Source organism: Pseudomonas sp. PSPC2-3, from assembly GCF_049898265.1.
GTDB classification, from domain to species: domain Bacteria; phylum Pseudomonadota; class Gammaproteobacteria; order Pseudomonadales; family Pseudomonadaceae; genus Aquipseudomonas; species Aquipseudomonas veronii.
In genome coordinates this window covers 170,507-228,177 of the sequence record NZ_JAFCXJ010000013.1, presented here as the reverse complement: position 1 = coordinate 228,177, position 57,671 = coordinate 170,507, and the positions used below count along the sequence as shown (strand labels likewise).

Here is a 57,671-nt window from a genome sequence, read left to right as displayed (position 1 = left end):
ACGCATGCGCAGTTGCGACACCGCAATCACCAGGTACACCAGCAACGCAATGGCGCCGGAACTGGCGAGCAGGAATTCGAACACCGCCGCCGGTGCCACGTAGTTGGCGAAGACCGCCAGGAACGCTGCGCCGGTGGACAGCATCACCGCCCAGTAAGGCGTGCCGCTTTTGTTGGTGCGCTTGGACACGGCGGGTGCATCACCACGACGGCCCAGGGAAAACAGCATGCGCGAGGCGGTGTACAGCGCCGAGTTGAGGCAGCTGGTCACGGCAACCAAGACCACCAGGTCAACGATCAGCTTGGCATTCGGGATGCCCATGCTTTCCAGCACTGTCTGGTAGGAACCTACGGCAGCCAGGGTCGGATCGTTCCAAGGCACCAGGGACACCACGATGAAGATCGACAGCAGGTAGAACAAACCAATCCGCCAGATCACCGAGTTGGTGGCCTTGGTGATCTGCTGGCCCGGGTCCTTCGACTCGGCGGCCGCGATGGTGACAATCTCGGTGCCCATGAACGAGAACATGGTGGTCAGGATGGCCGCCAGCACAGCGCCCATGCCGTTCGGCATGAAGCCCTGGGTGTCGAACAGGTGCGAGACACCGCTGACCTGGCTGGTCGGCAAGAAGCCGAAGATCGCCAGCAGGCCGAGGATCACAAAGCCCACGATCGCGACGACTTTGATCAGCGCGAACCAGAACTCGAACTCACCGTAGTGCTTCACGCTGAACAGGTTGGTCGCCGTCAGCAGCAAGGTGATGATCAGGGTAAACGCCCAGATGGCCACGCCGGGGAACCAGGCATGGAGGATGGTCGCGGCGGCGTTGGCTTCCAATGGAATCACCAGCACCCAGAACCACCAGTACAGCCAGCCGATGGTGAAACCGGCCCAGTGACCGATCGCCCGATCGGCGTAGGTCGAGAACGAACCGGTGTCCGGCGACGCCACGGCCATTTCGGCCAACATCCGCATCACCAAGACCACCAGCGCACCGGCGGCGGCATACGCCAGCAGTACCGCAGGGCCGGCGGCGGCGATCGCGTGGCCGGAGCCGACAAACAAACCGGCACCGATGACGCCGGCAATCGACAACATGGTGACGTGACGCGGTTTGAGCCCCTGTTCGAGGTCATTGGAGCTATGCGTACTACTCATTGACACACCTTTAAACGAGGAATTGCGAAAACGGTCCGCCCGGCGCGTGCCTTTTACGTGAAAAGAAACAAACAGGGCGTTCTTTATTTTTTACGCAATATTTGCGCCAAAATGTTACAAAACCCCGATTGACGCGGGCTGTAGGACGATCCAGCAGCCCTCGCAAGTCATTGAGAATGCTGGCATTCCGCTACAGCGTTACCGAGCGACTCACTTTTACCCGAACGCGCGCACCACAAATACACACAAAAAGTACGTGACGCCCCATAAAAGGGCCGATGGTCACCGTTTGCCCGGTTAACCCTTCCAACACCCGCCCAAAGCTGGCACCATCGCGCCCTTTTTCACGCGAAGTCTGCGGGTTTTCCAGGTTCAAACGGCTGTTCGGTTGTTGATGGCGCGACACGCCGCTGTGCCGATGCGACACCTTGCCGCAGACCACCTGTTAAGCATCCGCCGCGCTGTTGGCTGCCATCCGGACGCTATGCTAGGTTGGCGCCTCGCCAGGAAGGCGACCCAACAGCAGGAACGCAACGAACACAATGAGGACCGCACATGGCTCTGGCCGCGCCCGCGCTTGAAATCCGCAACTTGCATAAACGCTATGGTGAGCTGGAGGTACTCAAAGGTATCTCGCTGACCGCTCGCGACGGCGATGTGATCTCGATCCTGGGTTCCTCCGGTTCCGGCAAGTCCACATTCCTGCGCTGCATCAACCTGCTGGAAAACCCGCACCAGGGCCAGATCCTGGTGGCCGGCGAAGAGCTCAAGCTCAAGGCCGCGAAGAACGGCGAGCTGATAGCCGCCGACGGCAAGCAGATCAACCGCCTGCGCAGCGAAATCGGGTTTGTGTTTCAAAACTTTAACCTGTGGCCGCACATGAGCATCCTCGACAACATCATCGAGGCCCCACGCCGCGTGCTCGGCCAGAGCAAGGCCGAAGCCATCGAAGTGGCCGAAGCCCTGCTGGCCAAGGTCGGCATCGGCGACAAGCGCCACGCCTACCCCGCACAATTGTCCGGCGGCCAGCAGCAGCGGGCGGCCATCGCGCGTACCCTGGCGATGCAGCCGAAAGTCATCCTGTTCGACGAACCCACCTCGGCCCTTGACCCGGAAATGGTCCAGGAAGTACTTAATGTGATCCGCGCGCTGGCCGAAGAAGGCCGCACCATGCTGCTGGTCACCCATGAAATGGGCTTCGCCCGCCAGGTGTCCAGTGAAGTGGTGTTCTTGCACCAAGGCCTGGTCGAAGAGCAAGGATCGCCACAGCAGGTGTTTGAAAACCCGCTTTCGGCGCGCTGCAAACAATTCATGTCCAGCAACCGCTAACGGAGCAACATGCATGCAGAACTATAAAAAATTCCTTCTGGCCGCGGCCGTTTCGATGGCGTTCAGCGCCTCGGCCATGGCAGAAACCCTGAAAATGGGGATCGAAGCGGCCTACCCGCCGTTCAACAATAAAGATGCCAGCGGCAACGTCGTCGGCTTCGACAAAGACATCGGCGACGCCCTGTGCGCCAAGATGAAAGTCGAGAAGTGCGAAGTGTATGTATCGGACTGGGACGGCATCATCCCGGCGCTGAACGCGAAGAAATTCGACTTCCTGGTGTCCTCGCTGTCGATCACCGACGAGCGCAAGCAGGCCGTCGACTTCACCGACCCGTACTACTCCAACAAGCTGCAGTTCATCGCACCTAAAGCCACGGCAGACTTCAAGACCGACGCGGCCTACCTGAAAGGCAAGATCATCGGCGCACAACGCGCGACGTTGGCCGGCACCTACCTGGAAGACAAGCTGCCAGACACCACCAGCAAGCTCTACGACACCCAGGAAAACGCCTACCTCGACCTGACGTCCGGCCGCCTGGACGGCATCCTCGCCGACAAGTACGTGCAGTACGAATGGCTCAAGAGCAAAGACGGTTCCGCCTACGAATTCAAGGGCAACCCGGTGGTCGAGAGCGACAAGATCGGTATCGCCGTGCGCAAAGGCGACCCGCTGCGCGAACGCCTGAACAAAGCCCTGGCAGAGATCAAGGCCGACGGCACCTACAAGAAGATCAACGACAAGTACTTCCCTTTCAGCATCGAATGATCTGAACGGTATGCCCGACGCGCTCCCAGGGGCGCGTCGGCTTTCAGCTTTGCCTGCCGCGATATGAAAACACCATGAATTTCGATCTCTACGGATTCGGCCCGGCGCTCGCCGCCGGCGCGCTGATGACCGTCAAGCTGGCGCTCACGGCCCTGTGCCTGGGGCTGGTACTCGGCCTGGCCGGCGCTTTGGCCAAGACGTCCCCATACAAGCCGCTGCAGTGGCTGGGCGGGGCTTACTCGACCCTCGTTCGCGGTATTCCCGAACTGTTGTGGGTGTTGCTGATTTATTTCGGCACGGTCAACCTGATGCGTGCCCTCGGGGAGTTTTTCGGTAACCCCGACCTTTCCCTCAGCGCCTTCGCCGCCGGGGTCATCGCCCTGGGCCTGTGCTTTGGCGCCTACGCCACGGAAGTGTTCCGTGGCGCGATCCTTGCCATTCCCAAGGGCCACCGTGAAGCCGGTGTGGCATTGGGCCTGTCGAAGTTTCGCATCTTCACCCGCTTGATCATGCCGCAGATGTGGCGCATCGCCCTGCCGGGCCTGGGCAACCTGTTCATGATCCTGATGAAAGACACCGCGCTGGTATCGGTGATCGGCCTCGAAGAAATCATGCGCCATGCGCAGATCGGCGTGACCGTGACCAAGCAGCCGTTCACCTTCTTCATGGTGGCGGCGTTCATGTACCTAGGCCTCACCGTGCTGGCCATGACTGGCATGCACTTCCTGGAAGAACGCGCCAGTCGCGGCTTTGCAAGGAGCACCCAATGAACGGCGACTACAGCTGGCTGTCCCATTTCGACCTGGGCCTGAACTGGGCCGTGATCATCAAGTGGCTGCCCAAACTGGCCCAGGGCGCGACCCTCACCCTCGAGCTGGTGGCCATTGCGGTGATTGCCGGCCTGCTGCTGGCGATCCCGCTGGGCATCGCCCGCTCCTCGCGCCGCTGGTACGTGCGGACCCTGCCCTATTGCTACATTTTCTTCTTTCGCGGCACACCGTTGCTGGTGCAACTGTTCCTGGTCTACTACGGCCTGGCGCAGTTCGACGCGGTGCGTAACAGCTTCATGTGGCCGTACCTGCGCGATCCGTTCTGGTGCGCCACCGCCACCATGACCCTGCACACCGCCGCCTATATCGCCGAAATCCTGCGCGGTGCGATCCAGGCCATCCCGCCGGGTGAAATCGAAGCGGCGCGGGCCCTGGGCATGTCCAAGCCGAAGACGCTGTTCTATATCATCCTGCCGCGCGCCTCGCGCATCGGCCTGCCGGCGTACAGCAACGAAGTGATCCTGATGCTCAAGGCCAGCGCCCTGGCCAGCACCGTGACGCTGCTCGAACTGACCGGCATGGCGCGCACCATCATTGCGCGCACATACCTGCCAGTGGAGATCTTCTTCGCCGCCGGCCTGTTCTACCTGCTGATGGCCTATGTGCTGGTGCGCGGTTTCAAACTGCTGGAACGCTGGCTGCGAGTCGATGCCTGTCAGGGACGTTGAAGCGCACTTCCAGGCGCTGGATGCGTTCCTCAGCGAACACCAGGGGCTGTGGCGACCACGGCCCTTCACGCATCGCCAGTTACCCTGGGAATCCCAACATCCCGCGCTCGCCCAGTGGCTGCGCCGGCGCTCGCTGGCCGACGCGGAAAGCAGCCACAACCGGCCCCATGAGCTGCCCGCCCCGGCGCCTTTTCCACAGTTGGCCGCGCAGGCGCTGCGCCTCAGTGCTGTGGATAAGTTACCGACGCAGCCCCTGGCACCCGCCCGCCAGCGCCTGAACGTCGATGTGCCCGGCCGCAAGTGGCAACAGATCGAAGCATTCGGTGCTGCCCTGGGGTTCGCGCAACCACCGCGGCACTGGCTGGACTGGTGCGCCGGCAAAGGCCACCTCGGCCGCCGCCTGCTGCACAGCGGGCAGCAACTGACCTGCCTGGAATACGATCCGGCCCTGATCGCCGCCGGGCAGGCCTTGAGCGACCACCACCAACTGCCCGTCACCCATCACCTGCAAGACGTACTGGCCGACGTGACGGTCAGCGCCGAACACACACCCGTCGCCCTGCACGCCTGCGGCGACCTGCACGTGCGTCTGCTGCAACTGGCCAGCACTGCCGGCTGCAAGCAACTGGCGCTGGCACCCTGCTGCTACAACCGCATCCGCACCGATCGCTATCAGCCACTGTCGAGCGTCGGCCGCGCTTCGGCGTTGCGCTTATCGGTGGATGACCTGGGGCTGCCCCTCAGTGAAACCGTCACCGCCGGCAAGCGGGTGCGCCGGCAACGGGATACGTCCATGGCCAGGCGCCTGGGTTTCGATCACTTGCAGCGCCAATTGCGCCATTGCGACACGTACCTGCCCACGCCGTCCCTGCCCGCCAGTTGGCTGGATAAACCCTTCGCCGACTATTGCCGCGAGTTGGCCGGCCTCAAAGGTTTATCCACAGGCGAGCAGGATTGGACAGCGCTGGAGGCACACGGCTGGCGGCGCTTGGCCGAGGTCAGAAACCTGGAACTGCTGCGAGGGTTGTTCCGCCGCCCGCTGGAGCTGTGGCTGGTGCTGGATCGGGCTCTGTTTCTGCGGGAACAGGGCTACACCGTGACGGTAGGCAGCTTCTGCGAAACCACCCTGACCCCACGCAACCTTATGGTGCTGGCTGAGCGCGATTAAAGCGCATTTTTTCCTACGCGCGCCCTGTGGATAACTCTGTTGATGAAATCCTTACAGAAGTTGTAGCCATCTGCGCTACAGGCCAAATGCCATACTGATCATTTTTTGTGCAACGAATAAAACGCACGCAAAACAGGCGGTTGCGCCGTGTTGAGAATGGTTCCGCCCAAACCCCATTCGACGCCATCGGCGACCTGCCGATTGTGCATAAGCATTTCGCGTTCAGCGCATAAAGCGTGATTTAGCGGGCTTTTTTCCGTGCGATCAACAACCGGCACAGCCTCTTGAGATCGTCGCAGGCGGCGCTCGCCGCCAAGTTATCCAGCGGGTCCATGGCAAAGGCCAGGGCTTCGCTGATCGATGGATCGCGATGCACCACGTCCAACGGATTGTCGCCCAGGCGCAGTTTGAAGGCATTGACCATGTCCCGGCTGAACGCCGAGTTTTCTTCCAGTTGATTGATCACATAGTGGCAATGTGGCGGGCGTTCACGCTCAAGATAAGGCGCCAGCACCGCGTCCAACTGGTCAAGCGTGCCGAGGCATGCGGCATTCGGCTGGACGACGACCAATACGCTATCGGCCACGCTCAACGCTTGATGCAGATAGACGTTATTACCGGCGGGGGTGTCGATGAGCATGAGCGGGCGCTCGCTCAACCCCAGGGTCGACAGGTGCTGCGCCAACCACTCCGGTTCACGCGTGAGCCAACGTTGCAGGTTGTCCTTCTGCTTGATATCGGTGTGCCCGAATGGGATCACGCGGCAGCCGGCAAACCCTGTTTGCAGGAGCGTCTCCCAGCGCGTATTGAGCAGGCTGGCGCGGCCGACGCCCAGGAGCTCCGGGGCCACGCCGAAATGCTGGCGCAATGCGTTTTGAGGGTCCAGATCCAGCGCCACCACCGACTCCCCCAAGCGCTGCAAGCCGCTGCTCAACGCCGTGGCCAGGGTGCTGCGGCCGACGCCGCCGTTGACCGAGACCAGCGCCACCACGGTTGGACGCGGTGTGCTCAAGTCATAATGATGAGGTTGTTCATACGCCGCTGGCGCATTGGCGCAAAAGCGCGAGCTGTCTTTCTGGTTAGCGCGGGTGCCATCATCGAATGGAAGGGTGCCGAAAAAGTGCAGCCGAGCGTTCCGTGCCTTGGGCTCCCGGGTCAGGCTCTTGCCGGACGGGGCAAACAGATCATCGGTACGGCTCATGGCCATAACTCCTTCACAGTGCCATTAAAGACGTGAAAGGTCGGCAAGATAAGGCTGACCGCAAGTCTTTTTGTCGGCGCTTTGGTTGCGACATTCTGTGACAGGCGTTATGAGGTGTCATTATTTTGATGGAATTGCCGCCACCCTTTCAGACGAGCGGAAAATAGCCAATTTACCGGCACTTATTCAGGATAAATTGCTACAAAGTGATTTCATCGTGCCATTGTTTTTTACCCGGTATCACCGCACCATTGCCGCACCTTCAATGCTGCAAGCTCGGGTATTCGCAGTGGCGATACGCTTTAACTTCCCTCGGTTCCTGTACGGTCTGGCCATCACGCTGTTGCTGGGTGGCGGCCTGCTGGGCAATCTGCTCGCCGATTGGGATTTCAGCCAGATCAGCCGCCGCGCCGAGGCGCTGTACGGGCCCCTGGGCGCCGGGCGCCAGCGTATCGATGCCTGGCAACACCTGCTCACGGCGCAAAAGCAGGTCAGCGAGACCGAACAACTCAACGTGGTCAACTTGTTCTTTAACCGCCAGTTGCACTACGAAGAAGATATCGACCTGTGGCACGAGATCGATTATTGGGCGACGCCCATTCAATCCCTGTGGAAAGGTGCCGGTGATTGTGAAGACTATGCCATCGCCAAATACTTCAGCCTGCGTCACTTGGGCGTCCCGGCCGAGAAGCTGCGCATAACCTACGTCAAGGCCTTGCGCCAGAATCGCGCGCATATGGTACTGACCTACTATGCAAGCCCGGAAGCCATGCCGTTGGTACTGGACAGCCTGATGGACCCCATTCTGCCGGCCAGCCAACGTCCGGACCTGCTGCCCGTCTATGCTTTCAACGGCGAAGGGTTGTGGCTGACCGGCGCGGCGGGCAACAAAAAAGTCGGTGATAGCAAGCGCCTGTCACGCTGGCAGGATGTCTTGAAAAAAATGACCGCCGAAGGGTTTCCGGCCAGTTCGGATAATTAACAGGAGCTACGATGTCACTGTTCAAACAATTGCTGATCGCTATCTGTGTGTTTCTAGTGGTTGCCTTCAGCGGTAGCTTCATCGTCAGCCTGGAAAGCTCGCGTGCGCAGTACGTCAACCAGTTGCGTTCCCACGCCCAGGATGCGGCCACCGCACTGGCACTGTCGCTGACGCCGAACATCGATGACCCGGCGATGACCGAGCTGATGGTCAGTTCGATTTTTGACAGTGGCTACTACGCGAGCATCCGCGTGGTGGACCTGAGCAATAACCAGGTGCTGGTGGAGCGTGCCGCCGAGCCTGATGCCAGCGGCGTGCCGGCCTGGTTCGTGAAAATGATCGGCCTCGCGCCGGCCGGCGGCGATGCCATCGTCAGCCGAGGCTGGCAGCAGGCGGCACGGGTCGAGGTGATCAGCCACCCGATGTTCGCCCTGGCCAAACTGTGGCAGAGCGCATTGGGCAGCCTGGGCTGGTTGCTGCTCTGCGGCGCCGCGAGTGCGGTGCTCGGCGCGTTGTTGCTGCGCCGTCAGTTGAAGCCGCTGGACTATATGGTCGAGCAGTCCCACGCCATCGCGCGGCGCGAATTCATCAGTTTGCCCGACCTGCCCCGCACCCCCGAACTGCGGCGCGTGGTGCAGGCCATGAACCAGATGGTCGAGAAGCTCAAGGCGTTGTTCAATGAACAGACCGAGCGCAGCGAGAAGCTGCGCGTGGAGTCCTACCAGGACAGCCTGACCGGGCTGGCCAACCGGCGCTATTTCGAGATGCAGCTCAACTCGCGGGTCAGCAACCTGGAAGAAGCCAGTTCAGGCTACCTGCTGATCTTGCGGGTCAACGACCTCGCCGGTCTCAACCAGCGCCTGGGCGGGCAACGCACCGACCAACTGCTGCAAGCCGTCAGCCAGCAACTGGTGCGGACCTGCGCCAAGTACCCGGAAACCCACAACCTGATCACCCGCAGCCGCGGCGGCGAGTTCGCCGTGCTTGCCCCAGGCCTGGTGCGTCACGAAGCGGTGCAATTGGCCCAGGCGCTGGAAACCACCCTGCAGAGCCTGTACGAAACGGGCGCCACAGACATGCAGAGCGTGGCCTACATCGGCCTCGCGCCCTACAACCCCGGCGATGCCTCGGCCGACCTGTTGAAGCTGGCCGATCAGGCCCTGGCCCAGGCTGAAGCCAGTAGCGGCCAAACCTGGGTATGCCTGGAGCGCCAGACCCGGGACACCGTCAGCGACGATCCGCATAGCTGGCACACCCTGCTCGACGAGGCCCTGAATCAGGGGCGCTTCCGCTTGTTTTTCCAGCCGGTGGTCAGTAGCAGCGATACCCGTCAGGTGCTGCACTACAAGGTACTGTCGCGCCTGCTCGACAACCAGGACCAGACCATTGCGGCGGGGCACTTCCTGCCCTGGCTGGAGCGCTTCGGCTGGACCGCACGCCTTGACCAATTGATGCTCGACCTGGTGATCAAACACCTGGCACAACACAACCAATCGGTGGCGTTGAACCTCTCGGCGGCAACCTTGAATGACCCACAAGCCCTGGAGCGGATGTTCGAGCGATTGGCGCAACACCCGACACTCGGTACGCGCCTGACGCTGGAGATCGGCGAAGAGCAAGTGCCCGAGCAAGCCCAGCTGGAGCGTCTCACCCGGCGCCTGCGCAGCCTCGGATACAGCCTCGGCCTGCAACGTTTCGGCGGGCGTTTCAGCATGATCGGCAACCTGGCGAACCTGGGCCTGGCGTACCTCAAAATCGACGGCAGCTACATCCGGACCATTGATCAGGAAAGCCACAAGCGCTTTTTTATCGAGGCGATCCAGCGTGCCGCCCACAGCATCGATTTGCCGTTGATTGCAGAACGCGTGGAAACCGAAGGTGAGTTGCGCGTGATTCGCGAGATGGGCATCGAAGGGGTGCAAGGCCAACTGGTCGGTGAACCTGCGCCGTGGACGTGGAGCGCCGAGTAATCAGGCCGGCTTGACGCTCATGCCGTGAAAGAGGTGCGTGCGCCTCAGATCAAACCGCTTTCATCGTCATTGATCAGCTCACTCAAACCGCCCAGCGCCGTCCGTGCCTGGGTACGCTCCATCACCTTGACCTGCGCGGCGGGCGGCAGGTCAGTGATGCGGATCACGCCCTTGGCGGTCAGCACCTGGATCAAGTCATCGAGCACCCGAATCATCTCGGAGTCGCTCTGTTGGAGCTGCTTGAGGCTGTTGTCGATCACATCCGTGGCAAACCACGCCTGAATGTCCTGATGATCCGCCGGTAGAGTCCCGGTGGATTCGGCGAAGGCCTGCGCCTCGACGCGAACCAAAGCGTTGTATTGATCGCGTTGCACGTAGAACATCAGCGTTCTCCCAATAAAAAATCCCTGCAGGCGCCGCACCTGGCTCCTACAGAGATTACACACATTTTCCCGAAGCTGGTGCCCACGGAGCGCCAATCCCGAAAGATTGGCGCTCCAGGGTGATCAGTCGTGATGCTTGACGGTCAGATCACCACCGGCGATCAGGCTGTTGATCGCGGCACTGCCACTGCCCCAGCTGGCGCCATCGACCTTGATCGTAACATCGGCCGTACCGCCACCCTGCGCCGTGAACGAACCGCTGCTGCTGACACTCAGCGTCGAGTTGCCCGCCGAGTCGGTGCTCAACTTCAGGTAGCTGGTCAGGTTGGTGTCGTTACTGCCTTGCAGCAAATCGGACAGGTCCAACTTATCGCCTTCGCTGTGCTTGAAGTCGGTGATGGTATCGACGCCAGTCCCGGTGTTGGTATCCCCTTTGAGCCACACGAAGGTATCCGCCCCCGCGCCGCCGGTGAGGGTGTCATTGCCCTTGCCGCCCACCAGGATGTCGTTACCCGCCCCGCCGTTGAGCACGTCGTTACCGCCTTGGCCGAACAGAATGTCGTCGCCGGCGTTGCCGATCAGCTTGTCAGCGCCGTCGTTGGTGCCGTAGATGTTCGACGCGCTGGCCAATGCACCCACGTCAGCGACGTGCTCGGTGATGAACTGGTGCAAGGTACGGTCATCGATGTGATCGACGGTCGTGGCCAGTTTGTCGGCCGCGAACGCCTTGAGTGCAGCACTGCCTTCAAGGTTGTTGTAGCTGATCAGGTCGCCGAACAGAATGTCGTTGCCCGAACCACCGGTGAGGGTGTCGGCGCCGGTATCAGCCGCGTGGCCGGTGATGGCATCCGCCAGCTTCGCGGTGTCGATCGTGGAGACGTTATGATCGGTATCGAACTGCTTGAGCACAGCGGTATCAATGTTCGAGCCCAGACCGATGGCCTCGACGACAACCTTGCCTGGAACCGCGTTGACCAGATCGGAGTAGGCCGACTGGGCGTTGCTCATGGCGGCGCTGGAGTCGTTGTAGACCGACGCCACGTCAAAGCCGCCGCTGCTGTTGGCCACCACGGTGCCTTCGAGGTTTTTATTACCCCAACCATCGTAGGAATAGACCTTGCCGTCACCATCGACAATCACCTGCGTCCTGCCGTTGATTGTCGTTGTGACCGAGTTGGTCTGACCCAAGACGTAATTGCCGCTATTGACGATGCTATCAAAGTAAACATTCGAGCCGAACCAACTGGTCGAGCCCAGGAGAGGGTTACCCTGAATGGCGGTGTACATGTTCGGCTCACCGTCGGTAATGAAGTACGTCAGGTTTTTTGCACCCACATTGCTCGTGGCTTCGTCGCCTTTGAACCAGTTGGTGGCGGCGTTGAACGCATCCTGATAGTTGGTCATGTCGCTCGATTTTGACGTCATCTGAGTCAACACAGCCTGCAAGGCCGCTTTAGCGGCGTCCTTGTCGGCGAGGTTGACCGAGACCTGCGCTTCGACCCGCGTATCGAAGTCGACCAGCAGTACTTTCACAACACCCGAGTCGCTTTTACCGGCATTGCTGATCAAGGTATCGAACACGCTCGCAAGCTGCGCCTTGATCGACTTCATCGCACTGCTGCCGATACTGCCCGAGGTATCGACGATGAAGGCAATGTTGTAGTTGCTGCCCGCATTGACGATACCGCCTTTGTCACCGACCACCATGTTGTTGGCCGAGGAGCTGCTCAGGTCGATGACATCGGCAGCGCCGCCGCCTTCAGTCACCACATAAGCCTGTGGCGCAACGGTAATGGTGCTGGTGGCCACCGACGAACTCAGGCTGTCAGCACCTGCGTTGTCCTTCACAGAGATCTCGACGGTGCGATCACCCGTGGTCGGATACTTGCTGGTGCTGGAGTACTGGAACGACTCGAGCAACGACTTGTAGGTGGCCGTGTCAGCCGCGCCCGACAGGGTCAGGACGATTTTGCCACTGACGTCGGTGCCGACGCTGGTCAGGGTGACGCCGTTGTAAGTACCGCCCACGGTCACCAGGCTCGAGCTGAGCTGGTCGCCCGCGCTGGCGTTTTTCAAGGTGATGGTCGCGCTTTGCATCTGGCTGCTGTCGACGTCACCGATGGCTACGTTGCCGGTGATCGCTATCCCACCCGTACTGCGCTCCGAGTAGGCCGTGCTGTAGCTGGTGAGGACGGAACCGTCTGTGGTGCTCAGGTCCAGGGTCGGTGCGTCGTTGACCGAGGTCACGGTGATAGTGCCGTTGGCCGGGGCCGAGGTCAGCGGATTGCTGCCGTTAGCGTTGCCGCTGTCGGTGGCGGTGTAGGTGAAGTTCGCCGTGCCGTTGAAGTTCGCGTTCGGCTTGAAGTACACGGTGGCTTCGCCGTTGACCGCGGTAATCGCGCCGGTCACTGGTTTGGTCATCGCTGCGTCGGTGTAGAAGGTGCCGTTGGTTGGCGTGCCAACGGTGAACGACTTGACGTTGGTCAGGCCATCGACGTCGGTCGCGCTCAGCTTGACCGCGATGCCTACGCTTGGGTCTTCAGCACCGGTCGCGGTGGTTGCTGCAGCCACTGGCGCATCGTTGACCGGAGTCACGGTGATGCTGCCGTTGGCTGCTGGCGAGGTCAGTACGTTGCTGCCGTCAGCGTTGCCGCTGTCGGTGGCGGTGTAGGTGAAGTTCGCCGTGCCGTTGAAGTTCGCGTTCGGTTTGAAGTACACGGTGGCTTCGCCGTTGACCGCGGTAATCGCGCCGGTCACCGCTTTGGTCATCGCCGCGTCGGTGTAGAAGGTGCCATTGGTTGGCGTGCCGACGGTGAAGGATTTCACGTTCGCCAGGCCGTCTACGTCGGTCGCGCTCAGCTTGACCGCGATACCTACGCTTGGGTCTTCAGCACCCGTCGCAGTCGTGGCCACAGCCACCGGCGCGTCGTTGACCGCAGTGATCACCACGCTCACCTTGCCAGTCGTGACTTCTTCAACCTGCGTGCTCAACTCTTTGGCCGTTGCCGTCACAGTCAGATCGAAATTGGCAGTCGCATCCTTGGCCGGAGTGACGGTCAGGGTAGCCAGGTTCCAATTGCTGACATCGTACTGGGTGGTCGCACCCGTCGAGGTATAGCTGTGGCCCGTGGCGCCGTCGGTGATGACAGCGCCTTCAGGCAGGCCGCTGATTTCTACCTTGTGCGATTCCGACTGGTCATTGTCGACAAACGTGGTCGTGATCGGGCTGATCTTGATCGCAGTGTCTTCCAGGCCGTGGTTATAAACGTAGCCGGTGTAATAACCTTCTCCGTTGACCACATGAGCATCGTCAAACACCGCCCCGGCGGCTTTCAATGCTTCCAGGCTGGTATAGGTCTGCACGCCGCTGCTGCCCAACGCCATCGACGGGCCGTTGTTGATCGAGACATTGACGTCGTAGTTGCCCGGGCCGGCCTGGTTGTAGTGATAGATGTCGAGGGTGTAATAACCCGACTCTGTCGGCGTAAAGGGGGTTGCGTTGATCCCGGTGCCCTGGCTCCAGGTCTCGGTCGACACCAACTTGCCGCCGACGGTAACCGCCAGGCTGTCATCGGCGCTGCCGGTGAAGCTGTAGCTCTTGCCGGCTTCCAGGTAAATCAGGCCGGAGACTTTGGTCGCGGTGAGTTCCACCACATTAGCGTTGCTCACGTTGGTGGTCACACCCGTGGAGGCTGCGCTGTCAGGCGTTTGAGCGTTGATGACCCGGATCAAATCGCTGGACTGAACAACCCCATTACCGTTCGTACCCAATGCACCCGGCAGGTTGCCGCCGGTCCAGGTTTGAATGGTCAAGCCGGTTGGCACGTCACCGAATGCGCCGACGGTCACGACAGGAACGTCCGTCACTGGGTGGATATCCACGGTGATGGTTTTCGTATCGCTGTTGAGCTGGCCGTCGGTCGCCTGGAACTTCAGCTCGGTGTAATCACCCTGCTTGTTACCGACGCCGGCGTTGCCGAAGCTGTTATCGCCCGACTCGTTGGCCGCTGGGCTGTAACGCACATTGTGATTGTCGAAGTCGGCCTGGCTGAAGGCCTTGCCCGGCGACGTATCGGTTTTCAGATCAGCCGCGCTGAGCTTGACCCAGACACCGTCGACTTTGTACTCGATGGCACCGTTGGGCAGGCTGGTGAAGACGACTTTCAGGTCCGTGGAATCCACATCGTTGACCCCGAACGTCGACCATTTCAGCTCGACTGGGGTGTCTTCGTTGCTTTCTACATAGCCATTGCTCGCAGTCGGCGCGTCGTTGACCGGAGTTACGGTGATGGTGCCGTTGGCAGGTGCCGAGGTCAGCGGGCTGCCGCCGTCGGCGATACCGCCGTCGGTCGCGGTGTAAGTGAAGTTGGCCGTGCCGTTGAAGTTTTCGTTTGGCTTGAAGTACACGGTGGCTTCGCCGTTGACCGCGGTGATCGCGCCGGTTACCGGTTTAGTCATGGCTGCATCGGTGTAGAACGTGCCGTTGGTTGGCGTGCCGACGGTGAACGATTTCACGTCTGCCACACCGTCTACGTCGGTCGCGCTCAGTTTGACCGCGATACCTACGCTTGGGTCTTCAGCACCGGTCGCGGTAGTGGTCACAGCCACAGGCGCGTCGTTGACCGGGGTCACGGTGATGGTGCCGTTAGCCGGAGCTGAGGTCAGCGGGCTACCGCCGTCAGCGATACCGCCGTCGGTCGCGGTGTAAGTGAAGTTCGCGGTGCCGTTGAAGTTTTCGTTTGGCTTGAAGTAAACGGTCGCTTCGCCGTTGACGGCATCAATCGAGCCGGTCACCGGTTTGGTCATCGCCGCGTCGGTGTAGAACGTGCCGTTGGTAGGCGTGCCGACAGTGAAGGATTTCACGTCTGCCACGCCGTCTACGTCGGTGGCGCTCAGCTTGACCGCGATACCTACGCTTGGGTCTTCAGCACCGGTCGCGGTAGTGGTCACAGCCACAGGCGCGTCGTTGACCGGAGTTACGGTGATGGTGCCGTTGGCTGGAGCCGAAGTCAGCGGGCTGCCGCCGTCGGCAATACCACCGTCGGTGGCGGTGTAAGTGAAGTTCGCAGTGCCGTTGAAGTTTTCGTTTGGCTTGAAGTAAACGGTCGCTTCGCCGTTGACGGCATCAATCGAGCCGGTCACCGGTTTGGTCATCGCCGCGTCGGTGTAGAACGTGCCGTTGGTAGGCGTGCCGACAGTGAAGGATTTCACGTCTGCCACGCCGTCTACGTCGGTGGCGCTCAGCTTGACCGCGATACCTACGCTTGGGTCTTCAGCACCGGTCGCGGTAGTGGTCACAGCCACAGGCGCGTCGTTGACCGGAGTTACGGTGATGGTGCCGTTGGCTGGAGCCGAAGTCAGCGGGCTGCCGCCGTCGGCAATACCACCGTCGGTGGCGGTGTAAGTGAAGTTCGCAGTGCCGTTGAAGTTCGCGTTCGGCTTGAAGTAAACGGTCGCTTCGCCGTTGACCGCGTCAATCGAGCCAGTCACTGGCTTGGTCATGGCCGCATCGGTGTAGAACGTGCCATTGGTTGGCGTGCCGACGGTGAAGGATTTCACGTCTGCCACGCCGTCTACGTCGGTGGCGCTCAGTTTGACCGCGATACCTACGCTTGGGTCTTCAGCACCGGTTGCGGTAGTGGTCACAGCCACAGGCGCGTCGTTGACCGGAGTTACGGTGATGGTGCCGTTGGCTGGAGCCGAAGTCAGCGGGCTGCCGCCGTCAGCGATACCGCCGTCGGTAGCGGTGTAAGTGAAGTTCGCGGTGCCGTTGAAGTTTTCGTTTGGCTTGAAGTAAACGGTCGCTTCGCCGTTGACGGCATCAATCGAGCCGGTCACCGGTTTGGTCATCGCCGCGTCGGTGTAGAACGTGCCGTTGGTAGGCGTGCCGACAGTGAAGGATTTCACGTCTGCCACGCCGTCTACGTCGGTGGCGCTCAGCTTGACCGCGATACCTACGCTTGGGTCTTCAGCACCGGTCGCGGTAGTGGTCACAGCCACAGGCGCGTCGTTGACCGGGGTCACGGTGATGGTGCCGTTAGCCGGAGCTGAGGTCAGCGGGCTACCGCCGTCAGCGATACCGCCGTCGGTCGCGGTGTAAGTGAAGTTCGCGGTGCCGTTGAAGTTCGCGTTCGGCTTGAAGTAAACGGTCGCTTCGCCGTTGACCGCGTCAATGGAACCGGTCACCGGTTTGGTCATGGCCGCATCGGTGTAGAACGTGCCATTGGTTGGCGTGCCGACGGTGAAGGATTTCACGTCCGCCACGCCATCTACATCGGTCGCGCTCAGTTTGACCGCGATACCTACGCTTGGATCTTCAGCACCGGTCGCGGTAGTGGTCACAGCCACAGGCGCGTCGTTGACCGGGGTCACGGTGATGGTGCCGTTGGCAGGTGCCGAGGTCAGCGGGCTACCGCCGTCAGCGATACCGCCGTCGGTCGCGGTGTAAGTGAAGTTCGCGGTGCCGTTGAAGTTCGCGTTCGGCTTGAAGTAAACGGTCGCTTCGCCGTTGACCGCGTCAATCGAGCCAGTCACTGGCTTGGTCATGGCCGCATCGGTGTAGAACGTGCCATTGGTTGGCGTGCCGACGGTGAAGGATTTCACGTCTGCCACACCGTCTACGTCGGTCGCGCTCAGTTTGACCGCGATACCTACGCTTGGGTCTTCAGCACCGGTTGCGGTAGTGGTCACAGCCACTGGCGCGTCGTTGACCGGAGTCACGGTGATGGTGCCGTTGGCCGGAGCCGAGGTCAGCGGGCTGCCGCCGTCGGCAATACCGCCGTCGGTGGCGGTGTAGGTGAAGTTCGCCGTGCCGTTGAAGTTCGCGTTTGGTTTGAAGTACACCGTGGCTTCGCCGTTGACCGCATCAATAGCGCCGGTCACTGGCTTGGTCATGGCCGCATCGGTGTAGAACGTGCCGTTGGTAGGCGTGCCGACGGTGAACGATTTCACGTCTGCCACGCCGTCTACGTCAGTGGCCGAAAGCTTAACTTCGATACCCTGGACCGGATCTTCGGAACCCGTTGCAGTGGTCGGTGCGGCGACCGGCGCGTCGTTCACCGCAGTCACAGTGATAGTGCCGTTGGCAGGCGCAGAGGTCAGCGGGCTGCCGCCGTCGGCAATACCACCGTCGGTCGCGGTGTAAGTGAAGTTGGCGGTGCCGTTGAAGTTCGCGTTCGGCTTGAAGTAAACGGTGGCTTCGCCGTTGATCGCGTCAATCGAGCCAGTCACTGGCTTGGTCATGGCGGCGTCGGTGTAGAAGGTGCCGTTGGTTGGCGTGCCGACGGTGAAGGATTTCACGTCTGTCACGCCGTCTACGTCAGTGGCGCTCAGCTTGACTTCGATGCCTTGAACCGGATCTTCGGAACCCGTTGCGGTGGTCGGTGCGGCGACCGGCGCATCGTTGACCGGAGTTACGGTGATGGTGCCGTTGGCTGGAGCCGAGGTCAGCGGGCTGCCGCCGTCAGCAATACCGCCGTCGGTAGCGGTGTAAGTGAAGTTGGCGGTGCCGTTGAAGTTTTCGTTTGGCTTGAAGTAAACGGTCGCTTCGCCGTTGACCGCGTCGATCGAGCCAGTTACTGGCTTGGTCATGGCGGCATCGGTGTAGAACGTGCCGTTGGTTGGCGTGCCGACGGTGAAGGATTTCACGTCTGCCACGCCGTCTACATCGGTCGCGCTCAGTTTGACCGCGATACCTACGCTTGGGTCTTCAGCACCGGTCGCGGTAGTGGTCACAGCCACAGGCGCGTCATTGACCGGGGTCACAGTGATGGTGCCGTTGGCAGGCGCAGAGGTCAGCGGGCTGCCGCCGTCAGCGATACCGCCGTCGGTGGCGGTGTAGGTGAAGTTCGCCGTGCCGTTGAAGTTCGCGTTCGGCTTGAAGTAAACGGTCGCTTCGCCGTTGACCGCGTCAATCGAGCCGGTCACCGGTTTGGTCATCGCCGCGTCGGTGTAGAACGTGCCGTTGGTTGGCGTGCCGACGGTGAACGATTTCACGTCTGCCACGCCGTCTACGTCGGTGGCGGACAGCTTGACCGCGATACCTACGCTTGGGTCTTCAGCACCGGTCGCGGTAGTGGTCACAGCCACAGGCGCGTCGTTGACCGGAGTCACGGTAATGGTGCCGTTGGCCGGAGCTGAGGTCAGCGGGCTGCCGCCGTCGGCAATACCACCGTCGGTCGCGGTGTAAGTGAAGTTGGCGGTGCCGTTGAAGTTCGCGTTCGGCTTGAAGTAAACGGTGGCTTCGCCGTTGATCGCGTCAATCGAGCCAGTCACTGGCTTGGTCATGGCGGCATCGGTGTAGAACGTACCGTTGGTTGGCGTGCCGACGGTGAAGGATTTCACGTCTGCCACACCGTCTACGTCAGTGGCCGAAAGCTTAACTTCGATGCCCTGGACCGGATCTTCAGAACCCGTTGCAGTGGTCGGTGCTGCGACCGGCGCGTCGTTCACCGCAGTCACGGTGATGGTGCCGTTGGCTGGAGCCGAGGTCAGCGGGCTGCCGCCGTCAGCAATACCGCCGTCGGTAGCGGTGTAGGTGAAGTTCGCCGTGCCGTTGAAGTTCGCGTTTGGTTTGAAGTAAACGGTGGCTTCGCCGTTGACCGCGTCGATCGAGCCAGTTACTGGCTTGGTCATGGCGGCATCGGTGTAGAACGTGCCGTTGGTAGGCGTGCCGACGGTGAAGGATTTCACGTCTGCCACGCCGTCTACGTCGGTGGCGGACAGTTTGACCGCGATACCTACGCTTGGATCTTCAGCACCGGTCGCGGTAGTGGTCACAGCCACAGGCGCGTCGTTGACCGGAGTCACAGTGATAGTGCCGTTGGCAGGTGCTGAGGTCAGCGGGCTGCCGCCGTCAGCAATACCGCCGTCGGTGGCGGTGTAGGTGAAGTTCGCCGTGCCGTTGAAGTTCGCGTTTGGTTTGAAGTAAACGGTCGCTTCGCCGTTGACCGCGTCAATCGAGCCAGTCACTGGCTTGGTCATCGCCGCATCGGTGTAGAACGTGCCGTTGGTAGGCGTGCCGACGGTGAACGATTTCACGTCCGCCACACCGTCTACATCAGTGGCCGAAAGCTTAACTTCGATACCCTGGGCCGGATCTTCGGAACCCGTTGCGGTGGTCGGTGCTGCGACCGGCGCGTCGTTCACCGCAGTCACGGTGATAGTGCCGTTAGCAGGCGCGGAGGTCAGCGGGCTGCCGCCGTCAGCAATGCCGCCGTCGGTAGCGGTGTAGGTGAAGTTCGCGGTGCCGTTGAAGTTCTCGTTTGGCTTGAAGTAAACGGTCGCTTCGCCGTTGACTGCGTCAATGGAACCGGTCACCGGTTTGGTCATCGCCGCGTCGGTGTAGAACGTGCCGTTGGTTGGCGTGCCGACGGTGAAGGATTTCACGTCTGCCACGCCGTCTACGTCGGTGGCGGACAGTTTGACCGCGATACCTACGCTTGGATCTTCAGCACCGCTCGCGGTAGTGGTCACAGCCACAGGCGCATCGTTGACCGGAGTTACGGTGATGGTGCCGTTGGCAGGTGCTGAGGTCAGCGGGCTGCCGCCGTCAGCAATGCCACCGTCGGTGGCGGTGTAAGTGAAGTTGGCGGTACCGTTGAAGTTCGCGTTCGGCTTGAAGTAAACGGTGGCTTCGCCGTTGATCGCGTCAATCGAGCCAGTCACTGGCTTGGTCATGGCCGCATCGGTGTAGAACGTGCCATTGGTTGGCGTGCCGACGGTGAACGATTTCACGTCCGCCACGCCGTCTACGTCAGTGGCCGAAAGCTTAACTTCGATACCCTGGACCGGATCTTCAGAACCCGTTGCAGTGGTCGGTGCGGCAACCGGCGCATCGTTCACGGCAGTCACAGTGATGGTGCCGTTGGCCGGAGCCGAGGTCAGCGGGTTGCTGCCGTCAGCGTTGCCGCTGTCGGTGGCCGTGTAGGTGAAGTTCGCCGTGCCGTTGAAGTTCGCATTTGGCTTGAAGTAAACCGTGGCTTCGCCGTTGACCGCATCAATCGAGCCGGTCACCGGTTTGGTCATCGCCGCATCGGTATAGAACGTACCGCTGGTCGACGTGCCAACCGCGAACGATTTCACGTTCTCCACGCCATCGATATCAGTAGCCGAAAGTTTGACTTCGATACCTTGAACCGGATCTTCGGAACCGGTCGCGGTAGTCGCGATAGCTTCTGGCGCATCGTTAACGGCAATCACGTTGATCGGCAGGGTGATCGACTCGGACTTCGGATCAGCCGTGCCGTCCTGCGCGGTGGCAGTGACAGTGAGGTTCACCAGGCCGTTGGCGTTTTCCGCCGGGGTGAAGACCAGGGTGGCCTTGTTCCAGTTGCTGATGTCGACGCTTTGATTGCCAGCCGTCGCGGTGAAGGTGTGGCCCGGCGTGCCATCGGTGATGGTCGCGTTGAGCGGTATGCCACCGACTTCCAGCTTGAGCGTCTCGGAACCATCCTTGTCGGTGGCGTATGCGTCGATGGTCGACAGCTTGATCGCATGGTCTTCCAGGCCGGTGTTCAGCACCTGGGTGACGTTGATGTTGTCCAGCACGCCGCCCAACGAGTTGTTTGCATCCCCGGCCGGGGCTTTGAACTCGAGTTTGGCATCGCCGTCAGCGGTGACCGGCACGACGAAGGTGTAAGTCTTCATGCCGACGGTGGTGGTATCCAGGGTGCCGACTTTGACGCCGCCCCAGAATACGTCGATCACCGAATTGTTCTCAGCACCCGCACGCGGCGAGTAGTCGACCGAGATGGTGTAGGCCGTGCCGGCTTCTGCCTTGATGATGGTGTACAGGCTGGAGTCGTCGCCGGCGTTTTTCTCAAGCTCGATGACCTGGCTGTTGCCTGGGGTCTCTACGCCGTAGTTGCTGCTTTGGCCGATTTCGACTTGGCCGCCGGCATTCCCCGTGAGCCACGGAGTGCTCGGGGTGCCACTGACAGGCGCGTTGTTGGCGTCATTTACCCCGACGATGCCCCACGAACCATTGAGGTTGGCGCTGTCGAAGTTGATCGAGGTCACAGGGCCGCCGCCGAGCAGGCCCAGGTGCGGAGTGTCGGTAACCGGCGCGATCGTGATGTCGGCCGTCGTTACGGCGCTCGATTTACCGCCGTTGTCGACCGCAGTGAACGTCACCTCGGTTTTGCCGCTCCAGTCGCCGGTCGGGGCGAAGTAAACCGCGGCTTTGCCGTCGGCACCCGCTGGCACCGAGTCGCCGACTTTGAGTTCGGTTTGCAGCGTGGCATCGCTGTACAGCTTGCCATTTTCCGGCAAGGTGGTGATGACAAAGCTGGAGACGGTACCGTCCACATCCTTGCCGTCCAGCACGATCTTGGCGGTATGGTCTTCATCGGCGGTGGTGTTGTCGGCCGATGCAGTCGGGGCGTCGTTGAACAGGTCGATAGTGACCTTGCCAGTGGCGCTGCCGGTTTCCGGCGGTTCGCGATCCAGGTTGCCGCCACCGTTGTCAGTCACATCGATGGTGACGGTACGATCGGTACCGACAGGGTTATTGCCCGGGCTCTGGAAGGTGATGGCTTCAACCAGTTTGACGAAGTCGGCGGCGCTGCTGCCGGCCTTCGAGTCGCTGGTGAGGGTGTAGACGATTTTCCCGTCGGCGGCGCTGCCGCTCTGGGTGATGGTGATCCCGGCAACGGCCAGGGCCTTGAGCACATCGGTATTGCTGAGCAAATCACCTGCAGCCAGGTGGTCGACGGTGACCACGACTTTGCTGAAGGTGGTGTTGTCGACGTCTTTGATGGTCAGGTTTTCGACCAGCGCGACTGCGTCTTTTTGCTCAGTGAATGTGGTGCTGTCGAACTTGACCTCAGGCGGATCGTTCACCGGAACCACGTACACCACGGAGGTGACAGGCGCCGAATCCAGCTGGCCGTCGTTGACGGTGATGGTCAGGGTGCGATTGGCCGGGTCCGGGTTCTCGCTTTCGCTGGCGAAGTGTACCGAACGCAGGACTTCCTGGTACTCAGCCGTGGTGGCCTCACCGGACAAGGTCAAGATGCCCGTGGCCTTGTCGTAGCTGACTGCAATTTTGGTGTTGCTGACATCTGCGATCAGTACATCGTCTGCCAGGTGGTTGACGAGTGTGACTTTGGCGCTTTGCAGGGTGCCGTTGTCGACGTCGCTGACGGTCAGGTTCGCCGCCACGTAGCCGCCAGGCTTGCCTTCAATATAGGTGTCGCCGAATGCGTTGGTCGAGGCGTTGCCCAGTACCGGAGCGTCGTTCACCGCAGTCACGGTGATGGTGCCGTTGGCTGGAGCCGAGGTCAGCGGGCTGCCGCCGCCAGCAATGCCGCCGTCGGTGGCGGTGTAGGTGAAGTTCGCGGTGCCGTTGAAGTTTTCGTTTGGCTTGAAGTAAACGGTGGCTTCACCGTTGACCGCGTCGATCGAGCCGGTTACCGGCTTGGTCATGGCCGCGTCGGTGTAGAAGGTGCCGTTGGTTGGGGTGCCGACGGTGAAGGATTTCACGTCTGCCACGCCGTCTACGTCGGTGGCGCTCAGTTTGACTTCGATGCCTTGAACCGGATCTTCGGAACCCGTTGCGGTGGTCGGTGCGGCGACCGGCGCATCGTTGACCGGAGTCACGGTGATGGTGCCGTTGGCCGGAGCCGAGGTCAGCGGGCTGCCGCCGTCAGCGATACCGCCGTCGGTCGCGGTGTAGGTGAAGTTCGCGGTGCCGTTGAAGTTTTCGTTTGGCTTGAAGTAAACGGTGGCTTCGCCGTTGACTGCGTCAATCGAGCCAGTCACTGGCTTGGTCATGGCGGCGTCGGTGTAGAACGTGCCGTTGGTTGGGGTGCCGACGGTGAACGATTTCACGTCTGTCACGCCATCTACGTCGGTCGCGCTCAGTTTGACTTCGATGCCTTGAACCGGATCTTCAGAACCCGTTGCGGTGGTCGGTGCGGCGACCGGTGCATCGTTGACCGGAGTCACGGTGATGGTGCCGTTGGCCGGAGCCGAGGTCAGCGGGCTGCCGCCGTCAGCAATACCGCCGTCGGTCGCGGTGTAGGTGAAGTTCGCGGTGCCGTTGAAGTTTTCATTTGGCTTGAAGTAAACGGTGGCTTCGCCGTTGACGGCGTCGATCGAGCCGGTCACCGGTTTGGTCATGGCGGCGTCGGTGTAGAACGTGCCGTTGGTAGGCGTGCCGACAGTGAACGATTTCACGTCCGCCACGCCGTCTACGTCCGTCGCGCTCAGTTTGACCGCGATACCTACGCTTGGATCTTCAGCACCCGTTGCGGTAGTGGCCGCAGCCACTGGTGCATCGTTGACCGGGGTCACGGTGATAGTGCCGTTGGCAGGCGCAGAGGTCAGCGGGCTGCCGCCGTCAGCAATACCGCCGTCGGTGGCGGTGTAGGTGAAGTTCGCGGTGCCGTTGAAGTTTTCATTTGGCTTGAAGTAAACCGTGGCTTCGCCATTGACCGCATCAATAGCGCCGGTCACCGGTTTGGTCATCGCCGCATCGGTGTAGAACGTGCCATTGGTAGGCGTGCCGACGGTGAACGATTTCACGTCTGTCACGCCATCTACGTCGGTCGCGCTCAGTTTGACTTCGATGCCTTGAACCGGATCTTCGGAACCCGTTGCGGTGGTCGGTGCGGCAACCGGCGCGTCGTTGACCGCAGTCACGGTGATGGTGCCGTTGGCCGGAGTAGACGTCAGCGGGTTGGTGCCGTCAGCATTGCCGCTGTCGGTCGCGGTGTAGGTGAAGTTTGCGGTGCCGTTGAAGTTTTCGTTCGGTTTGAAGTAAACCGTGGCTTCGCCGTTGACCGCGTCGATCGAGCCGGTTACCGGCTTGGTCATGGCAGCATCGGTGTAGAACGTGCCATTGGTTGGCGTGCCGACGGTGAACGATTTCACGTTCTCCACGCCATCGATATCAGTGGCCGAAAGCTTGACTTCGATGCCCTGGGCCGGATCTTCAGAACCGGTCGCGGTAGTGGCGACAGCTTCTGGCGCATCGTTGACCGCAGTCACGGTGATAGTGCCGTTGGCCGGAGTAGAAGTCAGCGGGTTGGTGCCATCAGCATTGCCGCTGTCGGTCGCGGTGTAGGTGAAGTTCGCCGTGCCGTTGAAGTTTTCGTTCGGTTTGAAGTAAACCGTGGCTTCGCCGTTGACCGCGTCGATCGAGCCGGTTACCGGCTTGGTCATGGCCGCATCGGTGTAGAACGTGCCGTTGGTAGGCGTGCCGACGGTGAACGATTTCACGTTCTCCACGCCATCGATATCAGTGGCCGAAAGCTTGACTTCGATGCCCTGGGCCGGATCTTCAGAACCGGTCGCAGTGGTCGCCACAGCCACCGGCGCATCGTTCACCGCAGTGACAGTGATGGTGCCGTTGGCTGGGGTCGAAGTCAGCGGGTTGCTGCCGTCAGCGTTGCCGCTGTCGGTCGCGGTATAAGTGAAATTCGCGGTGCCGTTGAAGTTTTCGTTTGGCTTGAAGTAAACAGTCGCTTCGCCGTTGACCGCATCAATCGAGCCAGTCACCGGTTTGGTCATGGCAGCATCGGTGTAGAACGTGCCATTGGTTGGCGTGCCGACAGTGAACGATTTCACGTTGTCCACGCCGTCTACGTCGGTGGCCGAAAGCTTGACTTCAATACCCTGGGCCGAATCTTCAGAGCCCGTCGCAGTGGTCGCCACAGCCTCAGGCGCATCGTTGACCGCCGTCACAGTGACAGTGCCGTTAGCCGGCGCAGAGGTCAGCGGGTTGCTGCCGTCAGCGTTGCCACTGTCGGTCGCGGTGTAGGTGAAGTTCGCGGTGCCGTTGAAGTTTTCGTTCGGCTTGAAGTACACGGTGGCTTCGCCATTGACCGCGTCAATCGCGCCAGTCACCGGCTTGGTCATGGCAGCGTCGGTGTAGAACGTGCCGTTGGCCGACTCGCCGACGGTGAACGATTTCACGTTCGCCAGGCCATCCACATCGGTCGCGCTCAGCTTGACCGCAATGCCTACGCTTGGATCTTCAGTCCCGGTTGCAGTGGTCGCGATCGCTTCCGGTGCATCGTTGACCGCCGTCACAGTGACAGTGCCGTTAGCCGGAGCAGAGGTCAGCGGGTTGCTGCCATCCGCGTTGCCGCTGTCGGTCGCGGTATAGGTGAAATTCGCGGTGCCGTTGAAGTTTTCGTTCGGCTTGAAGTAAATCGTCGCTTCGCCGTTGACCGCGTCGATCGAGCCGGTCACCGGTTTGGTCATGGCCGCGTCGGTGTAGAACGTGCCATTGGTTGGCGTGCCAACAGTGAACGATTTCACGTTCGCCAAACCATCCCCATCGGTCGCACTCAGTTTGACCGCAATGCCCTGGGCCGGATCTTCAGCTCCGTTCGCTGCGACCACCACTGCCACCGGCGCGTCGTTAACCGGCGTCACCGTCACGTCCAGCGTGCTGCTCGAACCGGTATTGGTGGTGTAGCCGATTTGCGGCACTTCACCGTTGTAATCCTTGACCGGGGTAAACGCATACGCACCATCCGCACCGATGGTGACGGTACCGACACCTTCGACAATGGCGGTTTGGCCTGCGTTATACGTGGTGCCGCCAACGGTGAACGTCGCGACGGTCAGCACGTTGTCGATGTCGCTGTCATTGCTCAGCACGTTGCCAGTGGCAACCTGCTCCTCGGCAACCGTGTTGGTGTCTGCGACCAGCACGCTCGGGTTGTCGACAGCGATCACGGTGGTAGTGGCGGCTTCCGGGTTGATCGCCAGGTTTTCGTAGTTACCGCCGCTTGCACCGGTGATGGTGGCGCTGACGGTCAGGTCTTTGCCATCGGCCAGGTTTGCCGGCGTATCGACGCTGACGGTGCCCGTGGTTTTACCGGCTTCGATGGTGATGGTGGTGTTGTTGGACAGCGTGATGGTGACGTCGGTCTGCGCGGCGTTGTTCACGGTCGCGGTATAAACGATCTTGCCGCCCTCATCGACCGACGCGTTCGCGCTCAGCGTGACGGTGGTGGTGTCGATGGTGTCATTGATCTGCGTAACGGCCGGCGCCGGGTCGGTGGTGATGATCAGGTTGCCGCCGCCGGACGTGCCGGTGATGGTGGCGGAGATCGACGAGGCATCCAGGTAAGGCGTGTCATTGCCCGCGAACGTGACGTTCAGCGCGCCCGCGGTCTGGCCGGCGAGGACCACGACAGACAAGCCGTTGGACAAGGTGACGGTCAGGTCACTGGTCGGCGCCTGGGTGACAAACACGGTGTAAACCACGACGCCGCCGGCTTCGGTGATGCTCGGCGTGGCAGTCAAGGTGATGGTGACGCTGCGCGGATCGAGGCTGTTATTGGTAGCGGCGGTGAACAGGCTGGTCGCGGCATCGGCGGCATTCAAGCCGTTCGTCGGATAACCGATGGTAGGGTCAACCGTGCCTGCGGTGGCGTCCAGCACGACAAAGCTGTGGCCGCCACCCACGGCGCCGTCCGCGCCAGCGGCAGTCGGGCCGGCAGCTGTGGCTTCAAGGTCTTGGGTCGGGTCGGCACCGGCAGCGATGGCTTGCTGCAGTTCGGCAACGGAGGGTGCTTCCTGGGCAGTGGCGGCACTCAGGTCGGTCACTGAGTCAGGCGTGTTCGCGCTCCATTGCGTGTCGCGCCCCAGGTCAAGGGTGCGGCCATCGGCAAGCTCCAGCGACACGGAGCCGGCAGGACCGGTTTCCACCTGCTCCCCTGCAAACAAACGATCCCCTTCTACCAGCAGGCGACGAATCCCTTCCGGGGATACCGCAAACACTTGACCGACAATGCTTTTGACGACCGCAACGCTGCTCATAAAAGACTCTCCGTGTATTACCGTTCAGGGGGCATCCATCATGGAGACCGGCCTTTCTCTCTAGTGCCGATTCAATAGCTGGAGTACGTTAAACCCATGTAAAAAATTTGGCGTCAATATTTTGGTGTTTTGCTCGACGAATTACTTTTCCGTCAAGGTATTGACCTATTTGGCGCCATCCTAAACAATCCGCCCGGTAATGTCACATTGATATTTACACGGCATCGCGACTTTCTGTTTGCACCGTCCAGCACTCATGACAAGCAGTGATTTCGGTTGCCAATCCAATGCACTATTTCAAGTTTGTTGCGGTTTTCCAGGCAACCAATCCCCAGGGAAGAATCACAATGCGTTTGCACTTATTCAAAGCTTTGCCTTTTGCTCTAGCCGCCAGTTTCGTACAGGCTCAAACGCTGACGGAAGCGATGCAGAAAGCGGTGGAAGTCCATCCGGAGATCCAAGCGGGTGTCAATGCGCGCATTGCTGCTGACTACCAAGTCGACGCAGCCAAAGGCGGCTACTTGCCTAAAGTCGACTTGCTGGGCGGTTATGGCCGTGAAAGCTCGGACAACACCACCACCCGCGCGGCCAGCAACAGCCACGATTGGAAAACCATGAACCGCGGCGAATCGACCATTCGTCTGCAGCAAAACCTGTTCCAGGGTTTTGGCACCCAAAATGAAGTAGGCCGCCAACAAGCCACCGCCAATTCCCGCGGTTATGCGCTGCTCAACACGACCGAGCGCACCGCCCTGACGGTCGCCCAGGTTTATCTGGATGTCTTGACCCGTCGCGAGATGGTGCAACTGGCAGAAGAGAACCTGAAAAGCCACGAACGCATTTTTGACCAGATCAAATTGCGCACCAGCCGTGGCGTCGGAAGAATGGCGGACATGGACCAGGCCGAAGCCCGTCTGGCTCAGGCTCGAAACAACCTGATCACCGAACAGACCAACCTGGCTGACGCCAATACCAACTACATGAGCGTTGTCGGCCAAGAGCCTGACCAACTGGAAAAGCCAGCGGGCATCGTGACCTTGCTGCCAGCCAGCCTGGATGACGCACGCCGCCAGATGATTGCCGACAGCCCGGTATTGCGCTCTGCCGAATCGGATATCACCGCCGCTGAAAAGCAGTACGAATCCGCCAAGTCGACCTTCTACCCGCGCTTCGATGCGGTACTGCAACGTTCGGCCAACGACAACATCGCCGGCGACCCAGGCCATGACAACAGCTATTCCGCCATGCTGAACATGCAGTTCAACCTGTTCAACGGCGGCACCGACAAGGCCAACCTGCAGTCCAAGGCTTCCCAGGCCTCCCAGGCGCTGGACATCCGCAACAACGCCCTGCGTCAGCTGAACGAAGAGCTGGGCCTGGCGTGGAACGCCTACAACAACGCCACCCAGCAGGTGCCGATCGCGCAGGAATACGTGGACCGCAGCACGCGAGTACGTACCTCGTATCAACAGCAGTTCAGCCTCGGTGAGCGTACACTGCTCGACTTGCTCGACAGCGAGAATGAACTGTTCACCGCTCAGCAGCGTCTGGCGCAGATCAAAAACCTGCAGATCTACACGCAGTATCGAATCAAGGCCGACATGGGCCAACTGCTGAGAAGTCAGGGCGTGGTAGCGCCGATGGCATCGGTTGTGCAGAACGATATTAAACCGTCGGTAAACCTGCCAGGGATGAACTGATTCTTGACGGCGTTGGACCACTCAACTGCAGTAAGAGAGAGTCAGCTTGGATTCTGAAATAGGTGTGGCGCAACTCAACCATGACCCGCGCAGTCAGCATGACGACCCCTTGCTGGACGGGTTGTTGACACTCTGCTCACTGCATTACAAACCCGCCAGCCGCGCAATGCTGACCACTGGGCTGCCACTCGCGGCCCAGCGTCTGAGCGCCGAGCTGCTGCCGCGTGCAGCCGCTCGGGCGGGTTTGCAGGGGCGGTTGCTGCAGCGCAAGCTGGAACAGATTCCATCCATCGCACTGCCCGCCATGCTGCTGCTCAAGGAAGGGCGCAGCGCGGTGCTGTTGGGCTGGGAAGGCGACACGGCGCGACTGCTGCTCAGCGAAAGCGACGGCGGCGAAGTACAGGTCAGCCGTGAAACCTTGAGTCAGGATTACAGCGGTCGGGTATTTTTCGCCCAACCGCAGCATAAATTTGACATCACCAGCGGCACGCTGATCCCGCGCGCACGCTCGTGGTTTCGAGACACCCTCAAGCGCTCGCGCTGGCTCTACGCCGACGCAATCGCCGCGAGCCTGGTGATCAACCTGATCGCCCTGGCCGCACCACTGTTTGTGATGAACGTGTACGACCGCGTGGTCCCCAACCAGGCCACCGCCACCTTGTGGGTGCTGGCCATCGGTATCTGCGGCGCGTACTTGTTCGATCTGCTGCTCAAGAGCCTGCGCAGTTTATGCCTGGACCTGGCGGGCAAAAAAACCGACCTGATCATCTCCGCGACGCTGTTCGAGCGCATCGTGGGCATGGCCATGAAAGTGCGCCCGGCGCGGGTCGGCAGCTTTGCGCAGAACATCCATGAATTCCAGGGGATGCGCGACTTCCTCACCTCGCTGACCCTCGCGAGCCTGATCGACCTGCCCTTCACCCTGATCATCCTGGTGGTGATCGCCATGCTCGGCGGCCACCTGGTGTGGATTCCGATCATCGCCTTCCCGCTGGCCCTGGGTATCGGCCACATGCTCCAGAAACCGCTGACTGCGACACTGGAGCGCACCATGGCCCTGGGCGCCGAGCGTCAGTCGAGCCTGATCGAAACCCTCGCCGGGCTCGATGCGGTCAAGGTCAATAACGCAGAAAGCGAGCGCCAGTATCAATGGGAACAGACCATTGGCACCCTCAGCCGCCTGGAACTGCGGGTCAAGGTGTTGTCCGGCCTGGCCATGAACATCACCTTGCTGATCCAGCAAGTGGCCGGCGTGGCGATGATCATTTTCGGCGTGTACCAGATCATTGATGGCGCCCTCAGCATGGGCGGCCTCGTTGCCTGCTACATGCTCAGCGGCCGCGCACTGGGCCCGTTGGCGCAACTGTCGGGGCTGCTGACGCGTTACCAGCAAGCCAAGGTGACGATGGTCTCGGTCGACCAGATGATGGAGTTGCCGCAAGAACGCAACTACGACGAACGCCCGCTCAGCCGCAAGGCGCTGCAAGGCGCGATGACGTTCCGCGAAGTCGACTTCACCTACCCGAACCAACAAAACCTGGCGCTGCGCGGCATCAACCTGAATGTGCGGGCGGGCGAGAAGATCGGCATCATCGGGCGCAGCGGCTCGGGCAAAAGCTCGCTGGCCAAACTGCTGGTCGGTCTTTACCAGCCGGATTCGGGCTCGTTGCTGGTCGATGGCGTGGACATTCGCCAGATCGATGTCAGCGAATTGCGCCACAACATCGGCTACGTGGCCCAGGACATCCAACTGCTGGCCGGCACCTTGCGCGACAACCTCGTCTCGGGCGCACGCTACGTGGACGACGAAATGGTGCTGCAAGCCGCAGAACTGGCCGGCGTGCATGAATTTGCCAGACTGCATCCGCAAGGTTACGAACTGCAAGTGGGCGAACGCGGGCAAAACCTCTCCGGCGGCCAGCGACAAAACGTCGCCCTCGCCCGTGCATTGCTATTGAACCCACCGATCCTGCTGCTGGACGAACCGACCAGCGCCATGGACAACACCGGCGAAGAGCGCCTGAAACAGCGCTTGCAGTCGGTGATCGAAAACAAGACGGTGATTCTGGTCACCCACCGCGCCTCGCTGTTGAGCCTGGTGGATCGCCTGCTGGTGATCGACCGTGGCCAGATACTCGCGGACGGTCCAAAAGCGGCCGTCATGGAAGCGCTGAAAAAGGGGCAGATCAGTGTTGCTTAAATCCGGCCCACGCCGCTTGAAAGACGTCATCTTCGGCTATTTCAGAGGCACCGACTCGCTCGAAGACCAGCCCTTGCCCGAAGTCGAAAAAGCCCTGGTCGACGACGCCCCGCGCATCGTGCGCCTGACCATTTGGGGCGTGATCGGCTTCTTCGTGTTCCTGATACTGTGGGCGCACTTTGCGATCATCGATGAAGTGACCAAAGGCGAAGGCAAGGCGATCCCCTCCTCGCGCATCCAGAAAATCCAGAACCTGGAAGGCGGCATCGTCGCCCAGATCTACGTGCATGAAGGCCAAATCGTCGACGCCGGTGCGCCGCTGGTACGCCTGGACGACACACGCTTTGCCTCCAACGTCGGCGAAACCGAAGCCGACCGCGTGGCCATGGAACTGCGCGTGGAGCGCCTCAGCGCCGAAGTCGAAAATCGCCCGCTGAACATTACCGAAGACGCGCGCAAAGCCGTGCCCAACCAGGCTTCGAACGAAGAGTCGCTGTACCTGAGCCGACGCCAGCAACTGTCGGACGAAATCGGCGGGCTGCAACAACAACTGCTGCAACGCCAGCAGGAACTGCGTGAATTCGCCTCCAAGCAGGACCAATACCGCAACAGCCTGAACCTGCTGCGCCAGGAGATCGGCATGTCCGAACCGCTGGTCCAACAGGGCGCGGTCTCGCCGGTAGAAGTGCTGCGCCTCAAACGCTCCGAAGTGGAAACCCGCGGCATGCTCGACGGCACCACCCTGGCCATCCCCCGCGCCCAGGCCGCCATCAACGAAGTGCAACGCAAAATCGACGAGACCCGCGGCAAATTCCGCAGCGAAGCCCTGGCTCAACTGAACGAAGCGCGCACCAACCTGAGCAAGGCCCAAGCCACCTCCAAAGGCCTGGAAGACCGCGTCAGCCGCACCATGGTCACCTCCCCCGTGCGCGGTATCGTCAAGCAAATGCTGGTCAACACCGTGGGCGGCGTGATCCAGCCCGGCAGCGACATCGCCGAAGTCGTACCGCTGGACGATACCTTGCTGGTAGAAGCCAAGATCCGCCCGCAAGACATCGCCTTCCTCCACCCCGGCCAGGAAGCAATGATCAAATTCACCGCCTACGACTACACCATCTACGGCGGCCTCAAAGGCAAACTCGAACAGATCGGCGCCGACACCGTGATGGATGAAGAGAAGAAAAACACCTTCTACGTCATCAAACTGCGCACCGACCGCAGCCACCTCGGCACCGACGACAAACCCCTGCTGATCATCCCCGGCATGGTGGCCTCTGTGGACATCATCACCGGCAAGAAGAGCATCTTGAGCTACCTGCTCAAGCCAATCATCAAATCCCGCGCAGAGGCCATGCACGAGCGCTGATCGGGGCATTTGGCTGCGGGAGAAGCGGGTAAATGCAGGGCGAAGGGCGAAAACTTGGGTTTTCGCAAAAATAGTCAGATTTCAGGGGTTTACAGAACTTTTTCAATCGCTATAATCGTCGCCCTAACACGCCGGTATAGCTCAGTTGGTAGAGCAACTGACTTGTAATCAGTAGGTCCCGGGTTCGACTCCTGGTGCCGGCACCATATTAAAAAGCCTCGCAGCGATGCGAGGCTTTTTTTTGCCTGACGAAATGTCCTTCCAGCCCGGCCTTCGGTGGGAGCATCTCCCAAGGCGACGAGTAGCGCTGATGCAGAGCCAAACAGCTAGTTGAATAAGCTATACTCTCGGGCACACATCCGTGGAGAGCAGACGTGGAAAAGCTGAGTTTTCAAGCCAAAAAAGCCTACTTCGCCAAACACCGTAAATCCAACTTCGCGGCCAGCTTGCGCCTCGAGGGTTTTACGACCTCTCCAAATGACGATCACAAGCTTCCCACTCGCGAAGCTGCGCTCATGGCCGTTCGGCAAATCAAAGCTTGAGTAGTAATGACAAATACGGGGTCGATCAGGATCCCTACTGTTACCGGGGAACAGGTACCCTCAAAAACCTACTTGATTTGCATGATGAGGACGACCTCAACGAGGCCGAACGCTATCTCACCGAGGCTGCCGCAGAGCGCGCTTGAGTTCATAGAGCCGCCATACAGCCTGGATACTCTGAAACAAATTCATCGTACCCTATTCTCGGCTATCTATAGTTGGGCCGGCGAGCTCCGGACGGTAAAGATCAGCAAAGGTGGAAATCAGTTCTGCGTCCCTGACCGCATAGAGCCGGAAGCCGCCAGAGAATTCCGAAAAGTCGAGTCCAACGGCTGGTTTGAAGGCTATTCACGCGACTTACTGCTCAAAGCCGTCGCCGAGTCCTACAGTACGTTGAACGTCGCACATCCCTTCCGAGAAGGTAACGGACGAGCCCAGCGGATGCTGTTCGAATGGATCATCATCAACGCGGGTTACGAGATCAATTGGTGGGAAGTCGACAAACAAGAATGGATTAAAGCGAATCATCAGTCATTTCATGGCGACGATGGCCCGCTGATCCAGATATTTGATCGTTGCATTGGTCTGCCGATCATGGAAGACAATGCAGACGACGCCTGATGGGGAGTGAACAAGCCCCATGAAAAAAGACAGGACAGCGTTTCCCCCGGCGACCAGCTATACAAGCGCTACACACTTTTGTGACAGGTAAAGAAAAGGGCCACCATTGCCGGCAGCCCTTGAAAGTACGCTTGATATTCATATACACGCCCTCAAGCAGGGGTGTGGGGGTCTCACCCTACGCTGATGATCCAACCATCGACGGGGTTCCTACGCCAGTTATAGCCGCTGGATGGCAACTGGTTTCGCGCTCACGGCTAAATTAGGAAAATAGGGGTCAGAGCATGTTTTCAATAATGGTGGTCTGACCCCTGTTTCCCGACAAATCATAAAAATCAGGCCTATACTTTGGCAATTGAAAAACACACGCGCACACTTCTACCTATATATGCCCCCTACGAGCTCATCTATCAATCCATTCTATGCCTCGATCCATACGCAACCGCCCATTCACCTGTAAAAACAACTGCCTGATCGACCGTATTTCATTATTCATATACACCCGATCAATCTTTTCCACATCCCCAAACCCCGCCGCATTTTCCGGCATGGAAAATAGGGGTCAGAGCATGTTTTCAATAATGGTAGTCTGCCCCTGTTTCCCAAACTGTTCGACGGCGGCGGCATGTACCTTTTCGTCAAACCCAATGGCGTGAAGACCTGGCGCTTGAAGTACACCAAGCCCAGCGGCAAGGAAGGTACGCTCATCATTGGCAATTACCCCATCGTTACCGCCAACCTCTCCCGGTCGCGGCTCATCAGCGACCGAGGCTAAAAACTCCATTAACTCAGAGAATGCCGCACAGTTTACGTAAATGTTCACGCGGCTCACCACCGGCAAGTATCATTACTCACCCTGAATTATTTTTGCTCCGTATTGAAACTGAGCCTCATTAACTCGGATCATCTCTCCAATGAAGGTTACAGACTGCCCAACGTGTAATGGACCTCCAGACACCACGTCCGAGTCGGAAAAGGTATAGTGATTGAGATTTTTTGTGTTCTTATCTGCAATTACCCCCCCCGAGCGCTCAGAACTATATGACAGTACCGTACCGGAAAGTATGGTCATTCCCACCCTATACGGCCTACCTTGAACCAAGGTAGCTCTATATCCAGGGGTCCCGCCACTTAAAGATACTTCTTCAGTAAAAAACACAAGCTGGTCTTTTTCCAACGTCTCACCAGATACCACGTCCGAGTCATGAAAAACATAACGTTTCATGCTTCCCGCCTCGTCGCCTATCGTCCCCGTCTGGTACTTGGGATCATAAAATAAAACCTTTCCATTAAGAGTGGCCATGTGCACGCCTCCGAATAGTATGTTTGAAATTGCAAACATTTAAGCAAATTCACTATCACGAACCCGTGTACTATTCCACAGCATCAAAATGGCCAACACTGTTAGAAACAACAGGAAGTTAGATTAATTTGAATTATCCCTTATCGCCGGTGGTTTACTCCGTGAAGGCGCCTGCTCTCAGTGCTGCGTGTACAGGTCAATTGCTTGGAGAACAGCGGTCAATAGGGGCAAGGCCATATTTTCAATCAGATAACGAAAATCATGTTCTTCCCCTGACTCCCCCTAACGCCCAAAACCATCAAACCCCCAACTACTCCGACAACGACTCGATCATCTGCCCATGACACACCGCCAAAATCTCATCCGCCAGCGCCGAGTCGTCAGGGCAGGCGCGCGATAGCGTGATCGCGCCGACCGCGCGTGCCAGCAGGTCGATCATTTTCTGCCTTGCCTCACCCGGCGCCGCATCCGGGCCGGTCGGGTATTTTTCGCCGAGCGTTTGCAGCATGTGCTCGATGCCTTCAGCGAATGCCGATTTCAAGTCGCCCGATTGACGCGCTGCGTCACCGCACAGCGCTGCCATGGTGCAACCCGTGGCGCGTCTGTCGCGATGCTCCCTGGAGACGTACAGATCGATGAAGTCCTTCACGCTCAATGCTTCGGCGTTGGCCAGTGAGTGCGCAAGGCTGTTGGCCGAGGCTTCGGCCATCAGGTCGGCCTTTGAAGCGAAATGTTTGTAGAAACCGCCATGGGTGAAACCGGCGGCGGCCATCAGGTCGGCCACGCCGACTCCGTCAAAGCCGCGCTCGCGAAACACGACTGACGCCGTTTCGACGATGTGCTCCCGATTTGCCTGGGCCTGAGCCTTGGACACTCGCATGTTCGATACCTCTCTACCGCTGAAATTCATCGGCTGATGATACATAGATGTCGACCATAATCAAAACCGTTGACAGTTTAGATTTCGATCATCATCCTAATCGCAAGCAAGATGACCATTTACCAACGGGCACGGAACACACACCCATGAGCGACTTGAACCTGTTTACCCCCTACACACTGGGGGCTCTGACGCTGTCGAACCGCGTGGTTCTCGCGCCGCTGACGCGCAATCGCGCCGGAAAGGGTTTTGTACCGAGTGAATTTGCTGCGGCCTATTACAGCCAGCGGGCCAGTGCGGGTTTGCTGATTTCCGAAGCCTCGCAGATCTCCCAGCAGGGGCAGGGCTATCAGGACACGCCTGGTATTTATACAGCGGCTCAGATAGAGGGATGGCGCAAGGTGACCGATGCCGTACACGCCAAGGGCGGGAGGATTTTCCTGCAGCTGTGGCATGTGGGCCGTGTTTCCCACGTGGATCTGCAACCGCACGGCGCGGCGCCGGTAGGCCCTTCCGCGCTGCGTGCGGCGACCAAGGTGTTCGTCAATAATCGCTTCGAGGACGTTTCCGAGCCGCGCGCGCTGGAAATTGACGAGCTCCCAGGCATCGTCAACGATTTCCGCCAAGCGGCGGCAAACGCCATTGCGGCAGGCTTCGACGGTGTGGAAATCCACGGTGCAAACGGCTATTTGCTGGATCAGTTCATCAAGGACAGTGCCAACCTGCGCACTGATGCCTACGGCGGCTCGATCGCAAACCGTGCGCGCCTGCTGCTGGAAGTGACAGCCGCGGTGGCCGCCGAGATCGGTGCTGATCGCACGGGGATTCGCCTTTCGCCGGTCTCGCCGGCCAATGGGGTATCGAGCAGTGATCCGCAGGCTCAGTTCGATTACATCGTCGATCAACTCAATGCCCTGGACGTCGTTTATCTGCACGTCGTCGAAGGCGCAACCGGCGGGCCACGCGATGTGGCGCCCTTTGATTTCGACGCCTTGCGCCAGCGCTTCAAGAACACTTACATCGCCAAAAACGGCTATGACCTGGACCTGGCCACGGCGCGCCTTGCGCATGACAGGGCCGACCTGATCGCCTTTGGCCGCCCGTTTATCGCCAACCCCGATCTGGTGGAGCGGCTCAAGACCGCTGCGCCACTGTCCGCCTTCGACCCCTCCACGCTCTACGGCGGCGGCGCGGCGGGATACATCGACTACCCAACGCTTGCCGAATCCAGCACCCGCGCGAACTGAGCACTGGCTGATCGAGCCCGGTTTTATTCGTGCATCAATCCATGTTCCCGATAAAGAGCTGACATCATGACGACTTACCCTACCGTTCTCATCACTGGCGCTTCCACTGGCATCGGCGCGGTTTACGCCGAGCGTTTTGCCCAACGCGGGCATGATCTGGTGTTGGTTGCCCGCGACCACGCGCGCCTGGAAACGCTCGCCGCAAAGTTGCGTGGCGAACACAACGTTGCCGTTGAAGTGCTTGCGGCCGACCTGACTCAACTCGGCGACCTGCACACCGTCGAAGCGCGCCTGCGGGATGACGCTCGCATCGGCATCCTCGTCAACAATGCCGGTGCCGCGCAGTCCGGCAGCTTCATCGAGCAAAGCACCGACAGCGTGGCGCAACTGGTGGCCCTCAACACCACGGCGCTGGTGCGACTCGCCAGCGCCATCGCGCCACGCCTGGCCAAAGCCGGTGCAGGCGCGATCATCAACATCGGTTCGGTGGTGGGCCTGGCGCCTGAGTTTGGTATGTCGGTCTACGGGGCGACCAAGGCGTTTGTGCTGTTCCTTTCCCAAGGCCTGAGCCTGGAGCTTTCGCCTCAGGGTGTTTATGTGCAGGCCGTATTGCCCGCTGCCACCCGCACGGAGATCTGGGATCGCGCCGGTATCGACATCAACACCTTGAGCGAAGTCATGGAAGTGGCTGACCTGGTCGATGCCGCACTGGTCGGCTTCGATCGCCGCGAACCGGTGACCATTCCGCCGCTGCAAGAAGGCGAGCGCTGGGATGCCCTGCAAACCGCACGTCAGGGTCTTTTGTCGCAGATCAGACAGTCCGTCGTGGCGCCGCGCTATTTGACTGAAGTCTGAACCCTGTCGAGCAGGTCGGCCTCGCTCCGCAATCGCACGGAATAAACATGACTCTTTTGGCTAGCAGCAATCATCCCGGTTCGCCGTCGTCATTTATCCACGCGGCGAACCAGTCGGTTCTGGTGGGCGGGATACCTTTTGCCTACCGCGATCTGGGCCCCAGAACGCAGGTCCCGCTGGTCATGTTCAACCATTGGGGGGCAGTGCTGGATAACTTTGACCCCAGGATCATTGACGGTCTGGCGAAAAACCGGCGTGTCATCACCACCGATTACCGTGGTATCGGTGGCTCGGGTGGCGCCGCGCCGTTGACCGTCGGTGAAATGGCTGACGATGGTATCGGTTTTATCCGTGCGTTGGGTTTGGACAAGGTGGACCTGCTCGGCTTTTCACTCGGCGGCTTCGTCGCTCAAGACATCGCCCTGAAAGCCCCCGAACGCGTGCGCCGGCTGATCCTCACCGGAACCGGACCGGCCGGCGGCACAGGCATCGACAACGTCGGCTCGGTGACCTGGCCGTTGATGCTCAAGGGGCTGCTGACGCTACGCGATCCCAAGTTCTACCTGTTCTTTACCGGCACGGCCAACGGACAACGCGCCGCGTCCGAGTATTTGCAACGGCTGAAAGAGCGCCAGCAAGACCGGGACAAAGGCCCGACACCCCGTGCGTTTTTTCGGCAATTAAAAGCCATTACTGCGTGGGGCAAGCAGGCGCCGCAAGACCTCGGGCGCTTGCAGATGCCGACGCTGATCGCCAACGGCGACAACGACATAATGGTGCCCACGGTCAACTCGCTTGAGCTGGCAAAGCGAATCCCCGACGCGCAACTGGTCATTTACCCGGACGCCGGGCATGGCAGCATTTTCCAGCACCCTGGCGATTTCGTGAGCAAGGCCTTGGCGTTCCTCGACGCCTGAACGTCTCATCGCATCAACGTTGCCGGGGCCGCGCCCCGTTCTCATTCCACCGACAAGAGCGTTGCAACATGAAGGCATTTTTTATCGACCGCTACGGCAAGCAGAACGGACTGCTTGGCGAAGTGCCCGACCCTGCGGTCGGTGTGCATGACGTTCTGATCCAGGTGCACGCAACGAGCGTGAACCCGTTGGACTCGAAGATCAGAACCGGCGAATTCAAACTGATCCTGCCTTATACATTTCCATTGGTCTTGGGCAACGACCTGGCGGGAGTGGTCGTTCGCACAGGTTCGGCGGTGACGCGGTTCAACCCAGGAGACGAAGTCTATGCACGCCCTCCCGAGGATCGCATCGGCACGTTTGCCGAACTGATCGCCGTGAACGAAAACGCGCTCGCGCTGAAACCCTCGAACCTGGACATGGCCGAAGCGGCGTCCGTCCCCTTGGCCGCCTTGACGGCCTGGCAGGCGCTGGTTGAGACCGCCCAGCTGAAAAAAGGCCAGAAGGTGTTGATTCATGCCGGCTCCGGCGGTGTCGGCACGTTTGCCATCCAGCTCGCCAAACACCTCGGCGCTTTCGTTGCAACCACCACCAGCACGGCGAATGTCGAATGGGTGAAGGCGCTTGGGGCGGATGTGGTCATCGACTACAAGAAGCACGACTTTGCGAGCGAATTACACGATTTCGACGTGGTATTAAACAGCCAGGGCAAGGATGTGCTGATGAAATCGGTCGAGGTTCTCAAGCCCGGCGGACAGCTCATTTCCCTCTCCGGGCCACCGACGGCAGCCTTTGCCCAAGCGCAAGGCTTGTCCTGGATGCTGCGACAAGTCATGCGCCTGCTGAGCAGCGGTATTCGTAGAAAAGCCCGCAAGCACGGGGTGAACTATGCATTTCTGTTTATGCGGGCCAGCGGCGCACAACTGCAAAAAATCACCTCGCTTATCGAAGCTGGTGTCATCAAACCGGTCATTGATCGTTCCTTCCCTTTTGAATCGACGGCAGAGGCGTTGCGCTACGTCGAGCAGGGCAGATCAAAAGGCAAAGTCATCATCACTCTCCAATAAGCGCACTCCAACAATATGTCAGTCGATAACGTGCACGCCGCCAAGTACCAGCCCCCAACGCCTGAACCAGAGGAACCGCCACCGCACACACAGGCGCCGTTGCAACCGCAAGTTGCACCTGTAGAAGCGCCGATAATCATTTGGCGTAGCTTGATGCTTGAGCAGTAACGGGAAAGGGGGCGAATGTCGAAAAGCGATGATCTTGTCGCCGAATCGACCATCATGTTTACTGTGCTTTCAACAGCGCGACTTCAGCAGAAGTTCCACACGTATTTCCCCGCGCACCCAGACGGTTTCAAGTGGATTGCCTCTAAAAACAGGTGCGCCCCCCATGACGAATGCTGCGCCAGCCATCAAACTCAGCACTCTTCGACAAATAGCCCCCTATCTGAGCATGCGCAGCGTGTTGCCGCTGGAGTTCTTTCGGCGTTTTGGTATCTCTCCTCACGTGTTTCAAAACCCGGATGCCTGGGTACCACGAGCGGCCTGCTTTCATATCGCCAACGAAATGGCAGCTATCGCACAGGACCCCTTCGCCGGTGCGTCTGTGGGGCATTTGACCGACGTGCGCTCACTCGGTGCATGGGGCGAATTGATATTGGGTTCCACCAGCCTCGCTCAGGCGTGTGCAATGGCGGCAGTCCATACGCAATTACTGCATCAAGGAGGAGAAGTAAACATTGTCACCGAAGGGCGCACGACGAAACTCATCCACCACTTTAACGGGCAGCACGGGGCTGATCCGAAGCAAGTCATTACCGCCAGCCTGGTGGTGCTCAGAAAAGTGCCGCTCATGTCCGGCGAGCCCGGCGCCATACGCGTACATCTAAAGAACCCAAGAGAAAGAGGCGACGAGGCGCTTGAAGAATACCTGGGCCCGAATCTCCACATGAACGCTGAGTACAACATGATCGAGTTCGATCGTGAGTTGCTTGAAATTCCCCTGCACTACACTCGGGATATTGCCTGGAAAACCACTCAAGCCTTGAAGTCGACCACTGAAACAGCTGACGTGCTCGCCAAGCAGATAGCGGATCAGGAACTGTCCAAACTTGCGACTATTTCACGAACGATCGGGCTGTCGCCCCGAACGTTGCAGCGTCGCCTCGAACATTGCGGCATCGACTTTGACGCATTACGTGACGAGACACGTCGTAGCGAAGCATTTCAGTTACTGGCCAGCGGTAAATACAGCGCAACCGAGATTGCCTATATGGTCGGCTACAGCGATCCCGCGCATTTCACGCGTGCCTTCAAGCGCTGGACCGGGAGCCCGCCGTCGCGCTATCGCTCCATCTTGTTGAAACAAGATCGTTAACCTCCCCTCCTCGCCTGCTTGCCCAACTCTTTAGCCCCGTTCAGGGATGGCCTTCGCGTGCGCGCTCGCTTTGCTTTTGGCACCAAATGGCAAGTTTGTGCCAAGGCGTTCTTATACAGTCAAAAAATTAACGCCAACTTATAAAACCAAGAGGTTTACATGTCCCCTTCATCCACGGCCTGCATCTTCGCCATGGCGTTGGCAGCTTTTGGAAGCGCGAACGCCCAGTCATCCTCGGACGCGGCAATACCGGTGGGTGTAGATAACTTCGTGCGTGCCGAGTCCGATCTCTACTTGGGAAAAATGGTGGCGACTGGCAGTTTGGGCCGCTTTGTTCACAGCCGCGAAGCCGTGCCAATCGATGCCCAGAATGTGGTGCGGATGAATCGGGACACGCTCTATTCATCGGCGGTGTTCGATCTCGATGCAGGCCCCGTCACGATCACCTTGCCCGAGGCCGGGGGAAGGTTCATGTCGATGGCGGTGATCAATGAAGATCACTACGTACCCATCGTCACTTACGGCGCCGGTCGCCGGACGCTGACGAAAGAGGCTGTCGGCACACGTTATGTGTTTGTGGCGGTGCGGACGTTCTTCGACCCCTCCGATCGCAAAGACCTTGAAACAGTGCATGCACTGCAGGACGCAATCACGGTCAGCCAAGCCAAGGTTGGGGAGTTCGTCGTACCGAAGTGGGACCAGGCCAGCCAGGCCAAGGTACGTGATGCCTTGGCCGTCCTGGGCTCGACCATTCCCGACTACAACCAGTCCTTTGGGCCCAAGGGCGCGGTCAACCCGATCCATCACTTGATCGGCACTGCGACGGGGTGGGGCGGAAACCCAGCCAAGGACGCTATCTACCTGGGCGGGGTGATGCCAAAGAACAACGGCAACACTGTGTACCGGCTCAAAGTCGGGGATGTTCCGGTGAACAGTTTCTGGTCCGTGAGTGTTTATAACGCAGACGGTTACTTTGAGAAAAACCCTCAGGACGCTTACTCGTTGAACAACCTCACCGCCAAGAAAAGTGAGGATGGTTCGATTGTCATTCAGTTCGGTGGCTGCGACGCAAAGATCGCGAATTGCCTGCCGACTCCACCCGGCTGGAACTACACAGTCAGGCTTTATCAGCCAAGCGAACAAATACTGAATGGCCAATGGAGCTTTCCGAAGCCGCAGCCAGTCACGCGCTGATTAAAAATCTACAAACTTTATAACTAAATAAAAACGCCAATAAGTTTGGCTTTACCGCATAGGAGAGACGCAATGACAACCATCGGTGGTTCAAACTTTCTCAAGCATCCGGTAACGCTCATTACCGGTGCGACACTCGCACTTGCGATGGTATTGCCTGCACACGCGGAGGATTCAAACGAACCCTCCGTGACCGTCGGCGGCGGGCTGGCCGTCGGCCCGTTGTACGAAGGCGCTTCACACTATGCCGCATTCCCTTCACTGAAATTCAAAGCGGTCTTGCCTACCGAAAACTGGGGCAAATTCACCGCCGCTTTCCCGGACGGACTGCGCTGGGATTTGCCGGGGCTTTCTCCTTTTGGCGTGGCTCTGCTGATGGGTTACGACCCCGGGCGCAAGGAAAGAATCCACACCCTAGACGGTCGGGATAACTACCTGAGGGGAATGGGCAACCTGGACAGCACGGCCTTGGTCGGGGCGGAAGCGTATTGGGTGCTTCCGGCCGGTCGCCTGTTCGTTCGAGGCCTGCAATCAACCCAGAACCGTGATTACGGTGGGCAAAGCCTGGGGCGTACCGCGTATCTGGAGGCCGGGGTGGCCACTGCCTACGCACTGTCTTCGACATTGACCCTGGACTCGACCCTGTACGGCACCTGGAGCAACGAGAACGACATGATGGCGCGCTTCGGTGTCACCGCCCAACAGGCTGCACGCACGCGGTTCGACGAATACCACCCCGGTGGCGGGATGCGCGACGTGACCTTGAAACTGGGCCTCACCTGGCAATGGCAACCACAACTGGCACTGGAAGGCGGCGTCAAGACCTACGCCCTGGTCTCCGATGCCCGCAACAGCCCGCTGACAGGCGAAAAAGTGGGCGCAGGCGCCTATCTGAATGCCCTCTACCGGTTTTGATCAGCCGGCAATTCCGGGATAGATAAGGGAACCCTCGATGAAAACAATACAAAAGCAACTGGGGCTGGCCGGCCTGCTCTGCTCCGGGCTGGTGCTGGCCGACGATGCTGTCACCAAGGTCACGGACCCTCACTTCAAACTCGCCCCGGGCTATCTTGACTCGGCCGACTTGCCACTGCGCCTGGCATTGCTTGGCGCCCCGCCAAAGCCCGACTCTGCAGCGCTCGCGCGGGATGAGGAAGCACGCCGAGCGGCGCTGTCGCTGCGAGGTACGGCCCGGGAGAAACTCGCGGCAGCGGATGCCGAGCTGTCATTTCCGGGCCCAGCGAAAGCATTTTCCTGCGCGATGGGCACACCGATCACCGAAGAAAACACACCGCATCTTTATACCTTGATGCAGCGCACCCTGACGGATGCGGGCGGTTCCACCTATGCCGGGAAAAACGCCTACAACCGCACCCGCCCATTCGTGGCGCACAACGAAGGAACCTGTCGTAAAGACATGGAACCGTTGCTGCGCACGGATGGCTCCTGGCCGTCCGGCCACTCCGCTGCCGGTTGGGCCTGGGGGCTGTTGCTGGCCGAGATTCAACCCGCACGCGCCACTGAATTGATGACTCGCGGGCTGTCATTCGGCCAGAGCCGGGTCATCTGCGATGCTCATTGGCAGAGCGATGTGGACGCAGGCCGCATCATGGGGGCTGCGACCGTGGCGAGTTTGCATAGTAATCCGATGTTCCTGGCGGACCTGGCGGCCGCGAAGGAAGAGGTCAAGGCCGCTCAAAAAGCGGGGCTCAAGCCTACAGAGGACTGTGCGGCCGAGGGTGTGGCGCTCTCGCTGACTCAGCATTGACCGGAGAAACACCATGATGCACAGCGACAACCCACGCTCGGCGTTGCGGCGCAAACATGCACGCCTGGCATTGGTGGCTGGCGCCTTGGCGGTAGCCGCGTCCGGTTTGCCAACAAGGGCCATGGCGGCCGACGGCGATGGCTGGACCTTCAACGGTGGGCCTTACGTGTGGGGCGCCGGCATTCGCGGACATGTGGGCCATAGCAGCACCGGAACCCAGTTTATAAAGTCCGATTTCGCGGATATCGCACGCACTGTGGATATGTCGGCGATGCTGATGGGCGAGGCGCGACGCGGCCCATACAGCGTACTCGCCGACCTGATGTACATCGACACCGACACCCGCAACCGTCTGCCGGCGGACGCCCCCGCGTCCAAACTTGAGGTGGAAAGCAAGACCGCCTCCGGGTTCCTGGGAGGCGGGTACACGGTGTTGGGTGATGAAAGCCGTCGGTTGGATGTCGCGGGTGGCGTGCGCGTCTGGTACAGCGGCACCACCATCCGCCTGCATGGTGGGCCGGCTGGCGGTTCCTCTGGCTCTGACAATGCGACGTGGGCAGACGCCATGGCGGGCCTGCGAGGGCACTATGCAGTGAATGATCGATTCTGGCTGTCATCCTGGGGGATGGTGGGCACCGGGCAGTCCCGGGAAGACTGGGACCTGGCAGCGCTGGCAGGCTGGGAGTTTTCACCCGGGTTTTCAGCGGTGCTCGGCTACCGGGCCATGGGGGTTGATTATCGTCACGATGGCTTTGTCTACGACATTGTCCAGAAGGGGCCGCTGTTGGGTATCAGTGGGCGATTCTGAGGACAAATCATCGCCCATGGTTAACAGTCAGCAAGCCCCACGCCAAACGCCTCGACCGCTGACAGGTCAAAGCGTTTCAGAATTGACGATCTAGCCTACAGAGCCCTCCTCCTTCCCACGGCGCTTTTTCCTAACGCCCGGGAAGACCGCTCCTCTCGCCCACCCCACCTGTTCTTCGGTATAAACGTTCGCTTTCTGCGTTGCGAACGGACTCCCATGAACGCCATAAAACTGATTTTCCTGCTGATCATTTTTCCCCTGCTGCTGGCCGGCGTTGGAACATGGCAATTGCAGCGCGCCACCGAGGGCGCGCTGGTTCCCGACCAAGCCCAAGCCTATGTCAACGTGATGAAGCCCGTGCTGAAGAGGTGGGTGGAAGAAAATCCGACGGTGCCCATTACGGTGGGCAGTGACGCCCTCAGCCCGGAGCAGTTTCTCTCCCGACTGGCGCGAATCGAGGCCGAGCTGCCCACCGCGCGCCAACTCAATCGCGTCTTGCGCACGCTGGCACCCTGGGTGATGGGGCTCGGACTGCTCGCCGCGCTGATCGGCGTGGCCGCGCTGGCCGGTACGCAATGGGCGGGGCGGCGCGCGCAGCAGTCGCGAGAACAGTTGCTGCAGGTATTTTCCCTGGGCAGCCGGTTGTTGCCCTACGTACTGGTAAGCCAGGTGGTGGCGATGGCGGCGACGCTCGCCTTGGTGCTGAGTTATGAGGGCCTGGCGCTGTGGCATATCGGCCGGTTGGGCCGGGGCGAAGTCAAGCTGATGGGGTGGCTGGGGGTAATCGCGGTAATCTGCCTGTATTCGATCTGGCTGCTGCTCAAACAACTGCGGCATATGCTGGTGATGTTCGAGCCCACGCCGCTCGAGATGTTCGGCCGGGTGGTGACGGCTGAACAGGCGCCCGGGTTATGGCGCCAGGTGCGCGAGTTGGCCGACAGATTGGGCGCGTTGCCGCCGGATCATATTGTGGTCAGCCTCGCCCTGGGCTTTTACGTGACCTCCAGCCCCGCCACGGTGCGGCCCGCTGAAACGCCGCTGCACGGGCGCACCCTGCATGTGCCGCTGCTGTACCTGGGGTTGCTGAGCCGCGAGGAAGTCGACGCCGTGATCGGCCATGAGCTGGCACATTTTGTCGGCGAAGACACCGAGTACAGCCTGCGCTTTGTGCCGATCTACGATGGCGTCAGCCGCAGCCTGGAGACGCTGGCGCAGACCATGATGAACAGCGATCTGATCCAGGGTTGGTTGATGCGCCCGTCGTTCCTGTTCGGGGTGTTTTTCATGCAGCGCTTCGATCATGCGGTGAACCGCTGGAGCCGTGAGCGCGAGTTGCTGGCCGACGCCGCCGGTGGCCGCTTGGCAGGCAATGCGGCAGTAGCCTCGGCGCTGTTGCGCATATCGGTGTTGCAGACGCCTGTGGAAGACGTGCTACTGGCCCATTGCGACACCCCCGTTGAGGGCGATGTGCTGAACGCCGCCCTCGCCGCATTGCAAGGCCAAGAATTGCAGGCACCCGACGAAGCGCTGGAAACGCATCAACCCCACCCGACCGATTCCCACCCCTCCAACGGCGAGCGCCTGCACGCATTGCGTGTGCCCTGGGCCGACGCCATGCACAGCGCCACCCGTGGCGTGGACGCAGAGGCTGCGAGCCGGCAAATCGATGCCCTTTTCAGCGCGGCGCATCCGCTGCGTGAGCAACTGTCCCACGACCTGATCGCCGCAGCGGCCTGCGAACAAACAGCTCACACTCATCTGCTGGAAACCCTGGCCGCCTCGGCGCAAGGCGAACATGCCCTGCACGAAGGCGGTCGCCGACGTGCCGTGTTAATGGCGGTGTTGGCGCTGCCGTTTATGTTGCTAGGGCTGGCGATGATGAGCGAGCCCTGGCTTGCCCCGGAACGCTTGAAAGGCACGGTGCTGTCCGCCGTGGGTGCCGGGGCGGGGATTGCCAGCATTGCGCTGATATTTCTATGGCTGGGCATCCGCCGGTTCAAACGCGCGCCGCAGACCGCGTTGCGCCTGACGCCGGAACATTTTGTGTTCGCCAATCTGGCGCAACCGCTGCCCATCGAACACATCGCCACTGTCACGCTGCAGTTTATCCAAGGCATCTGGGTGACCGTCGAACTGACGCCCGAGGCGCCGTTGCCCGAACTGCGCAAAACCGCATTCGGCGTACCCGGTGCGCGGGTCAACCGCAAGAAACGTCAGGTGCTGTTGCAGATGGCGCAGTTGTGCATCGACAACAAGAAGATCGAACCCTATGAAGGCCTGACGCTGATGACCGACTACGTCAACGCATCCCTCGCCCGCAAGATTCTGCAAAACCGGCAGGACTGAACCCGCGACATAAAAAAACCCCGAACCAGTCGGGGTTTTTTATCGCCTGCAATCAGGCGCGACGCCGGATCAATTAGAAAACGTTGATCGGGTAGTCGGCGAACAGGCGGAATTCGTTACCGCCTACGTTGTAGTTGCTGGCGTTGTTGGAAACGCGCAACCACGAGGCACGAGCACGCAGGCTCAGGTCTTTGACCGGGCCGCTCTGAACGACGTACTTGAACTGGTTCCAGATTTCACGCTCGGTGCCATCGCCACGACCGCTGCCGTCGTCGATATTGGTACCGCGCACGTAGGCCACGTTGTAGGTCAGGCCAGGCATGCCGAAGGTAGCGAAGTCGATGCCGTAGGCCGCTTGCCACGAACGCTCGTCCTTGCCGTTGAAGTCGGACCAGTAGGAGTTGGCCAGCAGGATGGTGTTGCCGCCGTCGCCGATGCCGCCATCGTTGCGGTAGCCGCCGTACAGGTAGCCGGTGTCGCCGGTGCTGCGCTGGTGAGCGACGGTGAAGCTGTGCGGACCAACAGCCCACGTGGCGCCCAGGCTCCAGATTTTGTTGTCGCGCGCGTCTGCATCACCTTGGTTTTCCAGGGCGAAGCTGCGATCCAGCTTGGTCTTGTAGCCGTTGAAGTCAAACGTCAGCGACTGCTTTTCCGGCAGGGCCAGTACGTAGTTGACGTTCACGTATTGCTTCTTCAGCACGTCCTGCATGTCGGAGGCGTACAGCGCTGCCGACAGGCTTTCGGTGAATTTGTAGCTACCACCGATGTAATCGATGCTTTTCAGACGGCCGCTGTCGGTACCTTCAGCGCTCTTACGCGCTTCCTTGGTGAAGTGGCCCCCATCCAGTTGCAGACCTTCGATCTCTTTGGAAACGATCGAGGTACCGGTGTAGGTTTCCGACAACAGACGAGAGTTGTCGTAAGCCAGCACGGGCACGTTCGGGAACTGGTCGCCGTACTTGAGCACAGTGTTGGACAGGCGGAACTTCACCGCCGCACCGCCTTTAGCCAGGTCGTTGGCGGCAGAGCCGCTGTCGCCTTGCTTGAAGAAGTCGATACCGCCCGCGCCGCTGCGGCCTTTACCGCCGTCCAGGCGAATGGCGTACTGGCCAATCACGTCCACACCCACACCGACGGTGCCTTGGGTGAAACCGGACTCGAACTTACCGATGAAGCCTTGGCCCCATTCGGCTTTGTCTTGCTTGCCGTTCTTGTAGTCACGGCTGATGTAAGCGTTACGTGCGGCGATGTTCAGGTGGCTGTCTTCAACGAAACCCTTGGATTGCTCCTGGTCGTTTGCCATGGCTGTCGATGCGCTCAAAATCCCCAGAGCGATCAGACTCATCCGTTGTTTCAACATTTCTTATATTCCTTATTACTGGTTGAGTACGCGCTATGACACCAGGCTCCATATTGCTGTTTTGGTGTCGACTTTTTCCGAAAAAAACAAAGCCCGCGGACGACTGAACTGCCGCGGGCCTTTTCTTATTGGTTGAGTCATGGCTGTTAGCCACAGGCGTTGGACGCAATGCTAGTCTCGCGTTGAACTATGTGTCAATTTCGCTAATCGTCTGTATTTAGGCAAAAAAATTCTAAGCCACGGCCTACAGCGCTTCGGCCATCGCCTGGAAATCTTATCCATACAGAAAAAATACGGACTCACTAACATATTTTATAAGTCGAACGCGTGGGAACAGGCACGCGCACAAATGCAAATAATTGTCATTATTTTCAAGTAAGGTCTTATGCGCTTAAGCGAGCCATGTGACGCAGATTCAGCCCGAAGATCTGTCGTCACATCATGGTGAGGGGAACCTGCTGTTTCTAAGACTGAACCGACTTTAAACGGGGGCCTGCTCGCGACAGGTATAGCTCAATCACTTATTCAGTGAAGGGCACACCGCAATAGCGAACATGCTCCCTCGCCGATGGTTGATCGGCGAGTTCTCAGTTATTCATCAATTCGCACAATGCGTGCATTTCTTCGTCGCTGAACAAGCCTGCCGGGTAGCGCTCACTCATCACACTGAATAAATCAGGCGGCTGCCTGACCTGCCGTGAGCCATGTGCCTTCAACCAGAGCGCCAGCGCATGGATTTCGTCACTGTTGACTCGCACGGGGTGGAACGTGCGCGTGTGCATCAAGTTGATATCGACATTCATTTCAGCGCTCTCTCCTACTGCGTGAGCCGCTAACTTACTCAAGGTTTATGACAGAACTGCGCAGTCATCACCGTGGGCCACTGTGACAATACCAATACAAGAGCTATGCCAATGTGCAGTATTTATAGGCAGTTGGACACAAAAAAGCCCACGGCCTTACGGGGCCGCGGGCTTGCTGTGAACGCTAGAACCGAGTGGCGCTCGGTCGTCGCTCCGACGTTGTTACAACCGCACTCAGTTTTTCTGCGGGGCAGGCTGTTGTTGGGTCAGGCAATGGATATTGCCCCCACCCAGTAACAGTTCGCGGCCCGGCACCATCACTACTTCGTGCTGCGGGAACAGGTTCTGCAGGATTTCGCGGGCCTGGTTGTCCAGCGGGTCGTCGAAGCTCGGCGCGATGATGCCGCCGTTGACGATCAGGAAGTTGACGTAGGAACCGGCCAGACGCACGGAAGGGTTGCGCTCCTGGCTGCCGTCCACCGGGTCCACACCCGCGCACTCTGCTTCGGTGGCATAAAGCGGCCCCGGAATCGGCATTTTATGCACTGTGAACGAGCGGCCCCGGGCATCGGTGCTGCTTTGCAGTACGTCCATGGCGGCGTGGCAGCGTGAGTAGTTCGGGTCTTGCGGGTCGTCGGTCCAGGCCAGCAGCACTTCGCCCGGGCGTACATAGCAGCAGAAGTTATCCACATGGCCGTCGGTTTCGTCGTTGAACAGGCCGTCTGGCAACCAGATGATCTTATCCACAGCCAGGTTGGCGCTCAGCACAGCCTCGATGGCTGCACGGTCGAGATGCGGGTTGCGATTGCGGTTGAGCAGGCATTCTTCGGTGGTGATCAGGGTGCCTTCGCCGTCGACATGAATCGAGCCGCCTTCCAGCACAAACCCTTCGGTGCGGTAGCGCGGCGCACGCTCGATCTCGAGGATCTTGCCGCCGACCTGCGCGTCACGGTTCCACGGCGCATACAGGCCGCCGTCAAAACCGCCCCAGGCGTTGAAATCCCAGTTCACGCCGCGCACTTCGCCACGGTTGTCGATCACGAAAGTCGGGCCGGTGTCGCGCACCCAGGCGTCGTCGCTGGACATTTCCACCACGCGGATATTGGGCACGTCGAGGCGGGCACGGGCGTTTTCGTACTGGCCGGCGGAAACCGCCACGGTGACCGGCTCGAAACGCGCGATAGCCTTGGCCACCGCCACGTGCGCGGCCTGCGCCGGCTTGCCACCCAGGCGCCAGTTGTCCGGGCGCTCGGGCCAGATCATCCAGGCCTGGGTCTGTGGCGCCCATTCGGCAGGCATATGAAAGCCATCGGCGCGAGGTGTGCTGTGCAGGGTGGTCATGGCGATCAGGGCTCCGAAAGGGTGAAGGCCGACTTTATAACCGATAAAAATCGGCCTTAAAAGCATCAAAACAATATAGCCGATAAATATGACAGCATTTAATCGATAACAATCGATTATTTACAACTGTTCGTCCAGCACCTTCGACAGCATGTCGACAAAGAAATCCACACTGCGTCTGGAGGTGACCATCGGCGGCTTGATCTTGAGAATGTTCAGGTAATCACCGGTCGGCTGCATGAAAATCCCCAGCTCACGCAAGCGGTCGCACAGCAGTGTGGTCTCTTCGGTGGCGGGTTCCAGGGTATGCCGGTCGCGCACCAGCTCCAGGCCCAGATAGAAGCCGGAACCATGAACCGCGCCGACCAACGGGTGACGGTCGATCAGGGCTTCCAGCCGCGCCTTGAAATGCGCGCCGACCACTTGGGCGTTTTCCCAGAGCTTTTCTTCCTCCATCACATCCAGCACCGCCATGCCGATCCGACAACTGACCGGGCTGCCCCCCGATGACGAGAAGAAATACCCCTCGGCCTCCAGCGCCTCGGCAATCTCGCGACGGGTGATCACCGCCCCCAACGGCTGACCGTTGCCCATGCCCTTGGCCATGGTAATGATATCGGGCACCACGCCCTGCTCTTCAAAGCCCCAGAAGAAATGCCCCATGCGGCCATAACCCACCTGAACCTCATCGGCGATGCACACGCCACCTTGGGCGCGCACCAACGCATACACCTGCTGCAAATAGCCCGGCGGCAGGGAGATGCCCCCGGCATTGCCATACACCGGCTCACAGATGAAACCGGCCAGTTGGCGCTGGCTCGCGGCGATTTTCGCCAGGTTATGTTCCACACTTCGCACGTAATCCGGCGCGCTGTCCTGCCCGCGGAACTCACCGCGATAGGTATTGGGCGCGGTCACCGGGTGAACCCAGTCCGGACGACTGCTCAGGGCCTTGGGGTTGTCGGCAATCGACGTGGACACCGCATCCGCCGCCACCGACCAACCGTGGTAGGCCTCCAGCACGCTGAGCATGTCGCGCCCGCCGCTGTAGGCCCAGGCCAGGCGGATGGCCAGGTCATTGGCCTCGGTGCCGCTGTTGACCAGGAAGACCCGGTCCATGCCGTCCGGCGCCAGCGCCAGCAAGCGCTCGGAGAATTCGGCAATCGCCGCATAGTGAAAGCGCGAGTTGGTGTTGAGCAGCGACCACTGCCGCGCCGCCACCGCTGCCATGCGGGGGTGACCATGGCCGAGCACAGCGACGTTGTTGAGCATGTCCAGATAGGAGCGGCCCTGCATGTCGATCAGATGGTTGCGCCAGCCTCGTTCGATGCGCGGCGGATCGACGTAATAATGCTTCTGCGAGCGCGCGAAGCTGGCATCGCGTCGCGCCAGCAGGGCTTGGGGGTCGAGCTCGGGTTCGGCATCGCAGGCCAGCCCCAGCAGCGCCGAGGGTGACGGGCATAGTGCTTGCCACGCCGACGCCCGGCTCGGCGTGCAGAACAGCGGTGGCTCAACGTCGGCGCGGCACCATTGCACGGTCAGGGGGGCATGGACCTCGCCCAGTATTTGCCCTTCCACCACCGCCGCTCCCGCGCTCAACGAGGTGCTTACGCCCCACAAGCACAGGCTCAACGGACCATCCTGCACGCACAGCAAGCCATCGGCACCGACACGCAGCACCCCAGCGAAGGGCGCCTCCACCGCTGTACCGTGGGGCAGGTGCAACTCGACATGCAGCGGGAACGTCTGCGGTTCCGTGGCGCTGTCCGGGCAGGTGCGCGACAAACGGTATTGGCCGTAGCGACTGGCGGCCAACCCGTGAACCGCCGCAGCCTCGTCCAGTAAGCGCCGGTCAATCCCCGGCTGTTCCCAATTACCCGCCTCGAAGTGTGGGCTGAGCACTCCCAGGTCGATCAGCGCGAACTCGCGTCCCACCAGCCCCGGCAAGAGCGGCGCGAACCCCTCGCTGGCGATCGGTGGCAGCGTCTGCCCGACACAGAGCAGGATCGCCGCCTCCATCAATTCAAACGGCACCGACGTTGCAACCTGGAAAATTTCCCACTCATGCTCGGCGTTTTTCAACAGGTAGTCGTTATCGGGGTCCAGGCGTTGCTGCTGTTCGCTGCTGAGCACCAGCACCGCCGCACGGGCGACGATCAGCGGCCATAGCGCCTGCAGTTCTTCGCGCTGTAACGGCGTAACGGCGTGACAGGCCTGGATTGCCGGCAAAATGGCAAAGGGATCGCCCTGGGCATGGTGCAGCAAGGCGGCGCAGGTCACCGACAGGTCGGCGATGCGCCAGGTGTGCACCAGATCGCCGAAATCGATCACCCCCTGGATCTGCCAATGACGCAGGGCATCGCGCTGCCAGACCACATTGTCATCGGTAATGTCCATGTGTACCGCTTGCCACGGCAAGTGATCCGCCAGGGGCCGAATGCGCTCGCCGACCTGCTCGGCGACTTGCTCCAATGCCGCGCGGTTGGGCAGGGCTGGCAGGGTCGCCAGCAGGTGGCTGATCAGTTCCTGCGCGTGGCGCGGGTCCCATTGCAGGGTCCGCGCCAGGCCCGGATGCGCAAAATCGGCCAGCGCCTGGCTCATCCGCCCGCACAAGTCACCGAAGCCTGCGATGACCTCGCGGCCCACGTGAGGCAGGTGGGTCAAGGGCTGGCCGTCGATGTAATCCAACAGCCGCAGGTGCAGGGTTTGCCCGTCGACGGTCACGGTCAGCAGGTCCTCACCGGTCAGGGCCTTGATGACTCGGGGGACGCGCAACCCGTCCTGCGTCTGCAAGGCGTGGAGCGCGGCATGCTGGGCGTGCAATTCGACGGCGGCGTAGTCGCCCAGGCAGATTTTCAGAACAAAGCGGCCATGGTTGGTGTCGACGCTGTAGTTGAGGTCTTGTTGGCTGCCAAGTGATTGCAATGTGCCGCCAAGGCCATAATGCCGCTCAAGCAAGTGTGCAGCCTGATCGGGCCCCACTTGCGGGCAAGGCAGGCTGGTACGATGGATCAACGTGGCAAGCAACATGATGAGGACCTCTGTTTTTATCAGGCGCCTATATCGCCATTGTTGATGGGGGTTAAGCAACCCCCCAACGTGCCGCGCTTGCACAGATCCGCGTCACAACTCAAGCTATGCCCCATTCGCTAAATGTCCGTCTAAGGAAAAGGCCCCCCGACATGCGTATTCTCATCACCGGAGGTGCCGGTTTCATCGGCTCTGCCCTGATCCGCCACCTGATTCAACACACCGAGCACGAAGTGCTCAACCTGGACAAACTGACCTACGCCGGCAACCTGGAGTCGCTGACCAGCATCGCGTCCAACAGCCGCTATGAGTTCGTCCAGGCCGATATCGTCGACCAGGCCACCGTCAGCGCCGTGCTCGCGCGCTTCGAGCCCCAGGCGATCATGCACCTGGCGGCCGAGTCCCATGTCGACCGTTCCATCGACGGCCCGTCGGATTTTATCCAGACCAACATTGTCGGCACCTACAGCCTGCTGGAAGCCGCCCGCGCGTATTGGCAAACGCTCGCAGAGCCGGCCAGGAGCGCGTTCCGCTTCCACCACATCTCCACCGACGAGGTGTACGGCGACCTGCACGGCGTAGACGATCTGTTCACTGAAACCACGCCCTACGCCCCCAGCTCGCCCTACTCGGCCAGCAAGGCCGCGTCCGACCACCTGGTTCGCGCCTGGCAGCGCACGTATGGCCTGCCGGTATTGCTGACCAACTGCTCGAACAACTACGGGCCGTTTCATTTCCCCGAGAAGCTGATCCCCCTGGTGATCCTCAACGCCCTCGCTGGCAAGCCGTTGCCAGTCTATGGCGACGGCTTGCAGGTCCGCGACTGGCTGTTCGTCGAAGACCACGCCCGTGCGTTGCTCAAGGTGGTGACCGAAGGCGTGGTCGGCGAGACCTACAACATCGGCGGCCACAACGAGCAGAAGAATATCGACGTGGTACGCAGCATCTGCGCCCTGCTGGAAGAGCTGGCACCGCAACACCCGGCCGGTGTCGCGCACTTTGCCGACCTGATCACCTTCGTCAAGGACCGCCCCGGCCACGACCAGCGCTACGCCATCGACGCCAGCAAGATCGAACGCGAGTTGGGCTGGGTCCCGCAAGAAACCTTTGAAACCGGGCTGCGCAAAACCGTGCAGTGGTACCTCGATAACCTGGAATGGTGCCGCAGAGTCCAGGACGGCAGTTATCAGGGCGAACGATTGGGCAATACCGACATGAAGGATCTGATTGCATGATGAAGGGGATCGCATAGGCCCACGGGCCACAGTGGCAAGACGCATTGCGCGAGTGTCTTGCACAGCAGCACTAGGCATAATGCGCCTGTACCCTCAGGCGCATGACTCCCATGACCCCACCCCTCCCGCGAAGACCCCGCTGGCGCAGCCTCGCCCTGTTGGCGCTGTGCCTGGCGCCGCTGCTGTGGCCGCTGGAGCACCTGGCCGAGCGCTACTACCGCAGCGAACTGGCCGGGCAGAACCGCCAGACCCTCGACCTGTACGTCGCCAACCTGCTGGGCACCCTGCACCGCTATGAAGTGCTGCCGCAGATCCTCGGCGACTTGCCAGCCCTGCGCACCGCGCTGGCGGCACCGCAGGTCAGTACCAACCTGGCCAACGCCAACCTGTTGCTCAAGGACGTCGCCGCCCAGGCCGGGGTCGAAGTGATGTACCTGATGGACACCACCGGCAAGACCCTCGCTGCGTCCAACTGGGACAAGCAAGACAGCTTCGTCGGGCGCAATTTCTCGTTCCGCCCGTATTTCAGCGAAGCCATGGCCGGGCGCCTGGGCCGGTTCTTCGGCTTGGGCACCACCTCGGCCAAACGCGGCTACTTCTTCGCCGCCGCGGTGCGCGATGGCGAGAAAGTCATCGGTGTGCTGGTGGTCAAGGTCGACCTGGACCACACCGAAAGCCTGTGGGGCAACACCCCCGAGCAACTGCTGGTCACCGACCACAACGGCGTCGTGATCCTGACCTCGCGCCCGCAATGGCGGTTCCGCGCCACCCGGCCACTGACGGACGAAGAGCGCCAGGCGATCATCGCGATCCAGCCCTACCCGACCCGCGATCCGCAACCGCTGGCCTTGAGCCCGACGGCCTGGCTGCGCCAATCCACGGCCATCGCCGAAACCGGCTGGAACGTGGAGATCCTCGCGCCACAATCGTTGATCAACCGTCCGGTACGCACCGTGGTCGCGGTGGGCGGCGCCACGCTGTTGGTGCTGATGTTGCTGCTGGGCCTGATGATGCAGCGCCGTCGACACTACCTGGACCGCATCGCCTTCGAAGCCAAGGCCCGACGCGAACTGGAAATGCGCGTGGCCGAGCGTACCAGCGACCTGGAAGGGCTCAACCGGCGTCTGAAACAGGAAGTGCTGGAGCGCGAACATGCGCAGCAGGAACTGGTGCGCGCCCAGGACGATCTGGTGCAGGCGGGCAAACTGTCGGCGCTGGGCACCATGTCGGCGAGCATCAGCCACGAGCTCAATCAGCCCCTGGCGGCGATTCGCAGCTACGCGGAAAACGCCGAAATCCTGCTCGACCATGAGCGAACCGACGACGCGCGCGGCAATCTCAAACTGATCAGCGAGCTGACCGGGCGCATGGCCTCGATCATCGCCCACTTGCGCGCGTTCGCCCGCCGCGATCGGCATGCGCCGGAAAGCGTCGCCCTGCAACCGGCGCTGGACGACGCGCTGGCGTTGCTGGCCAAGCGGCGGCGCGCGATGGAAGTCGAGCTGATCCGCGATTTGCCCGAGGCGACCTTGTGGGTCGAGGCCGGTGAAACCCGCCTACGCCAAGTGCTGGGCAACCTGCTGGCCAATGCCCTCGACGCCCTCACCGAAAAAGGCCCGCCGCGCAAACTCTGGCTGAGTGCCGAAACCACCGAGCAGGGCGTCAACCTGTACATTCGCGACAACGGCCCGGGGTTTTGCATGGAAGCCCTGGGACGCGCCAGCGAGCCGTTCTATACCACCAAGACCCGCACCCAGGGCCTCGGGCTGGGCCTGGCGATCTGTGACACCTTGATGCGTGCCTTTGGTGGCGAACTGCTGTTTGCCAACCACAAGCAAGGCGGCGCGCTGTTAACCTTGAAATTGCGTGCCGGCTCGCCGGGCGTCAGTCTGCAACCGTCCGAGGACCGCAGTGTATGAGTATCGATAACCAGATTCAGGTGGTGTTGATCGACGACGATCCACACTTGCGTCAGGCCCTGTGCCAGACCCTGGACCTGGCCGGGCTGAAAGTCCTGCCCCTGGGCGAAGCCACCGGCCTCACCGCGCAGCTGTCGCGGGATTGGCCGGGCGTGGTGGTCAGCGATATCCGCATGCCCGGCATGGACGGCCTGGAGTTGCTGGCCGAGCTGCACGGCCAGGACCCGGAGCTGCCGGTGCTGCTGATCACCGGCCACGGCGATGTACCGCTGGCGGTGCAGGCCATGCGTGCCGGTGCGTATGACTTCCTCGAAAAGCCGTTCGCCAGCGACGCCCTGCTCGACAGCGTGCGCCGCGCCCTGGCCCTGCGCCGGCTAGTGCTGGATAACCGCAGCCTGCGCCTGGCCCTCAGCGATCGCCAGCAATTGAGCACGCGCCTGGTCGGGCATTCCCCGCAAATGCTGCGCCTGCGCGAGCAGATCGGCGCGCTGGCGGCAACCAAGGCCGATGTACTGATCCTCGGCGAAACCGGCGCCGGCAAAGAGGTGGTCGCCCGCGCACTGCACGACTTGTCGAGCCGGCGCAGCGGGCCTTTCGTGGCGATCAACGCCGGGGCG

General features: G+C 60.4%; 34 protein-coding genes, 1 tRNA gene and 3 pseudogenes (2 of these 38 running past the window's edge). 27 read left to right on the top strand and 11 right to left on the bottom strand.

Annotation, left to right across the window (positions count from 1 at the left end; all coding sequences use genetic code 11):
- Positions 1 to 1,158, bottom strand: partial view of a GABA permease gene (gene gabP, locus ACP7E3_RS28200; RefSeq protein ID WP_017849950.1) — the 5' portion only. The gene continues 234 nt to the left of window position 1, outside the view; 1,158 of the gene's 1,392 nt are visible here — the first part of the coding sequence; the start codon lies at positions 1,156 to 1,158; its stop codon lies beyond the left edge, outside the window.
- Positions 1,159 to 1,713: 555 nt separating this feature from the next.
- On the opposite strand from gabP, the gene ACP7E3_RS28195 reads away from it, so the two are divergent.
- From ACP7E3_RS28195 to ACP7E3_RS28175, 5 genes are all read left to right on the top strand, one after another.
- Positions 1,714 to 2,487 (top strand): ABC transporter ATP-binding protein, encoded by a 774-nt coding sequence (locus ACP7E3_RS28195; RefSeq protein WP_017849951.1) that lies wholly within the window; start codon positions 1,714 to 1,716, stop codon positions 2,485 to 2,487.
- Positions 2,488 to 2,500: 13 nt separating this feature from the next.
- Positions 2,501 to 3,253, top strand: a complete 753-nt coding sequence (locus ACP7E3_RS28190) for an ABC transporter substrate-binding protein (protein ID WP_046385012.1) — start codon at positions 2,501 to 2,503, stop codon at positions 3,251 to 3,253.
- A gap of 74 nt (positions 3,254 to 3,327) precedes the next feature.
- Positions 3,328 to 4,023: an ABC transporter permease gene (locus ACP7E3_RS28185; RefSeq protein ID WP_046385013.1), complete on the top strand. Its 696-nt coding sequence runs from the start codon at positions 3,328 to 3,330 to the stop codon at positions 4,021 to 4,023.
- A 38-nt stretch (positions 4,024 to 4,061) separates the two neighbouring features.
- Positions 4,062 to 4,751, top strand: a complete 690-nt coding sequence (locus ACP7E3_RS28180; RefSeq protein ID WP_046385364.1) for an ABC transporter permease — start codon at positions 4,062 to 4,064, stop codon at positions 4,749 to 4,751.
- Positions 4,732 to 5,919, top strand: a complete 1,188-nt coding sequence (locus tag ACP7E3_RS28175; RefSeq protein ID WP_426125073.1) for a methyltransferase — start codon at positions 4,732 to 4,734, stop codon at positions 5,917 to 5,919. Before ACP7E3_RS28180 ends, ACP7E3_RS28175 begins: the two co-directional genes overlap by 20 nt.
- A gap of 241 nt (positions 5,920 to 6,160) precedes the next feature.
- Here ACP7E3_RS28175 and bcsQ read toward each other — a convergent pair whose 3' ends face one another.
- Positions 6,161 to 7,120 carry a cellulose biosynthesis protein BcsQ gene (bcsQ, locus tag ACP7E3_RS28170; protein ID WP_426125071.1) on the bottom strand — a complete coding sequence of 320 codons (960 nt, stop codon included), beginning with the start codon at positions 7,118 to 7,120 and terminating at the stop codon, positions 6,161 to 6,163.
- A 265-nt stretch (positions 7,121 to 7,385) separates the two neighbouring features.
- Between bcsQ and lapG the strand changes: the two genes are divergently transcribed.
- A complete protein-coding gene (lapG, locus tag ACP7E3_RS28165) occupies positions 7,386 to 8,102 on the top strand; it encodes a cysteine protease LapG (protein WP_017849958.1) in 717 nt (238 codons plus the stop codon).
- An 11-nt stretch (positions 8,103 to 8,113) separates the two neighbouring features.
- Positions 8,114 to 10,072 carry a cyclic di-GMP receptor LapD gene (gene lapD / locus ACP7E3_RS28160; protein ID WP_046385016.1) on the top strand — a complete coding sequence of 653 codons (1,959 nt, stop codon included), beginning with the start codon at positions 8,114 to 8,116 and terminating at the stop codon, positions 10,070 to 10,072.
- Positions 10,073 to 10,116: 44 nt separating this feature from the next.
- Here the strand turns inward: lapD and ACP7E3_RS28155 are convergent, their stop codons facing one another.
- Positions 10,117 to 10,455: a hypothetical protein gene (locus tag ACP7E3_RS28155; protein WP_017849960.1), complete on the bottom strand. Its 339-nt coding sequence runs from the start codon at positions 10,453 to 10,455 to the stop codon at positions 10,117 to 10,119.
- A gap of 123 nt (positions 10,456 to 10,578) precedes the next feature.
- On the bottom strand, positions 10,579 to 27,234 hold the full coding sequence (locus ACP7E3_RS28150) for a retention module-containing protein (protein ID WP_426125068.1): 16,656 nt from the start codon (positions 27,232 to 27,234) through the stop codon (positions 10,579 to 10,581).
- 347 nt (positions 27,235 to 27,581) lie between these two features.
- Between ACP7E3_RS28150 and ACP7E3_RS28145 the strand changes: the two genes are divergently transcribed.
- From ACP7E3_RS28145 to ACP7E3_RS28120, 6 genes and pseudogenes are all read left to right on the top strand, one after another.
- Positions 27,582 to 28,934 carry a TolC family outer membrane protein gene (locus ACP7E3_RS28145; RefSeq protein WP_046385019.1) on the top strand — a complete coding sequence of 451 codons (1,353 nt, stop codon included), beginning with the start codon at positions 27,582 to 27,584 and terminating at the stop codon, positions 28,932 to 28,934.
- A 46-nt stretch (positions 28,935 to 28,980) separates the two neighbouring features.
- Positions 28,981 to 31,134 (top strand): type I secretion system permease/ATPase, encoded by a 2,154-nt coding sequence (locus ACP7E3_RS28140; protein ID WP_102618928.1) that lies wholly within the window; start codon positions 28,981 to 28,983, stop codon positions 31,132 to 31,134.
- Positions 31,124 to 32,500 (top strand): HlyD family type I secretion periplasmic adaptor subunit, encoded by a 1,377-nt coding sequence (locus ACP7E3_RS28135; RefSeq protein WP_046385021.1) that lies wholly within the window; start codon positions 31,124 to 31,126, stop codon positions 32,498 to 32,500. The genes ACP7E3_RS28140 and ACP7E3_RS28135 overlap by 11 nt, the downstream gene beginning before the upstream one ends.
- Before the next feature lie 130 nt (positions 32,501 to 32,630).
- A tRNA-Thr gene (locus ACP7E3_RS28130) sits at positions 32,631 to 32,706 on the top strand.
- Between the two features lie 168 nt (positions 32,707 to 32,874).
- The gene (locus ACP7E3_RS28125; protein ID WP_090234743.1) at positions 32,875 to 33,042 is read left to right on the top strand and encodes a YhfG family protein; all 168 of its coding nucleotides are present in this window, start codon (positions 32,875 to 32,877) and stop codon (positions 33,040 to 33,042) included.
- Positions 33,039 to 33,663 (top strand): annotated as a pseudogene (locus tag ACP7E3_RS28120) (Fic/DOC family protein). The gene ACP7E3_RS28125 and the pseudogene ACP7E3_RS28120 overlap by 4 nt, the downstream one beginning before the upstream one ends.
- 403 nt (positions 33,664 to 34,066) lie before the next feature.
- Here ACP7E3_RS28120 and ACP7E3_RS28115 read toward each other — a convergent pair.
- Positions 34,067 to 34,213 (bottom strand): annotated as a pseudogene (locus tag ACP7E3_RS28115) (phage portal protein); the annotation flags it as partial.
- A 54-nt stretch (positions 34,214 to 34,267) separates the two neighbouring features.
- Here ACP7E3_RS28115 and ACP7E3_RS28110 point away from each other — a divergent pair.
- Positions 34,268 to 34,417, top strand: a pseudogene (locus tag ACP7E3_RS28110) (Arm DNA-binding domain-containing protein); the annotation flags it as partial.
- Between the two features lie 93 nt (positions 34,418 to 34,510).
- Here the strand turns inward: ACP7E3_RS28110 and ACP7E3_RS28105 are convergent.
- Positions 34,511 to 34,966 carry a hypothetical protein gene (locus tag ACP7E3_RS28105; RefSeq protein ID WP_017848534.1) on the bottom strand — a complete coding sequence of 152 codons (456 nt, stop codon included), beginning with the start codon at positions 34,964 to 34,966 and terminating at the stop codon, positions 34,511 to 34,513.
- A 310-nt stretch (positions 34,967 to 35,276) separates the two neighbouring features.
- Complete coding sequence (locus tag ACP7E3_RS28100) at positions 35,277 to 35,846, bottom strand: TetR/AcrR family transcriptional regulator (RefSeq protein WP_046488718.1); 570 nt, start codon at positions 35,844 to 35,846, stop codon at positions 35,277 to 35,279.
- A 146-nt stretch (positions 35,847 to 35,992) separates the two neighbouring features.
- Between ACP7E3_RS28100 and ACP7E3_RS28095 the strand changes: the two genes are divergently transcribed.
- The 10 genes from ACP7E3_RS28095 (at position 35,993) to ACP7E3_RS28050 (ending at position 47,366) form a co-directional block, all read left to right on the top strand.
- Positions 35,993 to 37,093: an alkene reductase gene (locus ACP7E3_RS28095; protein ID WP_426125101.1), complete on the top strand. Its 1,101-nt coding sequence runs from the start codon at positions 35,993 to 35,995 to the stop codon at positions 37,091 to 37,093.
- 66 nt (positions 37,094 to 37,159) lie between these two features.
- On the top strand, positions 37,160 to 37,948 hold the full coding sequence (locus ACP7E3_RS28090; protein WP_046488723.1) for an SDR family NAD(P)-dependent oxidoreductase: 789 nt from the start codon (positions 37,160 to 37,162) through the stop codon (positions 37,946 to 37,948).
- Positions 37,949 to 37,995: 47 nt separating this feature from the next.
- Positions 37,996 to 38,865: an alpha/beta fold hydrolase gene (locus ACP7E3_RS28085; protein ID WP_126587768.1), complete on the top strand. Its 870-nt coding sequence runs from the start codon at positions 37,996 to 37,998 to the stop codon at positions 38,863 to 38,865.
- A gap of 68 nt (positions 38,866 to 38,933) precedes the next feature.
- Positions 38,934 to 39,932 (top strand): NADP-dependent oxidoreductase, encoded by a 999-nt coding sequence (locus ACP7E3_RS28080; RefSeq protein WP_426125064.1) that lies wholly within the window; start codon positions 38,934 to 38,936, stop codon positions 39,930 to 39,932.
- A gap of 331 nt (positions 39,933 to 40,263) precedes the next feature.
- Positions 40,264 to 41,250 carry an AraC family transcriptional regulator gene (locus tag ACP7E3_RS28075; protein WP_057005783.1) on the top strand — a complete coding sequence of 329 codons (987 nt, stop codon included), beginning with the start codon at positions 40,264 to 40,266 and terminating at the stop codon, positions 41,248 to 41,250.
- Between the two features lie 159 nt (positions 41,251 to 41,409).
- Positions 41,410 to 42,444 carry a DUF1254 domain-containing protein gene (locus ACP7E3_RS28070; protein ID WP_057005782.1) on the top strand — a complete coding sequence of 345 codons (1,035 nt, stop codon included), beginning with the start codon at positions 41,410 to 41,412 and terminating at the stop codon, positions 42,442 to 42,444.
- Positions 42,445 to 42,516: 72 nt separating this feature from the next.
- Positions 42,517 to 43,359, top strand: coding sequence for a MipA/OmpV family protein (locus tag ACP7E3_RS28065; protein WP_057005781.1), 843 nt, complete (start codon positions 42,517 to 42,519; stop codon positions 43,357 to 43,359).
- A 37-nt stretch (positions 43,360 to 43,396) separates the two neighbouring features.
- Positions 43,397 to 44,212, top strand: a complete 816-nt coding sequence (locus ACP7E3_RS28060; protein ID WP_057005780.1) for an acid phosphatase — start codon at positions 43,397 to 43,399, stop codon at positions 44,210 to 44,212.
- Between the two features lie 13 nt (positions 44,213 to 44,225).
- On the top strand, positions 44,226 to 45,020 hold the full coding sequence (locus tag ACP7E3_RS28055) for a hypothetical protein (RefSeq protein ID WP_057005779.1): 795 nt from the start codon (positions 44,226 to 44,228) through the stop codon (positions 45,018 to 45,020).
- A gap of 216 nt (positions 45,021 to 45,236) precedes the next feature.
- Positions 45,237 to 47,366 carry a M48 family metallopeptidase gene (locus ACP7E3_RS28050; protein ID WP_426125061.1) on the top strand — a complete coding sequence of 710 codons (2,130 nt, stop codon included), beginning with the start codon at positions 45,237 to 45,239 and terminating at the stop codon, positions 47,364 to 47,366.
- A gap of 73 nt (positions 47,367 to 47,439) precedes the next feature.
- On the opposite strand, the gene ACP7E3_RS28045 is transcribed toward ACP7E3_RS28050, so the two are convergent.
- From ACP7E3_RS28045 to ACP7E3_RS28030, 4 genes are all read right to left on the bottom strand, one after another.
- Positions 47,440 to 48,726, bottom strand: a complete 1,287-nt coding sequence (locus ACP7E3_RS28045) for an OprD family porin (protein WP_046385033.1) — start codon at positions 48,724 to 48,726, stop codon at positions 47,440 to 47,442.
- 587 nt (positions 48,727 to 49,313) lie between these two features.
- The gene (locus ACP7E3_RS28040) at positions 49,314 to 49,529 is read right to left on the bottom strand and encodes a hypothetical protein (protein WP_017848546.1); all 216 of its coding nucleotides are present in this window, start codon (positions 49,527 to 49,529) and stop codon (positions 49,314 to 49,316) included.
- 234 nt (positions 49,530 to 49,763) lie between these two features.
- Positions 49,764 to 50,870 carry an agmatine deiminase gene (gene aguA, locus ACP7E3_RS28035; protein WP_079442641.1) on the bottom strand — a complete coding sequence of 369 codons (1,107 nt, stop codon included), beginning with the start codon at positions 50,868 to 50,870 and terminating at the stop codon, positions 49,764 to 49,766.
- Positions 50,871 to 50,990: 120 nt separating this feature from the next.
- Positions 50,991 to 53,900 (bottom strand): aminotransferase, encoded by a 2,910-nt coding sequence (locus ACP7E3_RS28030; RefSeq protein WP_426125058.1) that lies wholly within the window; start codon positions 53,898 to 53,900, stop codon positions 50,991 to 50,993.
- Between the two features lie 152 nt (positions 53,901 to 54,052).
- Between ACP7E3_RS28030 and rfbB the strand changes: the two genes are divergently transcribed.
- The 3 genes from rfbB to ACP7E3_RS28015 form a co-directional block, all read left to right on the top strand.
- Positions 54,053 to 55,135: a dTDP-glucose 4,6-dehydratase gene (gene rfbB, locus ACP7E3_RS28025; RefSeq protein WP_046385036.1), complete on the top strand. Its 1,083-nt coding sequence runs from the start codon at positions 54,053 to 54,055 to the stop codon at positions 55,133 to 55,135.
- A 110-nt stretch (positions 55,136 to 55,245) separates the two neighbouring features.
- Positions 55,246 to 57,054, top strand: a complete 1,809-nt coding sequence (locus ACP7E3_RS28020) for a sensor histidine kinase (RefSeq protein WP_046385040.1) — start codon at positions 55,246 to 55,248, stop codon at positions 57,052 to 57,054.
- A protein-coding gene (locus ACP7E3_RS28015; RefSeq protein WP_046385041.1) for a sigma-54-dependent transcriptional regulator crosses the window boundary here: on the top strand, positions 57,051 to 57,671 show its beginning. It continues 765 nt past the right edge of the window; 621 of the gene's 1,386 nt are visible here — the first part of the coding sequence; the start codon lies at positions 57,051 to 57,053; its stop codon lies off the right edge, out of view. The genes ACP7E3_RS28020 and ACP7E3_RS28015 overlap by 4 nt, the downstream gene beginning before the upstream one ends.

What these genes read in the sequence shown, in the direction of transcription:
- ACP7E3_RS28195 (WP_017849951.1), top strand. Translation starts at nt 1,714, where the DNA reads ATGGCTCTGGCCGCGCCCGCGCTTGAAATCCGCAACTTGCATAAACGC.
- ACP7E3_RS28190 (WP_046385012.1), top strand. Translation starts at nt 2,501, where the DNA reads ATGCAGAACTATAAAAAATTCCTTCTGGCCGCGGCCGTTTCGATGGCG.
- ACP7E3_RS28185 (WP_046385013.1), top strand. Translation starts at nt 3,328, where the DNA reads ATGAATTTCGATCTCTACGGATTCGGCCCGGCGCTCGCCGCCGGCGCG.
- ACP7E3_RS28175 (WP_426125073.1), top strand. Translation starts at nt 4,732, where the DNA reads ATGCCTGTCAGGGACGTTGAAGCGCACTTCCAGGCGCTGGATGCGTTC.
- bcsQ (WP_426125071.1), bottom strand. Translation starts at nt 7,120, where the DNA reads ATGAGCCGTACCGATGATCTGTTTGCCCCGTCCGGCAAGAGCCTGACC.
- lapG (WP_017849958.1), top strand. Translation starts at nt 7,386, where the DNA reads ATGCTGCAAGCTCGGGTATTCGCAGTGGCGATACGCTTTAACTTCCCT.
- lapD (WP_046385016.1), top strand. Translation starts at nt 8,114, where the DNA reads ATGTCACTGTTCAAACAATTGCTGATCGCTATCTGTGTGTTTCTAGTG.
- ACP7E3_RS28155 (WP_017849960.1), bottom strand. Translation starts at nt 10,455, where the DNA reads ATGTTCTACGTGCAACGCGATCAATACAACGCTTTGGTTCGCGTCGAG.
- ACP7E3_RS28150 (WP_426125068.1), bottom strand. Translation starts at nt 27,234, where the DNA reads ATGAGCAGCGTTGCGGTCGTCAAAAGCATTGTCGGTCAAGTGTTTGCG.
- ACP7E3_RS28145 (WP_046385019.1), top strand. Translation starts at nt 27,582, where the DNA reads ATGCGTTTGCACTTATTCAAAGCTTTGCCTTTTGCTCTAGCCGCCAGT.
- ACP7E3_RS28105 (WP_017848534.1), bottom strand. Translation starts at nt 34,966, where the DNA reads ATGGCCACTCTTAATGGAAAGGTTTTATTTTATGATCCCAAGTACCAG.
- ACP7E3_RS28100 (WP_046488718.1), bottom strand. Translation starts at nt 35,846, where the DNA reads ATGCGAGTGTCCAAGGCTCAGGCCCAGGCAAATCGGGAGCACATCGTC.
- ACP7E3_RS28095 (WP_426125101.1), top strand. Translation starts at nt 35,993, where the DNA reads ATGAGCGACTTGAACCTGTTTACCCCCTACACACTGGGGGCTCTGACG.
- ACP7E3_RS28090 (WP_046488723.1), top strand. Translation starts at nt 37,160, where the DNA reads ATGACGACTTACCCTACCGTTCTCATCACTGGCGCTTCCACTGGCATC.
- ACP7E3_RS28085 (WP_126587768.1), top strand. Translation starts at nt 37,996, where the DNA reads ATGACTCTTTTGGCTAGCAGCAATCATCCCGGTTCGCCGTCGTCATTT.
- ACP7E3_RS28080 (WP_426125064.1), top strand. Translation starts at nt 38,934, where the DNA reads ATGAAGGCATTTTTTATCGACCGCTACGGCAAGCAGAACGGACTGCTT.
- ACP7E3_RS28075 (WP_057005783.1), top strand. Translation starts at nt 40,264, where the DNA reads ATGACGAATGCTGCGCCAGCCATCAAACTCAGCACTCTTCGACAAATA.
- ACP7E3_RS28070 (WP_057005782.1), top strand. Translation starts at nt 41,410, where the DNA reads ATGTCCCCTTCATCCACGGCCTGCATCTTCGCCATGGCGTTGGCAGCT.
- ACP7E3_RS28065 (WP_057005781.1), top strand. Translation starts at nt 42,517, where the DNA reads ATGACAACCATCGGTGGTTCAAACTTTCTCAAGCATCCGGTAACGCTC.
- ACP7E3_RS28060 (WP_057005780.1), top strand. Translation starts at nt 43,397, where the DNA reads ATGAAAACAATACAAAAGCAACTGGGGCTGGCCGGCCTGCTCTGCTCC.
- ACP7E3_RS28055 (WP_057005779.1), top strand. Translation starts at nt 44,226, where the DNA reads ATGATGCACAGCGACAACCCACGCTCGGCGTTGCGGCGCAAACATGCA.
- ACP7E3_RS28050 (WP_426125061.1), top strand. Translation starts at nt 45,237, where the DNA reads ATGAACGCCATAAAACTGATTTTCCTGCTGATCATTTTTCCCCTGCTG.
- ACP7E3_RS28045 (WP_046385033.1), bottom strand. Translation starts at nt 48,726, where the DNA reads ATGTTGAAACAACGGATGAGTCTGATCGCTCTGGGGATTTTGAGCGCA.
- ACP7E3_RS28040 (WP_017848546.1), bottom strand. Translation starts at nt 49,529, where the DNA reads ATGAATGTCGATATCAACTTGATGCACACGCGCACGTTCCACCCCGTG.
- aguA (WP_079442641.1), bottom strand. Translation starts at nt 50,870, where the DNA reads ATGACCACCCTGCACAGCACACCTCGCGCCGATGGCTTTCATATGCCT.
- ACP7E3_RS28030 (WP_426125058.1), bottom strand. Translation starts at nt 53,900, where the DNA reads ATGTTGCTTGCCACGTTGATCCATCGTACCAGCCTGCCTTGCCCGCAA.
- rfbB (WP_046385036.1), top strand. Translation starts at nt 54,053, where the DNA reads ATGCGTATTCTCATCACCGGAGGTGCCGGTTTCATCGGCTCTGCCCTG.
- ACP7E3_RS28020 (WP_046385040.1), top strand. Translation starts at nt 55,246, where the DNA reads ATGACCCCACCCCTCCCGCGAAGACCCCGCTGGCGCAGCCTCGCCCTG.